We start from the raw sequence: 57,299 nt of genomic DNA on the forward strand, positions 1-57,299 counted from the left end.
TGGACGGTGCGAGCGGGTCGGCACGTCGGTCAGCCGAGAACGGCGTGGGCGCCGGGTACGTAGGGCGCCTGCTCGTAGGCGGCGGCCCCCTGGTCACCCTGGGCCTTCATCGCCGCGGCGGTGTCGCGGTAGACCCCTTCCCAGGCGTCGAGCGCCGGGAGGCTGTCGGCCAGTGGGCCGGTGGCCTCGGTCCCCCAGCCGTCGCCGGCCAGGCGGTCGGCGAGTGCGCTGACGTTGCCGTGGAACTCGTTGACCTGGTCGGCGGCGTGGATCAGCTTCTGGACTGCCTGCTCGTACACGGTGGTGCTCCCTTGGGTCGGCGGGGCGATGCTGCTGCGGTGAGTCGCGCCGTTGGTCGGCGCGGGCCGGGAATCCGGCAGTGGGTTCGCGACCGGTGAGACCGGCTCGGGAATCGCCGGACCCGTCTCGGCGTCGGGCTCAGGTGTCCGGGCTACGGGGCCGGACTCGGTCACCACCGGCCCCGACTCGGTCCGGGGCTCGCGGGCCACCTTGTCCGGTTCCTGCCCGGGCTGGGTGTCGTCGCCCTCGCCGGGCGGATCGGTCGGCGTATCCGGTGTGTGGTCCTCGGTCGGTGAAGCGTCGACGTTCTTGTCCGACGGCTCGGTGGTGTTCGGGTCGCGGTCGGGCTGGGCGGTGTTCGTGTGCCGGCCGCTCTCCCACGGGGCGGGGCCGGTACCGGTCGACGTACCGGTGAACAGACCTCGGGCCTGAGCCCATCGTTCACGCGCCCAGTCGCTGCGCTCGAGCTTGCGCTGCTGGCGGTCTCGCCACGCTGCGTCCTTGCGCGGGGCGGTCTCGTCGTACCAGGCCCGTCGTCGTGCGGCCCGGTGCTCGGCACGCTGCTGAGCAGCCTGGCAGGCGTTGGCCCAACGAGAGGCGAGCATCAGGCCCAGGGCCCCGCGGCCGGTGGGCCGGCCACTGGGGGTGCGTGCACCGCCCCCGCTCTCGTGCTTCATCCGGGCCCGGACGACGCCGGGTGGTTCCTTGCCGTTGCTGTAGGCAGCGGTGTCGACCTTGCCCTTGGTCAGGAAGAAGGCGACGACCATGCATGTCAGGAAGAACGGTTCCATCCGGGTGCTCCTGTCTGTCGCATACGAAGGTCAGGCCAGGGCGGCGGCGAACGTGGAGGCGAAGGCGCCTACGAGCTGGTCAGCCGTGGAGTAGAAGTTCGGGATCATGGCGACCAACGTGCCTACGAGCCCGAGCATGGCGACGACCCCGAGGGACTTGAACTTGGTGGGTGCGGAGATTCCGTTGCTCCGCGTCCGCGCGTAGGCCCAGAGCGCGAATGCCATGAACGCGGCGCCGACAACGCTGACGCCGAGCAGTTGCGCGGTGACGCTGGCGGCTCCGGAGACAGCACCAAGCGACAGGTAGCTGTACAGGTCTCCGACCATGCCGCCGCCCGCTCCCCCGACGCCGAACCCGCCGATGAGTGCTGCGACTGCCCCGACCTTGTCCCAGGGGACGCCCTTGCCGGGGACGTCGAGGTAGACCAGCACGACGGCCAGGACCAGCAGGACGGCTCCGAGAGAGAGCATCGAGCTGGGGATGAACAGGGACCACGACATGGTCGGACTCCTTGGTAGACAGTGCGCTTCACAGCGCGAGCAGGACGAGGGCGACGAGGACGGCGGCGACGACGAAGGCGATCGGCTTGTCCTCGACGACGTTGGTGGCCCACCGGACTGGGAAGGTCACGCCGAGCGTGATGAGGACCAACAGGCTGTGGCCGACGCGGCGGGCGCTGTTGTCGTCTGTGGTCCAGTCCCCGCTGGTGGAGTACTGCCAGATCTGGGCGAACGAGGGCGGGGGCTCGTTCCATCGGGGCCGTTGGGCGATGACCTCACTGATGGCTTCCAGCGCGCGTTGGTCCAGCGGGGCCTGCGGCGTGACCGCCCGCTCCCACAGCACGGTCTGCTCCGGCGCCGCAGCGGCACCCCCCGCATCATCTGGCTGTGAGTCATCAGTGAGGTCGGTAGCCGTCTCGTTGGCCTGTAGGTCGGGTTCCTCGGCCGCAGGCTCTGTCGGATTCAGCTCGACGTCGGCGTCTTCGACCAGGTAGAGGTCAGGCCGGGCCGCCCGCGGTTCGCTCTCGTCCGGTGTGGGGCCGGTCGGGTTCGGTTCCGGTGCCATTCCGCCTCCTCTGGTTGCGGGCGATCCGGCGTTCGTCATTGCGGATGGTCGAGGTGGCCGCGTGTTCTTGAGCGCTGTGGAGCTCGTCGAGCAGCGCGGCCAGGGCATCGGTGATGCGTTCCAGATGGGAGTCGATGGCATCACCGGGCTTTCGGCCGGTCTCTGCCCGCGGCAGTACAGCCCGTAGCGCGGTGACCACGGCGGTGAGGCGCTCCACCGGCGAGCTGGCCCGGCCGTAGTTGGTGGCGAAGCCCTCGCGTTGCCGAGCCACTCGGCGCAGCGTGGCCTGGGCCCGCCGGACGCGTTGGCGGACCGGTGCTGGGGTGGGCTGGTCGGTGTCGGTCGTGGGTTGGGGGTCGGCGAGTCTGGCTGGCAAGGGACGTCGGACCTTCCTCGTCGACATAGGGCATGGCCGCACTCCGAGCGGGGACGATCAGGGCGCGAGACCGTCCTCGCCGCGCGCACCGTCCGGCGGTGGCGTCGCTGGTTCGGAGCGGGTGTACTTCTTGATCTCGGTGCACCAGGTTTCGATCGTTGTCGCCGACTGCGGCAGCTTCAGCCCTGCTTCGAGGAGGGCCCGCTTCAGTGGCGCCGGGGTGTCGACTCCGGCCTGGCGGCCGATGCGCAGTGCGTCGGCCTTGGTTGCCTTCGGCGATTCTGCGGCTCGACGCGATCCCGGGGACCGATTGGGCGCGTTGGTCGAGGTAGCCCGGGTACGGTCGGCACTCTTCGTGACGTCGACCGAGGTCGTGCTGGTCGTTCCGGCAGCCGCTGGGGTTCGACGTCGTGGGTATTGCGATGTCGGCGACGTCGTCAGCTCGCTCTCCTGCTCACGTCGCTTCATGAGGGCCAGGCGCTCCTCGTACTCGCGATGTTCCCTTCGAGTGCGGCGCTCGATCTCCTGCTCGATCTTGGCCTTCTCGATCCGCCACGCGATGAGCAGGGCACGGTGCTCGAGTTCGTCGTAGAGGTGGGAGAACACGTGGGCCGCGTAGCCGAGACCGCTGACGGTTCCGGCTGCGATGCCGAGCCACAGTTCGAAGTGGGTCACGTTCATCAGGCAGGCAAGGGCTGCGGCGATCGTGCCGATGAGCAGGAACGGCACGACTTCGGTCCAAGCTCGGCCGAGTCCGATCGCTCGCAGGCCTCGTGACGAGCAGGCGACCATCATGAACTCGAACGTTCCGCCGAGGACAGCAGCGGCGATCCAGGCGCCTGGGGTGGAGCCGAACATCTCGGCGAACCCGTAGACCTGACCGGCCAGGCCGGACACGACCGACAGCCACACCACGTGTGGGAAGGCCTTGGCCCACCAGTTCACGACGCCGTTGTCCGGCCGGAATGGCGGGTCCGGGATGGTGAGTGCGGGTGGCGTGGGAACGGCCGACGACTCCTTGTTGTCGTCCGTTCCCGGCGTGGCTGCGGGTTCGGTCGGGGCCTGCTGTGTGGGTGCCGCGGCGCTGGTCGGCCCTGGGGCCGGCTGCGGCGGCGCGGGTGCTGGGGAGGCATCGGTGCTTGCCTCTGTATCGGGCGCGGGGGCCTCGGGCTGCCGGGCGAGGGCGAGGGGCGGTGTCGTGGTGCTGCCATCGTCGTGCGCCACGCCGCCCTGTTCGCTTTCGCTACGCGGGCCCGCTGCGAGCAGCGCGACCACTGCCCCGCTGCCGGATCGTGCTTCGTCGTGGGCTTCCACGGGTGTTCTCCTCACTGGGAGCGGTCGTCTGAGGGGCCGACGGGCGGGAGCGCTCGTGCGATGCCGGTGCCCTGGCCGCCTGGGGTGTCGGTCGCGTGTCTCTCACCCCTGTGCCGGCGCCGTGTGCATCGGCTGGGGTCAGGCCGCGTGCGCCGGAGCAGAAAGGTCGTCCTCGTCGTCGTCCTCGTCGAGGGTGAGTGCCAACGGGGACAGGGCCGCGCGCAGATCGAGTAGCTCACGGTGGCGCTGCTCGTAGGCGGCGAGCGTGGCCGCGGCGACGAGGCGATGCTCGATGGCGATGTCGTCCTGGCCTTCGATGGCTGCGAGATCCTGGGGGGTTGGCTCGTACTCGGGGTACTCGGCGGCGGGTCGATCGGAGGGTGGGATCGAGATGGCCGCGACGACCGGCGATTGCCTCTGCCGATGCGGCCACGGCTCGGGCAGGTTCTGGTACGTAGCGGTGTCGGGGTCGTAGTTCTTCATGCCGATGGTCCTTCCGAGGGCGCGGGGCAGGTGAGCGATCAGCGACGAAGTAGGCGTGATACCTCCCGGAAGCCCTCACCAGGTCGGTGAGGGCGACCGGCAACTGTCACGAGCGTTCTGCTGCTCGCGTGTTCGCAGAGTGTTGGGTGATGGGAAGGCACGTCGGAGCGACGCGCCCCCGTTGTTGCCTCGACTTTCGCGTGAGGCAGGCGGTCCGACCTTTTCGCGGAGCACGTCAGGGCCCCGATGAGGGGCGGTCGACGTCAGGTCGAACGGTTGCTCTTCCTCTGTGGAGTTCTCTGCGATTCGTCGAAACGCTCGACGTCGGGCACGTGCTCTCACCTGCCCTCGCCTCTCGGCGATGCCAGGCGCCGCACCGGCGCAGACCGGGAGCTTTGGCGCGACCCCTCCGTGGTTCGGAGGTTCCCCGCCGTGGCGCAGCACAGACGATAACGAGAGCAGTACAAAACAACAAGCCCGTATAGCCAACTGGACGGGAGTGGCATCCCGCTCGCGCTCGCACTCTCCGCTGTGACCTGCGGCAACAGGTTCGAAGGGGCTTCGCGGTCTTCGCTCGATCGGCGCAGCGCCCTGCCCGCTCGGGGGGCCGCCGTTCAGACCTGCGCTCTAGCAACCAAGCTCGTCGAGCCCGTGGGCTGCGACCGACTGGTGCGGCCCGACCTCACCCTCGCCGCGACTGCGCTGCCGGCTACAGGGGGTGCCGTTAAGGAGCATGTCGCCAGGGGCGAAGTAGCTCGGGGAGAGGCGTCGCATCTGCTTGTCGCGGGCGCGGAAGTGCAGCGGGCTGGCGCAGGCGGCTACAGCGACACGTACTCGCGGAGCTTGCCGCGCACGTGCGGGCGCTGGTCGCCGAGGCTGATGCCTAGGGTCGGGAGTTGGCGGGCGATCTGCAGGTCGGTCAGGGGCGGGCCGACGGGCACGTCGGCGTATCCGCGGTCGTCGTCGTCCCACGCTGAGAGGTCGCCGGTGACGGCGCGGACGCGGGCCACGACACCGTCGACGACGTAGACCATCGCCTTGAGCCGCGCCCGGCGGGCGGGCGCGATGGGAAACCACTTGCGGTCGGCCTCGAGCTGGGCTTTCTCGCCGGCGCCGGTTTCGCCGTAGCGCCGATTGGTGTGGTCGATCTTCGAGCGGCCGTTGCGGTAGATGATCAGCGCACAGTCGCCGCCGTCTCCGTAAGCGTGCAGGGCCCGGTAGAGGGTGCTGCGCCCGACCCGGAAGGTGTCGGCGATCTGGTCGACGGTGTGCCGGCCGGAGTCGTACATCTGCTGGGCGGTGTCGAGCTGGCGCTGCGACAGCGCCGCGGGCCGCCCGCCGACGCGGCCGCGGGCCCGGGCGGCGGCCAGCCCGTCCATCGTGCCTTCGACGATCATCTCCCGGTCGTACTCGGCCAGCGCGGCCAGGAAGTGGAACACCAGCCGCCCGCCCGGGGTGGCGGTGTCGATGCCCTGCTCGAGCACCACGAAGTCGACCTCCTTGTCTCCGAAACCGCGGACGAGGTCGAGCAGGTGCTGCTGGGAGCGCCCGATCCGCTTGAGCCGGGTGACCACCACCTGGTCGCCGGGTACCAGCCGGTCGAGCATTGTGTCGAGCTTGGGGCGGGAGGCGAGCTTGCCGGAGACCTTCTCGATGAACACGTTCTCCGGCGCGACCCCGGCCGCGGCGAGCGCGTCGATCTGATGGTCGGTGCTCTGCTCGCGGGTGGAGACCCGCGCGTACCCGTACCTCGTCACGGCGAGAGTCTCCTTAACCCCGTGCGGAGCGGTTCCGGGATGATGATTCCGGTACCGGGATCAGAGACTCATCGTAGCTGGGCCTTCAGCCGCGGCTACATGGGTGCCGGAAACGATCGTTTACTGGATCCATCGAACCGTCTTCGCTTGCCGCTCGAAGCGGTCCGCGAGTTGAGCTTTGGCCGGTCGGCCGCGTCCTACTGCCCGACGGTCTTCTCGACTCGCCGGAGTCGGAGCGCCACTGCGAGGGTCGCATGCAGCTGAGCTCGGGCAAGGTGCGCTGTGACGTCGCTCTGGTGGCTGGGACTGCCCGAGCCGAGCCGGACTGCCTGGGCTTCGTGCCAGGCTGGGTCGGACCAGTTGTCCGTCGGGTCGGTTCCGGTAAGGCGTCCCGCCGGCAGCTGTGCTGCCTGCTCTACGTCCTGTCGGGTGATCAGCCCGTCCGGGCCGGTACCAGGGACGGTGGTGAGGTCAAGTCCCGAGCTGTGGGCCAGGTTCCGCACGGCGGGAGACTGCACTGCCGGCCGGGCAGACGGAGGCGCAAGCTCGTCCTCCGGCGGCGATATCGCGGAGCCTGGCAGGCTTTCGGAACCGGCGGCCGGTCGACGGCGGCGTCGCGAGGGCGCCGTTCCCTGGACGCCATAGCCGATCAAAACGGGACCTGAGTGCCCGGATGCCTGAGAGCCTGGGGTGTCCGTCTCGGTTCCCGGCAGGTCGGCGTCGTCGGTGAAGGAGACCATCGGCGCGCCGACTGCGATCGTGTCGCCCTCGCGGCTGTGTAGCTCGCTGACGACGCCGCCGTATGGCGAGGGCACCTCGACGGTCGCCTTCGCTGTCTCGACCTCAGCCAGCGGCGTGTCGACGGCGACGTTGTCGCCTGCGCTGACCAGCCATCGGACCAGCTCCGCTTCGGTGAGCCCCTCACCCAGATCGGGCAGGGCGAAGACATTGGTGCTCATGCCGCGGTCGATCCCTCGGGGCGGTTCCACTGCAAGGAGTCCACGGCGTCCAGGATCCGGTCGGGATCGGGCTGGAAACGCTGCTCCAGCTTCGGCGGCGGGTAGGGGATGTCGAATCCGGTGACCCGTCGGATCGGAGCCTCGAGCTGGTGGAAGCAACGCTCGGTGACCCGGGCGACGATCTCCGAGGCGACTGAGGCGAATCCCGGTGCCTCGGCGACGACGACCGCGCGCCCAGTCTGACGCACCTCGGCGCAGACGGTCTGGTCGTCGAACGGCACGATCGATCGCAGGTCCACGACACCGACGTCACGGCCCTCGGTGGCAGCTATGTGATCGCCGAGCCCTGCATCGACGTCACCGACAAGTCCTGCATCGAGGAGTGCCCGGTCGACTGCATCTACGAAGGGGGCCGGATGCTCTACATCCATCCCGACGAGTGCGTGGACTGCGGCGCCTGCGAGCCCGTCTGTCCGGTCGAGGCGATCTACTACGAGGAGGACCTCCCGCACTCGTTCGCGGCCTACGGCACCGCGAACGCCGAGTTCTTCGCCGGGGTCGGCTCGCCCGGTGGCGCGGCGAAGACCGGCCCGATCGACCGAGACGCGCCGCTCGTCCGCGGGCTGCCCGGTCGCTCCACCGACTGACGCCTACCACACCGAGTACCCGCTGACGGCTCGGCGATTGCTCGACGTGATCGCGACCATTGGATCGGGAAAGTCCGCATGACATCGCGGTGTCGCCAGGGAGGATTCCACCCGTGAACGTGACTGTGCTCGGATGCCGGGCGGCCATGCCCGCCGACGGGCAGGCCAGCTCGGCCTACCTCGTCTCGACCGACTCGACCCAGATCCTGCTCGACTGCGGGCCGGGTGCGGTGACCGCGCTCACCGCGTCGACCACGCCCGCCGCGCTTGACGGGATCGTGATCAGCCATCTGCACACCGACCACTGCTACGACGTGCTCCCGCTCGGCAAGGCGGTGCTGATGACGCGGCACCTCGATGCCGAGTCGTTTCCGACCCTGCCCGTGACCAGCACGCCGCCCGACCGACCCATTCCGCTCTACGTGCCCGTCGGTGGTCGGGAGGCGCTCGGCAGGCTCGCCGGCGTCTTCCCGATCCCCACCCGGCCTGAGCTCGACCTGGCGTTCCACGGCGCGCTGGAGATCCGGGAGTACGAACCGGGCGACGACCTCGTGATCGGCGACTGCCGGGTGCAGCTGCGTCCCTTGCAGCACACCATGTCCAACTGCGGGATGCGCGTGACCGGCCCCGACGGCTCGAGCATGGTCTACAGCGGGGACACCTGCGACGTGGAGCGGCTCACCGAGCTCGCCCGCGGGACCGACCTGCTGCTCTGCGAGTCGACCCTGGAGCTGCCGGATGACGTCTCCGACGGTCACATGAGTGCCACCCGCGCGGGTCGGGTCGCTAGGGACGCAGGCGTGGGGGAGCTCGTCCTCACGCACTTCGTCACCGCGGACCCCGACTGGCTCAAGGCCCGCGGCGCCGAGGCGTCCGAGTCCTTCACCGGGCCGGTGCACCTGGCGGCTCCGGGGCGTGTGTTCCCGGTCTGACCGGCAGTACCGACCGAACGGGGGACGGTGGGGTCTCGGGCCACCACCGTCCCCCGTCCTCATGCGTCGAGGCGGACACCCGTGTCGGGGTCGAACCGGTGCAGGTCCCCGGCCTGCACGAGGACGTGCACGTGGTCGCCCACCGCGCGCGGCGTGGCGATGGGCTCGGTGAACGACCACCGGCCGTTGCGTGCTCCGCGGCAGTGGACGAGGCGCTCGTGCCCGGCGAACTCGACGATGTCGACGGTCCCGTCCAGGACTAGACCCCCGGTCGACGTCCCCGAGCCGCCGCTGTGGACCACGCCGTCCGCCGGACGCCATCCCCACCGCGTCCCCTCGTGCTCGAGCACGTTCATCGCCGGACTACCGACGAAGGTCGCGACGAACTCGTCGGCCGGGCGGCGGTAGACCTCGTCGGGGGCGGCGGCCTGCACGACCCTCCCGCCTCGCATGACGATCAGGTGCGTGGCGATCGAGAGCGCCTCGGACTGGTCGTGGGTGACCATCACGACGGTCGCGCCGAGCTCGCGGTGCAGTCGGGCGAGCTCCGCGCGCGCCTGGGCACGGAGCTGGGCGTCCAGGCTGGAGAGCGGTTCGTCGAGCAGCAGGACCCGGCGCCTGCGCACGATCGCCCTGGCCAGCGCGACCCGCTGGCGTTGCCCACCGGACAGCTGGGCGGGCTTGCGGCCGAGGAACTCCGACAGGCCGAGCTGCCCGGCGACGTCGCCGACCCGGCGGTCGATCTCGGCCCGGCCGGGTCCCGCGCCGCGCGAGTGCCGCGCCTCCAGCCGCATGCCGAACCCGATGTTCGCCGCGACCGTCAGGTGGGGGTAGAGCGCGTAGTCCTGAAAGACCATTGACAGCCCGCGGGCCCCCGGAGCGGCGTCGGTGACGTCGACGCCGCCGACGTGCACGCGCCCCTCGGTGGGGGCCAGCAGCCCGGCGACGATCGAGAGCATCGTCGACTTCCCACAGCCGGACGGTCCGACGATCACCGACAGCGAGCCGTCGGGGACGGCCAGGTGCTCGACGTCGAGGGCGAGCGCGCCGGTCGAGGGGATCGTCCCGTAGCGGTGCCGGATCCCCCGCAGCTCGATGCCCGCGGCCCCCGCCGTGGGCAGGTCCGTCAGCTCCTTCTCCAGGGTCACGTCAACGCCTTCCGGCTTGGAGGAACGCAGCGGTGATCCGCCGCGAGAAGATCGCGTACACCGCCAGCACGGGGGCACACGCCAGGACGGAGGCGGCCAGCAGCGGGCCGGGGTTGCCGCCTTCCTGGTTGTTGAACAGCGCGAGCCCCTGCTGGATCGTCGTGTTCGTGGGGCTGGGGGCGATCAGCGCGGGCCAGAGGTACTCGTTCCAGGTCGTGACGAACACGAGGATGCCGACGGCACCGAGGCCGGGGCGGAGCTGGGGGAGCACGAGGTGCCAGAGCGTCTCGGCGGGCCGCGCGCCGTCGATCGCCGCGGCTCCGAGCAGGTTCTTCGGGATCGACCGGGTGTGCTCCCACATGAGGAGCACCGCCAGCCCGCACGAGGCAAGCTGGGGCACGATCAGCCCGACGTAGGAATCGCGCCACCCCAGACCCGTCGCGATCAGGAACTGGGGGATGACCATGGCCTGCAGGGGCACCACCAGCGAGACGGTGACCGCGCCCAGCACCCAGCGCAGGCTGCGAGCGCCCAGGCTGAGCATGGCGTAGGCGGCGAGCACCGCGACCAGCAGCTGCAACGCGGTCACACCCAGGGCCGTCACGAACGAGTTGAGCAGCAGCCGCCCGATCGGGAAGAGGGTCACCGCGTCGACGTAGTTCGCCACCGACACCGGGGACGGCCCGATCTCGAAGATCGCGTTCTGCGGCCGGAACGAGGTCAGCAGGGCCCAGACCAGCGGGAAGGACACGGCCAGCCCGGTGACGAGCAATGTGGTGTGCCAACGCAGCTCACGCACGGGAGCGCCTCCGGTTCCACAGGGCCGCGGCGCCGAAGAGCAGGGCCAGGGCGAGCGTGATCGCGACCGCGAGGGCGGACGCGGACCCGGCGTCGAAGAAGTCGAAGCCCTCGGTGTAGAGCCGGTAGTAGATGTTGTCGGTGGCGCCGTCGGGGCCGCCGCGGGTGAGCGCCGCGACGTTGGTGAAGACCCACTGACCGGCCACGATCACACAGAGCGCGGACAGCAGCGCTATCGTGCGCAGCAGCTGGGGGAGCACGATGAACCGCGTGGTCTCCCACTCGGTGGCACCGTCGATGCGGGCGGCGTCGATGGCCCGGCGGTCGACCCCCGCGAGCGCGGCCGAGAACAGCAGCATGTTCAGCGCCACGATCTTGCCCGCCGTGACCAGCACGATCACCGGCAGTGCGGTGCGCGGGTCGCCGAGCCAGTTCGGCGCGGGCAGGCCGACACCGCTCAGCACCGTGTTGACCAGGCCCTGCTGGGGGCTGAGCAGGAACTGCCACGAGATCGCCGTGGCGACCGGGGCCAGCACCACCGGGGAGAACAGCAGCGCCCGGTAGCCGTCGGCGGCCCGGCCGGGCCTGCGCCACAGCAGGATCGCCAGCGTCATCGGGATCACCGTGGCGAACGGCAGCATCCCCAGCACGTAGTACCCGGTGCGGACCAGCGCGTTCGTCGTCTCCGGCCTGCCGAACACCGCGACGAAGTTGTCGACGCCGACGAACTCGGGGTTCGGCGAGATCAGGTTCCAGTCGAGGAGGGACAGCACGCCCGTCCAGAGCAGCGGGCCGTAGACCCACACCCCGAGCGCCAGGACGAGCGGGACCAGATAGAGCCACGGGCGGCCCCGCGGGCCGGGTTGCGCTGCCCGGGCCCGCGGGGCCGCCCTGTCGAGGGTGGACGTCACCGCGTCGACAGGGAGCGGATCTTGTCGGCCGCCGCCTTCAGCGTGGTGGTGGGGTCGGCGCCGCGGAGCACGATCGGCTCCACCGCCTCGTCCTGCAGGACGACGACGGCGCGGTTGGCCTGGCCACCGGGGAAGACCTGGTAGGGCGCGACGGTGTCGAGCTGGGACAGGGCGGGGAGCAGCCGCGGGTTCTGCGCGAAGTAGTCCTTCAGGTAGGCGGGGTCGTTCGCCAGCGCCGGACGCAGCGGCAGGTAGCCGATCTTCTTGGCGTAAGTGGTGTAGGCATGGGGGGTCGACATGAACTTCACGAACTTCCAGGCCGCCTGCTGCCGGGCCTTGTCGTCGCCCAGCACGGCGAGACCGGCGCCGGAGTACGTGGGCTTGGCGGTCTTGCCGTCGATCGTCGGGAACGCGGCGGTGCGCAGCTCGAACTTGCCGGTGGAGGCCTTCTCGAATGAGGCCAGCGCGCCGGTGCTGGCCAGCAGCATGCCGAGCCGTCCGGAGCCGAACAGCGTGATGGCGTCGGCGGTGGAGATGGCGGGCTGGGCCCCCGACGTCGTCAGTGCCTGGACCTGGGCCAGCGCGTTCACGGCCTCGGGCCCGTCGACGGTCACCTGGCCGTCCGGGCCCACCAAGGAGCCGCCGGCGGTGTTGATCAGCGACTGGGTCAGGTAGTCGGACTTGCCGACGTCCGCCGCCGCGATGTAGGTGCCCGCGGCACCGCTGCGCGCGATGGCCTGGGCCGCGGCGCCGATCTCAGCCATCGAGGTCGGCGGGGTGTCCGGGTTCAGGCCCGCGGCGCGGAACAGGTCCGCGTTGTAGTAGAGGGTGGGGACGGACATGGTGAACGGCATGGCCTTAACCACGCCCTCGTTCGCCACGGCCTCGAGAAGGTTCGGCGCGATCGGGGTGGGGCCGCCGACGTGGTCAGCCCACTCGTCACCCGCGAGCTCCTGCACCGGAGCGATCGGCAGGTCGGCGTAGGCCTCGGCCATCTTGCTCCAGCCGATCTGCGCAACGTCCGGCGGGCTGCCCGCCGCAGTGTCCGCCTTCAGCTTGGTGAGGACGTCCGCGACCGCCACCGGCTGCGTCTTCACGGTGATGCCGGGGTTCTGGGCCTGGAACTCGTCGATCAGCGCCTGCATGGCCTGCCCGCCGAGGTCGGGGGTGCCGACGCTGTAGCCCAGGAACGTCAGCTCCACCGGCGTGGTGGGCGAGGCCGTGCCTGCGTCGGTGGAACTGCCACCACAGGCGGCGACGGTCGCCAGCCCGAGTGCTGCGAGGAGCGCTCCGGCACTCCGTGCGATCCGGTTCATGGTCCATCCTCTGTTCGGGAGGCGGGGGTCCGCCCGGGCGTCATCCTTCGATCACCGGGCACCGGTGACCAGGGACGACGGGCCACTTCCGATCGGCCCATCGACATCGCCACTCATGCCGCCACCCATGCCGCCGCTCACGCGGCCACGAGCTCCGCGGCGACGGCGGCGCCGAGCGCGCCGACCTGCCCGGCGAGGTAGAAGTGCCCGCCCGGATAGGTCGTCAGGGTGAACCGGCCGTCCGTCTGCGCCCGCCAGGCCCGTGCCTCGTCGACCCGGACCTTGGGGTCACGGTCCCCGACGTGCACGTGCAGCGGGATGGTCAGCGGCGGCTCACCGCCCGACCAGCGGTAGGACTCCGCGGCGCGGTAGTCGGCGCGCAGGGCCGGCAGCACCATCCGGCGGATCTCGGCGGACTCGAGCAACGCCCGGTCGGTCCCGCCCAGCTCGGCGATCTCGGCGAGGAGGGCGTCGTCCCCACGCAGGTGCACGCGGTCGGTCCGCATGCACGACGGCGCGGTGCGACCGCTGACGAACAGCGCTGTCGGAGCCCGCCCCTCGCGGCGCAGCCGGTGGGTGACCTCGAAGGCCACCGAGGCGCCCATGCTGTGGCCGAACAGCGCGAAAGGCCGATCGGCGACCCCGAGCACGGCCTCGAGCGCGGCGTCGGCGAGCGCGTCTCCGGGGCGGAAGTGTGGTGCGATCGCCAGTGATCGTCACCCACCCCGTTCGGGCCGACGGCGCGCCAGAGCCATGGGCTCTCGGCCGATAGTTTCGACAGTGGAATCGGTGAGCTCAGGCTCCGACAGCGCGTACGGCGGCGGCGGGCCTGCGCCCCGGCTGGCCGAACGGAGCGCTCGCCTTCAGGCAGCGGACGAACTCCTCGACCAGCGGGTTGTCCACGTCGTACCGCCACACGGCGTACAGCTCAAGCGCCGGTACCGGATCGACGAGCGCCACGGTGACGGGCCGGATGCCGACGGCCGAGGCGCAGACGGCCGCCGCCCGGGACGCAGAGCAGAACCCGACCACGTTCCGCATCGACACCACGATCGACGTCGCGACCGGGTCCTCGACCTGGTCGACGACGTCGAGCGTGAAGCCCGCGGCGCCGGCGGTGTGGGTGATCAGGTCGTACATCGCGGGGCTGCGTTCGCGGCGGAAGAGCAGACACTGTTGGCCCTGCAGCTCGGCGAAGCTCACCTGGCCGAGCGACGCCCACGGGTGGCGGTCACCGACGAGGGCGACCAGCGGGGTGCGCAGCAGGCGCTGGTGTCCCCAGTCCCCGTCGGGCGGGGGTCCGTACACCATCGCGACGTCGATGTCCCCCGCCTGCAGGGCGCGCAGCTGAGGCCCGGTCCACATCTCCCGGGGGGCCACCACCACATCCGGCAGCTCGCTACGCAACCGGGCGAGCACGCGTGGCAGGACACCTTGCGCCGCAGGGAGATTGCATCCGACTCGCACCGTGCCCGCGCGGCCCTCCGCCGCATGGCGGGTGGTCTCCTTGGCCCGGTCCACTCGGCTGAGCACGGCCTGGGCCTCGACCACGAAGGCTTCGCCCGCGGGAGTCAGGTGCACCTCGTGCGACGATCGGGCGACGAGCTGGGTGCCGAGGCTCTGTTCGAGCCTCTGAATCTGCTGACTCAGTGACGGTTGGGCCATGTGCAGACGTTGGGCGGCACGGCCGAAATGAAGCTCCTCGGCCAATGTGAGGAAGGAGTGCAAATGTCGCAGTTCCATGGAAGGGGTCTCCTCGCCTAGAGGATCCGACCGTAAGCGAGGAGGTGCAACGGTGTGTGAACGTTGACGGAACTCGACCCGGGGTGGCGGCCGATCGACCCTGTGACCTCTCTCGCACCTCCCTCAGTGAACTCAACCCTGAGGCACCGGAAACACCAGGAACGAGGCTCCTCCGTGAGCCACCAGCCTGCCGTCCGCGGTCATGACCCGGGCGTCGGCGGTCGCCGTTCTGCTGCCGCAGTGCACCACGTGGGCCTCGCAGCACACCTCGGGATCGTCGACCCGGAGCTTGCCGACCAGGGCGATCGAGAGTCCGGCCGCCGTGTACGTCGTTCGGGGCGGGAGCGCCGCATGGACCGCGCTGGCCATCGCCGCCTCCATCAGGGTCGCCAGGACGCCGCCCGCGACGGAGTAGTGGGCATCGGCGGCGCGGGTCGACGGCTGCATCGTCCAGACCGCGCGGCCTGCCCCGATCGCCTCGAGGGTGATCCCGAGCGAATGGCCCACCCCGATTCCGGCCGTCAAGCCGTACTCGACGAGGGCGCGATACTGCTCGGCGCGTTCTGCCTCGTGGGCCCGTTCGTCGACATTGGTCATGGGCACTCCCCTTCCGAGTCCGGACGCTGCGAGACGGTACGCATCGCAGCAAAGCGACGACGGGCGCGAAAGGCAGGGCTGATCGCCCGATCGCGGACGAAGGTCGCGACCCAGGTGCCGGGCGTCGTGCGCGGCCAAGTTGCCGGCGAACGCCATGAGCGGCCCTCGACCGGGAGGCCGCCGAGTACGTGCCGTTGTGGGTGGACAAGGGATGATGGCGGACCTGAGTCCCCGATACCTCGACCGGCACCGGTCAGGGTGGCGGCACCGCGGCCCGGTAGAGCCAGGCGCCGTCGGGGTCCGGGTAGTCCTCGACCCGGTGGTAGACGGCCTGTCGGCTAGTTCGGCCGTCCGACCAGTACAGGCTCGGCAGGGGAATCGACATGTACCCGTAGTGAGCGGTCACACCCTCGGCGGGTCCGTCGAGGAGGCGGACGTCGACTGCCATGATCGTTAGCGTCCTCCGGGTATGCCGCGGCGGCAATGGGCCGTCCGGACCAGCGGGCCGCTCCGGGGTTGTCTCCAGCGTCAGGTGGCGGGTCGTCGCGTCGGTGACCGGCTGCCCCGATGCGATCGGGTCGTCGGGCTCAATGTGGCGGCAGACCCACGTGTCGAGCTCGAAGAGCCTCTCGGCGATGTTCTCAGAACGCACGCCGAAGATGGGGCCCGCCGCACTCATCAGATCGGCGGCGAGCCGAGGGCTGTCGGAGTCGACGAGACGGGCGATGGCTGCGTCGTCCATGCCTTGAGCCAGTTCGTGACGGCTCGCTGCTGCGAGTACCTGTCGCGCATGATCAATGAGTTGGAGCGCGTCGCGCACAAGCGTTCCAGGTTCGTGGCGGCTGGGGTGACCGTTGGGCACCATGGCTCGGGCGAAATCTGAGGTTCGCCTCGCTGCCTCCGCGAGTTCGAGCTCCGCCACCACGAGAGCTCGAGCTGCCGGGGCCGCTGCATGCAGATGGACGATCAGGTTCTCGGGCACTGTTCGACGCTAGGGCAGATTCGAGGCTCCGAACGGGGTCAATGACGTCCTGTGGACAACTGCGAGGCGGGCACTGGCGTGCCTCGGACCGGCCTTCGGCCGGGCTGTTCTTCCAGGTGGGCCGCTTACTCCGCCCGGTCTCACGGGAAAGGGTGCTGCGCATCGGCTGCGCCGACGGCCTGCGGCCGCTCTTGCCCGCGAGCCTCGCCGGGCGGAGTCGGGCGGAGTCGGGCGGAGTCGGGCGACAGGGGCGGGCGCTTCGCACCGCGCCCCGCTACCGGCCCACCGGCTACTGCCAGCTTCTCGGGCCGGTTCCTTCCGGAGCAGAGGAGCCGTCGCCATGCCGTCCCCGACCCGCAACCACGAGGAGAACCCCAACGCCACTGACAACGACCGGCCGCAGTTCGGACGCGTCGGCACCGAGCCGCCGGTCGTCCAGCCCTGCCCGACCTGCGGCCACATTGCCGAGCAGGACCCGGAGCCGACCGTTTCCGTCGGCCCGCTGGTTCGGGACCTGATCCCGAGCAGCGACGCCGTGCGGACGGCGTTTCGCACGCTGGCTCTGCTGATGGAGGTGCTCGACGGTCGTCGTCCGTGGCGGCAGGTCGCGCATCTCGCGGTGCCGGAGGTCGGCCGCTATCTGCGGGCTGCCCCGGTGGATCCGCGGCTGGCTGCGGGTGCGGCGAAGGTGGTCAGCTTCCACCCGTCGCAGCCGCACCGGTGCCGGATCGAGACCGCGAGCTCACTGCAGGTAGGACACCTTCGACCCGTCCCGGTTCCGCCGGGTCGACGTACGCACGAACACGCCACCAGATCTTACACGGTCCGTAGCAGCTCAACGGCCCTATCTCGGGTTAAGTCGTGTTACTAGGGCTTTCGAACGACCGGACCAGGTCTCACCCCGCTGACCTGCACCAACGCCCGTGATCATGCACCAGATCACACGTTAGCTGCGGAACCCCGGCCGGACGGGAACCGTCCCGCCCGGATGAAGTACTTCAACAGCAACGCGAATCCCAGCCGCGTCGCACCGAACTTGTTGCGTAGCAACGCCGACTCGTCGGGCAACAGCGTGAAGTGCTCCACCAGCTCGTGTCAACGGCGGGTTAGAAGTGACCCCCTGGCGACGGTTTGGGATTGACCCCTGTGTGCCCGGTTCGTGCTAGTTGTCGCGGTCTTTGGCGAGGAGTTCGCGGCGGGCGCGTGTGCGGTAGGAGTCGCCGGAGAGGGTGAGGACCTCGGCGTGGTGGACGAGGCGGTCGATCATCGCGGCGGCGACGATCTCGTCGCCGAAGACCTCGCCCCAGCGTCCGAAGGGCAGGTTGCTGGTGACCATGACCGAGCCCTGTTCGTAGCGAGAGGCGATGAGCTGGAAGAACAGGTTCGCCGCGTCGTGGTCGAAGGGGATGTAGCCGACCTCGTCGATGATGATCAGCTTGTAGCGGCGGATCTTGCGTAGCTCGGCCTCCAGCTGCCCGGCCTGGTGCGCGGCAGCGAGGCGGGTGATCCAGTTGCCGGCGGTGTTGAAGAGCACCGAGTGCCCGGACTGGGTGGCTTTGACCCCGATCCCGATCGCGAGGTGGGTCTTCCCGATCCCGGGCGGTCCGAGCAGGATCACGTTCTCGGCCTTGGCCACGAACGTGCCGGTCGCCAGATGGGCGAGCAGGTCTCGGCGCAGAGAGGGCAGATGGTCGAGGTTGAACTCCTCCAGCGTTTTCACGGCCGGGAAGTGGGCGGTGCGGATGCGCATGGTGGTGCCGGCGGACTCACGGTCGGCGACCTGGCGCTCCAGGACCGCGGTCAGGTACTCCTCGTGCGACCAGTTCAGGTCGCGGGCCTGGGCGGCGAGGTCGTCCCAGACGCGGGCGATCGTGGGCGTCTTCAACACGCGAGTCAGGTAGGCCAGCTTCGAGCCGAGCTCGGTGCTCACGCCACCGGTCTTCGTGGCTTCCGTGGCTGCTGTCGTGCTGGTCGTCGCGGTCGTCTTCGGGGTGGTCATCTACTGCCCTTCAGCGGTGGCGGTCGGGTCGGGTGCGGGGTCGAAGTTCACGCCGTAGAGCGCGTCGTAATCCGGCAGCGCGCGCAGGGCCACGACGTGCCCATCGGTGTGGGAGCGCGTGTCATGGCGGGCGCGGTCACGGGCGGCGGTGAACGCAGTGCGCAGGGCGCGGGCGGTGGCCCGGTGCTCGGGATCGGTCACCGTGGCACCGCTGGCCCAGACCCGCTCGTGGGTGGCCGCGATCTGCCCGGCGCAGGTGACCGCGACCAGGGCGGGAGTGGCGATCCAGTCGACGAACCGGCCGATCGCGGCCGGGTTGACCGAGTAGTCGTTGCCGTCGACGCGCACGTAGTAGTCACGCGCCAGCCGAACCCGCCCGGTCAGCCCGACCTGCGGCGCCACCGGCGGCAGGGCGACCATCGCGGCCCGGTCGATCGGCCACCGCGTGGCGGGGGTGGTCCCAATCGAGCGCAGGTGCCGGGCGCCCGCCACCTCGGTCAACCAAGTCTCGATCTGGGCGTTGAAGTCGAACGGCGAGACGAAGCTGCGTCCGGGCAGAAAGGAGGTCTCGAAGTAGCCGTTGCGCCGCTCCACCAGTCCCTTCGACTCCGGGTCCCGTGCCGGGGTGAGCTTGATCCGCACCCCGAGCGTCCCGGCGAACGCAGCTGCCTCGACGCCGGGTCGCCCGGTGCCGCCGATCGCGGCCTCGCGGTCCCAGACCAGCGTGCGGGGACAGCGGCCCCACCCTGCGATGATCTCCCACATCCCGGCCAGGATGTCGCCGGCCTTGCGGGACGGGATCATCACAGCGTCCGTCACCCGGGAGAAGCCGCAGGTCATCGCCAACACCGGCAGGACCCGCGCCCCGCTGGCACCGACCGGGATCGGGACCGGCGGGAACCACAGGTCGCACTGCGCGAGCTCACCGGGGGCGTACTCGATCCGGTCCGCCGGGTCGGGAGGGGCGAACAACGGCCGCAGTTCACGCACCCGGTCCTTGAGGATGGTCAACGAGTGTGTCCAGCCGATCCGCTCGGCGATCACCGTCGCCGGCATCCTCGGATACTCGGCCAGCAGGGCCCGGACCTGCGGCTCCACCTTGTCCACCAACGACCCGCGCGGTCCACGCTCCCGCGAGGGCGGCGCGTCGGCCCGCAACGCCGCCCGCACCGTATTTCGCGCCAGTCCCAGCCGGCGGACGATCTCCTTGATCGGCACGCCCTCGGCGCGGTGCAGACGACGGACCTCAGCCCACTCTTCCAACGTGATCACCCCTCCAGCCTCGATGGAGGGGTCAGTCCCAACCCGTCGCTAGAGGGTCAGTCTCAGCGCGTCGTCGACAGCTCGTCGAGCTCCAGCACTCGCGCCATCCCGCGCCTCCCGCCCAGCGGCCTGAACAGCCGGAACGCAAGCTAGCGCTTGATCCACACCCGGCTACTTTGCCCCTGGTGACATGCTCCTTAACGGCACCCCTACAGGCGACCGCCGGAGATGCTCCGGCAGCAGCCCTTGGTCTGCGTGAGTCCAAACCGTGAGCGCTCGATCGCTGCCGCGATCAGCCGCGCAAAGCCGCGACTAGTTCGTCGAGTCGAGTTTCCGCCAGGGCCGCGGGATTAACCGAAACGACGGATAAAGATTCACCACGGGCATCATCGCTCAGCGCGTGGGCTGTCCACCCATCACGATCTTCGGATGATTCTCGAACATCCACGAACCGGGCATTCCCGCCTGCCTCGGCAATGCTATCCGCCACTTTCTTGCACCACCCCGAGGGTGTGTCCCCCTCGGCTGCGGGGAGTGCAATAATGCTGGACGTCTCGCATTCAACATTCTCGACAGCAGCCTGAATCAGGGCATCGGCCGCAACCGCGCTCAAGGAGGCAGCAGCGCCACGATTCTTCGATTCCCTGCCTCTTCCCAGGTTACCGGGCTGTTCATGAGCAGCTTCGATAATTGGGGCGCTGAGCGTTTCAAAGTTCAACAGGGCCCAATGAGTACGGCGAGCGAGTGCCGTAGCGACTGTTGCTACTTGTGAGCTGGAGACTCCGGCTACCAGCACGGTCACGGCCCTCGCCGGACCGTGGCTCCCCGGACTGGCCGGGGGGTTGTTGACCGCTCGTGCCGAACGATGAGCGGTGACGATGAGCCCCTCAGCCTTCAGCTGGTTGACCGCCTTCGAGACGGTGCTCGCCGAGACGTTGAACTCGCGGGCGAGAGCTTGGGTCGCAGGCAGCAGCGCTCCGTGGACCAGCTCGCCCGACTGGATCTGCCCGCGGATCTCGTGCGCGAGGCGCTCGCCGGCAGTGATCGGCGGCAGTTCCGTCACCCTCCCCTCCTTGACACCACAGCGTCCCGCCGTCCCTCTCGTGCGATCCGCGCACCGTACTTCAGACCGGTAGCAAACCAGGACCGACGCGCGAAGCGCCCACCGGAGCTCGCTTCTTCCAGCCACGCAGCGTAATTGTCCAGCACCGGACTTGTCTCGGACTGTCCGGCGAGTCGCGCTTGACCAGCGGAGTCTCTACGCGCACGCGCGTGCCCGCGCTACGCGTTGGGCCCGCATCGGAGCCGCGGCACCTGATGACCGGGCCGGACAATCCGACAGTCACTGACGGTAGCCCGTGTCGCGACGCAGCACACCGAGCCGCCTGACTCGGTCACGGCAGGAGCGCCGTTCCCGCCTGCACAACCCCGCCGGCCGGGTGGCCCGGGGATGCGCTCGACGAGGTCCGACTACGGGCGGGTCGCGCGGAGGGCGGCTCGTCACCAGCACTGGGACAGCCACACGACCCCGCTCCGTGGTCGAGCGGGACGCCACCAGGTGCTCGGCCGGTGCCTTCCAGCGACACGATCTCGATTCGTCCTCCCCCGCCCACGCCGCTTCGCCCGTGCCGGCGCAAGGTCAGCTCGGCGCGGCTGCGCTCGGCAACCCACACACCCCTCGTATCCGTCGCTGTCCATCCGACGGGCGCCCCGACGCTTGCGTGCCCCACCGACGCGCTGGGGAGCCGGCCCTAGGCGCGTTCACTCCTACTGCCCGCAGCCTCGGACTGGGGTAGCCGACGCCTGTTCGGATCGCCCCGCCTCAACCCCCGGCGTCGAGGCCTGGACCCACTGGTCATCCGTCGTTCTGGGGGCCCAGATGTCCACCCCTGGCAGCCCCCCGGATCCTGGTCTCGCGCGGGGCCCCAGGGGTGCGCCTCCCCTGCCCAGATCCCACGTCGACGAGTGGGGCAGGAGCGGCACCCCAGCAGGCACGCCCGTCGACAGCCGTGCACCTTGTCGAGCACCTTCACGGCTACCTCTTCGTGATACCCCGGCTCTAAATCGCGCCTATTACCGGGTATTACCCCGCCCCGGACCTGCCCGAGTGTCGGTCGGCTCGCCGATACAGGGGCCCTGGGGGACCGTCGCGCCGCGCCGGGTATTACCCGGTAATGGGGTGCGCCGGCAGGGCTCGCCGCACAGAGCCTCCTCGGACTCCCCCGCCACATCGCCGACTGAGTGGGCGCCACGCCGAGGCGGCGACTCCTGGTCCCGCTGCCTCGGATGGCAAGATGCGGAGCGACTTGTCCGAAGTAGCGTCCTGAGTTGAAGCTGCTGGTCGCGCGCCTTCTGAACACGACACCTGGCGCCTCAGCGCGCCATCGAACCGAGGGGCAACAGTGTCCGGGTGTATACCCGGTATACGTCCAGTCAGGCCGGGCTTCGCAGGTCGTCACCCGCTGGCCTGGGTTGCAGAGGCGGCCGCAGAAGGGCCACGCGGCCGCGTGCCCTGCACAGTCATTGACCTCGTTCCCGGTACAGTTCTGGGATCTGACCCGACTATCAGGACGCGGGGTTGTATGCGCGAGAGTTCGCTGGTCGCGCGGTCCAACGAGCATGGCCAGCAAGTGCTGGTCGCTTACCGGCCCGTGCAGTTCACGCTTGACCAGACAGCACGGGCGATGCACGCGGTCATCGACCCACATATGCGGAAGATCAACTCCCGATCCAGGGTCGGGCGCAGCCGGGTCCGGGAAGTGCTTCGCCAGATCGTCACCGACGGCTGGCCACCTGACTTCGAGCCCGATCCGGAGCGAGTCGCCCACTGGCGGGCCTGGCTCATCACCAACGGCATCTTTACCGACGACACGCAGTGAGGTCGATTCTGTCGTGACACCCAAGACAGCTCCCGCACACGCGGCCGTCACGCTGCCGCGCATCACAGCGATCCTGAATCAGAAGGGCGGCGTCGGGAAGACCGGCCTGACTGCTGGCACCGGTGGGGCGCTCTCGGAACGGGGCCGCCGAACGCTGCTGGTGGACCTCGATCCGCAGGGGCATCTGACTACTGAGGCGCTGGGGCTGGAGGAGGCGGACTCCACGCAGCCGAACCTGGCCGCAGCTTTGACCGGAGAGTTCGCGGGCCCGACCAGCGATCTCGTGGTTCAGCACTCGCAGTCCGCAGCCGGTGGATGCCTAGACGTGCTGCCGCACTGCGTCTCGATGTTCCTGGTCGTTCGCAAGCTGCATGCCGCCCGCTCCCCCGAACACCGCCTAACTCGTGTCCTGCGCCAGCTCGAGGGCTCTTACGATCACGTGCTGATCGACTGCCCGCCTTCCCTCGATGTGCTCACCGACACCGCGCTTGTTGCAGCGGACGGCCTGCTTGTTCCGGTCCAGCCCAGCAACACCTCCTTGCGGGCTCTCCGCCTCCTCATCGAGCAGGTCGCAGTCATCGAGGAGGAGCTGCAGATCCCCCGGCGTGACCTGCATGGGCTGGTTCCTGGGGTGTATCGCCGCCCCTTGTCAGGGATCGCGCGCTACAAGATGCAGGAGCTGGAGGAGTACGGCGTCAGCGACGGTGAGGTTCCTGCACTGCCCATCCTGGCGCACTTGCCGCTCGCCGCGGCGGTTGAGGAGGCCTGGCTCAGTGGCCAGACCTTGACCGACTACCAGCCGGCCGCGCCGATCGCCGATGCCTACCGTCGGATCGCGCTGCACCTCGACGTTGCGGCAGGCCTGGCCTCTGCAGCCGAGCTGGAAGGGCTGCCAGCTCTGGAAACCGTCACACCCAGCGCGGTAACGAGCTCGACAGCGGAGGGGAAGTAGACGTGGCCAAGAAGAAGGACTTCGGCGCCATGGAACGGGGGCGTCCCGCCGGCACAGGCGCCGAACGGGCCCGCGACGCGCTTCGGACCCGGCTCGCAACCCCGCCGAGCAAGCTGCCACTCGACCAGCTGCAACCCAACCCGCTGAACCCTCGCGGCCCCGAACACGACACGGGTCTCGAGGATCTGGCGGCGACCATGCGTCAGCACGGTCAGCTGCAGCAAGCCCAGGTCATCGCACGCGATGACTTCCTGGAGGCGTTCCCCGACACGGCTGACCGGCTCTCCGAGGCACCGTGGGTGGTCTACATCGGGAATCGCCGTCTGGCCGCTGCCCGACTGGCCGGCCTCGAGATGCTCGATGTCCGGGCTCCTGAGGGAGTGGCTACGCCCGAGGAGATCGAGAGCCGTGTTCTGATCGAGAACCTGCAGCGTAGCGACCTGCCCCTGCTCAAGGAGGCCGAGTTCTTGCAGCGGCAGCTCGATCGGGACGGCCAGACGTTGCGATCCGTGGGTGCCGCGATCGGGAAGTCGTTCACGTACGTGCAGCAGCGTGTCGGCCTGCTCAAGCTCATTCCCGAGCTGCAGGAGCAGTTGCGTCAGGGGAACGTGAACTTCAAGACCGCTCGGGCTCTCTACGCGCTCAGTCCCGAGGAGCAGGCGACGGTGTACCGCAGTGGCCCGCCGTGGTCAGCGACGGTGCTCGAGGCCCAAGCAGAGCCACTGCCCACCGAAACGTCGTCGGACGACGATCCCTCCGGACCAGCCGATCAGGCGGTAGCAGACACCGACCAGGATCATGACGTTTCGCACTCAGATCCCGAAGCGACGGCGCCCACGGGGGCAGCAAGCAACTCGTCGAAGCCCAAGCAAGAGTCCCAGGAACAATCAGGTTCGGGCATCTCGACCGCGACGCAGCCGATGGCAGACCGGGAGCTGGTGGCGCCCCTTGTTGGCAGCGTCAGCACGGTGCTCGAAGAGATCCGTCGCTCGGAGGCCGCGGCAGGCGTGGATACGCAGGCGGCGACGGTGCTCCAGGAGGTGGCACGACAGGTTGAGTCAGCACTGATGACTCTGCGGAGGATGTAAACCGGGTATACAGCGCCGCGCCGGAGCTTGTACCCGCCCGCGTATGGGAACGCTGGCCCGGGGTTCGTATACCCGGTTTACATCCAGGTCGCCGCGGGCTGCGCCCAGCAGCGGCGACGGCGATGTCTAGCGCGCGCGAGGTCGGAGAAGCGGCTGTAGTACAGCTGGAGCGCGACGGTGATCGTCGTGCTTGGGCCATTCCGGTGCTTGGCAAGGAGCAGGTTCGCATCCGCCTCGCCGGGCGGCCTACGCCTCAACAAATGGTCACCGTCGCTGCGCACCCGGATGCGGAGGATGTAAACCGGGTATACAGCCCGGCACCGGAGCTTGTGCCTGCCCGAGTGCGGGGTGCTGACCGGGCGCTTGTATACCCGGTTTACACCCAGCGGGCCGATGGCCGAGCTAGCTGTACTGCCCGGACAGGTTGGTCAACCTGCTGATCGGTGGGAGACCACCGATGGCGGTGTGGGGCCTGTGGTGGTTGTACTCGTGCAGCCACCCGGGTAGCGCCTTTCGGCGTTGCGACTCGCCGGTGTAGAGCCGGGCGAAGGCCCAGCCGTCGGCGGGAGTGCGGTGGAACCGTTCGATCTTTCCGTTGGTCTGTGGGCGGTAGGGACGGGTGCGTTTCGGGGTGATCCGCAGCGCGTGGCAGGTGTCGCGCCAGGCGTGGGAGCGGTAGGCCGAGCCGTTGTCGGACAGGACTCGGCGGGTGGTGACCCCGCGGGCGGAGAACCAGGCCACCGCGCGGCGCAGCACAGCGATCGCGGTGGCGGCGGTCTCGTCGTCGTGGATCTCGGCGTAGGCCAGGCGGGAGTGGTCGTCGAGCACGGTGTGGACGAACGCGGTGCCCATCTTCGCCTGGTGGTGGGCGTTGCGAAGTTTCCCAGGGGTCGCGGCCCGGTTGCGGTCTCCCTGGGCGCGCCCGACATAGCGCCAGCCGCCGCCGTCGGGGATGTTGCCCAGCTTCTTCACATCCACGTGCAGCAGATCCCGGGGGGCGGGGTGTTCGTAGCGACGCACCGGTTCTCCGGTGGCGCGGTCGACATGGGCGAGGCGGTTGATCCGACACCGCACCAGCACCCGGTGCACGGTCGAGGCAGCGACACCGACCCGGTCGGCGATCTGGACCGGGCCCAGGCGCTTCTTCCAGCGCAGGTGCACGATCCGGCGCACCACCGGTGCCGGCGTCGCCCGCGGCGAGTGGTGCGGCCGGCTGGAGCGATCGGCCATGCCGGCCGGGCCGTCGAGGCGGTAGCGGTCGGCCCAGCGTTTCGCGGTCGGCCAGGCCACCTGGAACCGGGCAGCGGCCGCAGCGATCGGCACGTCGCCCTCGACGATCAGACGCGCCAGGCGCAGTCGGCCGCGTTCGGACAGTGGAGCGTTAGCGTGGACCACGAGGACCTCCTGTGGTTGTGGGTGCGGGTGCCTTCGACAGCTCCACACCCTCCGCAGGAGGTCCTCACCCTTCAAGATCAGCTAGATCGTGTCGTCACACGAGTTCGACCAACGTCTCCGGTCAGTACAGCTAGCGATGGCGGCAATAGTCAGGCGTGGGCGAGGTCGGAGAAGCGGCTGTAGTGCAGCTGGTGCGCGACGGTGATCGTCGTGGTGGGTCCGTTCCGGTGCTTGGCCAGGATCAGGTCCGCCTCGCCGGCGCGGGGGTCGTCGTTCTCGAACGCGTCCGGGCGGTGCAGCAGGACCACCATGTCCGCGTCCTGCTCGATCGAGCCGGACTCACGCAGGTCGGACAGCATCGGGCGCTTGTCCGTGCGCTGCTCGGGACCACGGTTCAGCTGGCTCATCGCGACCACCGGCACCTCGAGCTCCTTGGCCAGCAGCTTGATCTGCCGGGAGAACTCCGAGACCTCCTGCTGGCGGGACTCGACCTTGCGGCCCGAGGTCATCAGCTGCAGGTAGTCCAGGATGATCAGCTTGAGGTCGTTGCGCTGCTTGAGCCGGCGCGCCTTGGCCCGGATCTCCATCAGCGTCAGGTTCGGCGAGTCGTCGATGTAGAGCGGTGCCTCGGAGATCTCCGACATCCGCCGCGCCATCCGGGTCCAGTCCTCGTCGGACATCCGGCCCGCCCGCATGTCGGCCAGCCGGATCCGCGCCTCCGCCGACAGCAGGCGCATCACGATCTCGGACTTGCTCATCTCCAGGGAGAAGAATGCGCTGGTCATGCGGTGTTTGATGGAGCAGGAGCGGGCGATGTCGAGGCCGATCGTGGATTTCCCGTAGCCGGGGCGTGCGGCGACGATGATCATTTGGCCGGGGTGTAGGCCGTTGGTGATGGTGTCGAAGTCGGTGTAGCCGGTGGGGACGCCGGCGGCGAGGCCGCCGCGTGCGGCGATGGCGTCGATTTCGTCCATGGTGGGCTGGAGGAGTTCCTCGAGGACCGTGTAGTCCTCGGTGGTGGTGCGTTCGGTGACCTCGTAGACCGCGGCCTGGGCGCGGTCCACGACCTCGTCGACCTCGCCGCCCTCGTTGCCGTGGTAGCCGAGCTGCACGATCCGGGTGCCGGCCTCGACCAGCCGCCGCAGGATCGCCTTCTCCCCGACGATCTCGGCGTAGTACGCGGCGTTGGCCGCCGTCGGCACGGTCGCGATCAGGGTGTGCAGGTACGGCGCACCACCGAGGCGCACCAGCTCGCCGCGCCGCTGCAGCTCCGCCGACACCGTCACCGCGTCGGCCGGCTCGCCCCGGCCGTAGAGGTCCAGGATCGTCTCGTAGACCGTCTGGTGCGCGGGCCGGTAGAAGTCCTCCGGCCGCAGCACCTCGACGACGTCGGCGATCGCGTCCTTGCTCAGCAGCATGCCGCCCAGCACCGACTGCTCGGCCGTGAGGTCCTGCGGTGGCTGGCGGCGGTCGTGGGTGTGGGTGGCCGGGGGGGTGGTGTCGATGGGCTGGGCGGTCATCGGAACCTCCGGGCGCGGAAGGGGCGGGGGGTGCGGCGTGGTCCGTGGGCGCGGTCGGCGCGGGCGCGGGCGAGGGCCCGCTCGTGCGCGCTGCCGGTGGTCGGTTCGTGCGGTTGGGCCGGGGCGGGCGTGGTGGGCGCGGGCTGCTCGGCCGCTGACGTGCTCTGGGCGGTGGGGCGGGTCCGCCGCCCCTCATCGAGCGTCTTGTTGATCTGGTGCAGGTGGCTGGTGCGGCTCTGCGGGGTGGCGACCTCGGCGTCGGGGCGGGCCGCGTTGCGGCGGGCTTGGAACTCGCGGGCCCAGCGGCGCACGAGCTGGGATTCGGCGGTGGTGCGCTCGGTGGTGGTGGCGGGCAGGTCGGTGGGGGACAGCTCGGTGGCGCCGTAGGGGAGCCGCTGGGCGGCGGCGTGGCCGCGGGCTAGGGCGGCGGAGCGGCGCTGGCGGGCGTCGACGGTGGGCGAGACGAGCGGGCCGTTAGTGTCGCGCCACCAGCTCAGGCGGTGGCGCAGCCAGCCGTCGGGGCGGCGCAGCTGGTGGGCGGGGCAGCGGTAGGCGGGTTCGGCGGGGCCGTCGTGGCGGGGCCGGTGTGCGAGGGCGTAGCGCAGGTCGTTGTTGGTCCAGCCGGCCTGCCACCAGGTGCGGGTGATGGAGCGGATCCAGCGCGGGGTCAGGCGGCGCAGTGCGGGGTCGGTGCGCAGCTCGGCGGCCGCGGCGAGCATCTCGGCGCCGGTGACCGGGACCCGACGATCGAAGTGGCCGCCCTGCTTCTCCTCCTGGCCCGGCCCGTCAGGGCCGTATTCGCCTCGGAAAGGTGGGCTGACCTGCGAACTGTGGACGCACGCCCTCGCGCGTGTAGGAACCCCTGTAGAAGTCTTAGAAAGATCTTTAGGTGTGTGGGTTGGGGTCCAAGTTGTGTCTGTAGTGGTCTGTGCGGCGGCGTGTTCGGTGCTCTGCTCGCGCGGGTCCGGCTTGGTCGGGACGTCCTGCTCGGCGGCCTCTGAGGCGGGCACGCGGAGCTGGTAGACCGCGGCCCGGTTGCCGGAGAGGTGCTGCAGGGCCAGCGGGCGGAACTGTGGGGTGGTGCCGCCCTCGATGCGCAGCAGCCAGCCGTGGTGCTGGAGTTCGGCCAGCCAGCGGGCGGTGCTGCTGCGCCGCCATCCGCTGGCGTGCTGCAGGCGCTCCCAGGTGGGCCAGCTGGTGTGGTCGTCCCAGTCGGCGCGGCGGGCGAGTTCGGTGAGCAGGCCGCGCAGCCGCTCGGCGGCGTCGCGGCGGACCTGCTGGTACCAGGACGAGCCCAGCAGGGCGCGGAACCACTCCAACGCGGTGCGGGGGAGCAGGGTCGCGACACCGGCGAGCAGCTCGTCGGCGGCCGCGGCGTCGGCCTCGGGAGAGTCGGTGAGCTCGGAGGGGGAGATGTCGCCGCCGCCGGCGAACCAGCACGGCGCGCAGACGATCGACCGGAGCGGGGTGTTACGCGCGATTCCCGACCGACGCAGGCAGCTGACGCACATCTGGGGGAGCTCGATCGCCCCCGGGTGGGTCGGCCAGGACGCCGGCAGCCCTGCCGGTAGCGGCAGAACGGGCTGCACGAGGAGCCGAGATCCCGCGTTGGGGTTCGACTCACGTGACGCACAGCGCGATGGTGCTGTGCGAACTTCGGGACGCGCGCTACTATGAGAGCGCGCAGGCAAGCGTTGCGCCTCCCTTCTGGGAGGGGCTGGGTGTAGGAGTTGGCGCTCCGAACCCCGTTACGTTGGGCCCGTTCCTCTTGGCCGGAGGGACGGGCCCTAGCGCATTTCAGGGGTATGCACTCAGCCCGGATGTTCGATTGTCGTGACGCCGCTGCGGGCGGCGACCGAGGTCAAGCAGACCGTCTGAGCGCCTCCTCGTGAGGTGGCCCCTCGGCGAGATGCAGCTGGTCGTTCTCAGGGCTCGTACGCCGGTTGGGGAGCATGTCTGCGAGCGTGGCGGCTGCGGCCTGGATCTCATCGGGCCGCTCGAACGCCACGAGCAACGCCGCGAACAAGTAGTCGTTGCGCGTCAGCCCGAGGTCGCTGCGCTTGGCGTCGACCCGGTCGGTGATCTCCGGCGGCACACGCGTGCCGACCAGCTCCCTCGGCCCCTTGTAGCGCTTCGCGGCCCCGTTGGGCCGCCGCCTCCGCTCGCTCATGGGGTGCATCCTGTCAGCAGTACTTGTTACAGGCTGATGCGACGCGCCGAAGGTCTCGGAACGCATTCTCGACCACTCTCCGTATCCGGTACGGTCGCTGTCCGTCACGGGAGTTGTTCGCTGAGCGCCTGCAGAGCTGCCCGGACGCGCCTCACTCGGGCGGCGGGCTCGAGAAGTGCCTCGACAGGTGCCAGGCACGAGACCGAGCGCGCTGCTAGCAACAGGTCGAGCGCAGCAGTGAATAGGTCGTCGCGGAGGAAGTCCGACCCCTCTGCCGCGAACGACGTCTCAAGGGTCGGTGCGATATCGCGATCGGGCGAGTAGCCCAACGCCTTGTTGGCGGACACGAGATCCTCCCCAGTGGCGGCCAGCTGATCTCCCCGCTGGCGGCCACGAAACTTCCCCACTGATGGCCGTGGTTTCTCCCCACTGAGCCGTGTCGCCGCCGGTTGGCGGCGGCGTCGTCCGGCTTGCTGTGCCTCGACAGTGATCGTCGGGAGCTGCAGGGAGCCGGGTTTGAAGACCAGCGAGGAGATCATGGAGATCCTGGAGGCATACGACCTCACCGGCGGGTTGCGGGCGGCCGCAGCCCTGGCCGGGTGTGATCACAAGACCGTGGCCCACTACGTCGCGCTGCGCGAGGCCGGTCACGCCCCGGGCCGGCGCCCGCGGCGGGCGATGAGCCTGGACGAGTTCTTGCCGAAGATTGAGGAGTGGGTGGACCGGTCGAAGGGTCGGATCCGCGCGGATCGGGTGCACGACAAGTTGACCGCGATGGGTTTCGCCGGTTCCGAGCGCACCACGCGGCGCGCGGTCGCCGAGGCGAAGGCCAGCTGGCGGGCCGGGCACCGGCGGGTGTTCCGGCCCTGGTTGCCCGAGCCGGGGCTGTGGCTGCAGTTCGACTGGGGCACCGGCCCACGGGTCGAGGGACGCGACACGCTGCTGTTCTGCGCGTGGTTGGCTTGGTCGCGGTTCCGGGTCGTGCTCCCGGTCCGCGACCGCACCCTGCCGTCGCTGCTGGGGTGTCTGGACGCCACGCTGCGCCGGATCGGTGGGGCCCCGACCTACGCGCTGACCGACAACGAGAAGACGGTGACCGTCGAACACATCGCCCGGGTCCCGGTCCGCCATCCCGACGTGGTCACCGCCGGGCGGCACTACGGGATGACCATCCGCACCTGCATGCCCGCAGACCCGCAGACCAAGGGCGGCTCGGAGGCCACCGTCCGGATCGCGAAGGCCGACCTGGTCCCCACCGACACCAACCTCGGTGAAGGTTATGGCGACTTCGCCGAGCTCGAGGCGGCGTGTCGAGCGTTCTGCGAGCGGGTCAACACGCGCCCGCACCGGGCGACCGGGCGGGCCCCGGCCGAGATGCTGGCCGAAGAGACCACTCGGCTGCACACGTTGCCGGTCGCGGCGGTGACCACCGCGTTCGGCGAGACCCGACGGGTCGGCTGGGACGCCACGATCTCGGTCGGCGGGGTCCGTTACTCGGTGCCCTGCGAGTTGGTTGATCAGCGGGTCTGGGCCCGGCTGGCCGGCGACGAGCTGGTGGTCACCGTCGTCGACACCGACGGGCCCCGCGAGGTCGCCCGGCACCGGCGTGGGCGGCGAGGGACACCGCAGATCCGCGACGAGCACTACCCCGACACCCATCCGTCGCGGCGCACCGTCCCCGGTGACCGCACCCCGCGGGCGGGCAGCGCCTCGGAGGAGGCGTTCCTGGCGATCGGGCCCGGGGCCGGTGACTGGTTGACCGAGGCCGCCGCGGCCGGGACGTCGCGGATGCGGTCGAAGATGGCCGAGGCGGTGTCGTTGGCCAAGCTGCACAGCATGGCCGCGGTCGATCAGGCCCTCGGCGCGGCGGCGCTGGCCGGCCGGTTCGCCGACGACGACCTGCCCGCGATCCTGGCTCATCAACGCAGCGGCCCACCTGCCGCGCCACCGGCGCGGGCCACGGAAGCACACAGCCTGCAGACCGGCACGAGCGCCTGGGCCCTGTTCGGCACGTCAGCCACGGTCTCGGCAACCGGTCAGGAGACCGCGTCATGATCGCCACCAGCACCAAGCAGGCCACCAGCCCGGACACCGCCACCTCCCCGGGCCCAGGCCCGGCACCGGCGTCCGGGCAGACCATGGACGAGATGCTGCGCCTGGCCCGCCGGCTGCGGATGCCCTACCTGCGCCAACACGCCCCCGACGTCCTCGCGACCGCGCGGGCGCAACGCTGGGACCCCGCCGAAGTGCTGCGCGTGTTGCTGGCCGAGGAGATCACCGGCCGCGACGAGGCCACCATCCGGCTGCGCCGCAAGAAGGCAGGCTTCCCCGCCGGGAAGACGTTCGAGGCCTGGGACGCCCACGCCTCCTCGATCCCGGCGGCCTCGCAGCAGGCGCTGCGCACTCTGGAATGGGTCGACCGGCACGAGAACCTATGTGTCTGCGGCCCGTCGGGCACCGGCAAGAGCCACTTCTGCGAGGCACTCGGGCAGGCCGCGATCGACAGCGGCCGCACCGTGGCCTGGTTCGCCATCGACGAGCTCGGCGCCCTGGTCCGGCGCCACCGCGCCGACGACTCGATCACCAAAGCCATCGCCCGGCTGACCCGGGTCGATCTGGTCGTCGTCGACGACATCGGCATGCTCCCGATCGGCCAGGACGCCGCCGAAGGGTTCTATCGGCTGGTCGATGCCGCCTACGAGCACCGCTCGCTGGCGGTCAGCTCGAACCTGCACCCCTCCGGGTTCGACGAGCTGATGCCCAAGACGCTGGCCACCGCCACGGTCGACCGGCTGCTGCACCACTCCCACATCTGCCTCACCGAAGGCGAGTCGTTCCGACTCGCCCAGGCCACCACTGGGAAAGGGGTGAAGCCGCTACCCACCTGAACAACCGGGGAGAACCCCTGGCCACCAGTGGGGACAAACCGTGTCCGCCAGCGGGGAGCAACCCTGGCCGCCGTTGGGGAGATCTTCATGGCCGTTGACACGCCTCGAGGGTCTTGTACACCTGCATGTCCTCTCTGTCCTGTCACGGGCGGAGGAGCCGCCCTCGGCGTTCGTGACGCCCGGAGGGCGACGTTGCCGAAGCGGTGCCTGCACAGTGTCTATCACGGAACACCGCTTCAGCGAAGTTGTACCATCCCAGTGGATTGGCGAACTTCGCTGTGGCACAGTAGGCGCTGCACATGCAGATGCAAGCCGAAGGGGGAAGCGGGATGACTGAAGACGACGGAGGCAGCGTGGCTTCGCCGTCAACAACGATCGCGCTCCGCCTTGAGCGGCTCTTCGATGCCAGCTGGCCGCCGGACGCACCGCAGCGTCAGTGGCGGAACCGAGAGGTCGTCGCAGCGTGCCGGGCAAGCGGCAGGGACCTCTCCGAGTCCCACCTGAGCGAGCTTCGGCGCGGGATCAAAAGCAACCCGACCTCGAAGACCCTCGAAAGCATCGGCTGGTTCTTCGGCGTCCGACCAGGCTATCTCGTCGATGACGAGGTCGACCCGGCCATCGAACGCGAGCTTGCGGAACGAGCTCGTCAGCGCGATGCCGCCCTAGCCGAGGCGGCTGAAGCCGCGAGGCTCGAGCGCGACGCCGCCCTGGACTTGCAACGTGCCATGCGGGAGTCGGGGGTTACCCGCGCGGCACATCGTGGTGCGCATGGGGACCGTCGCAAGCGGGCGAAGATGATGCAGGCGCTCGCGAAGGCGCTCCGCGACGACGATGACGAGCAGGGCTTCGCGTAGGCAATGGGCGACACGTCACCCGACCCCTCCGCCAGGCGGTCGCACGGCGTTGCGCTGATCGGCTGCCGCTCGCTGGTCGATACGCTCTATACGGTCACAGCTACTGCCCGTGAGGAGCGAGCGATTCTGCATACGGAGGACGAACTTCGGGTCCGCTGCGCGGATCTGCTGGATGAGCTCGGTTTGGCGCCTCCCATCGACGCCTGGCAGCTATGCGAGGCGCTGGCGGAGCGTCGCCAGCGACGTATCAAGGTCCAAGGCGCTGACCTCGGTGGTGTGACCGTTGTTGGTCATCTGTTGGCCGCACCTGGGTATGACCGGATCCTTTACGACTCCCGCGCACCGCTAGCCCAACAGGAGCTAGTGATCTACCACGAGGTCACCCACCTGCTACTTGGTCACCTCGATACGGAGGACTCTGCCGCCCTCACCTGCGGGGCACTGCTGGACGAGGACGGTGACGCCGCCGAGACAGGCCTTCAGTACTCGCTCGATCACGAGTGGGAAGCCGAGACGGGGGCCACAGAGTTCGCACGCCTAGCAGCGCTGCGTCCACGCCCCCACGAATACATTCGCCAGTCAACATGGCACGCCGAACGCGGCGTCGCCGCCACTCTCGGGATGGTTGCCTCACGTTGGAGGTCTCGATGATCTTCTGGTTCGAGGCTATCGCCTCTGTCGTACTCATCGCACTCACCATGTGGCAATGGCACCAAGTCCGCCACAACAGTGGCGATGCAGCTTTGAAAATCTTGGCCGTCGGCGTCACCACCCTTGCGTTCATCATGACGATGTCGGTCGCCGATTTCCCGCTCACGGCGCCAATCCACGACGTACTTCGCGCGGTATCGTTCACCAATATCGCATGGACCCTGCTTTTCTACTGCTTTTCGGTCTTCTTCCTCCTCGCTCAGGTCGGGAACGAGCGTCGCAACCCCAAGCGCATCCGCAGGCAGGCCGTTGCCGAATTCGCCCTGTATATGGCATTTCTCGTGCCGGGACTTCTCGCCCTATACACGGCCGCCCCAGACTTCTTCGGGCGCGACAGAGACCCGGACAGCTACCTCACCGCTCGCAACATCATCTACTATATCGGTACGGCGTTCTATCCGATCTTGGCATGGTCCATCGGCGCCGCCAGGGCAGTCAGCTACCTCCGGCTGCTAGCTCACAAATGGGCGTGGACAGCAGTAATTGGAATCATTGTCGCGATGGGCGTCATGGCCATCGGCGTGAATGGCGTCTCGTTGGCCCGGCAGGGCCTCTACATCGCCTATCCCGGTTCCAAATGGCCCGTCATGAGCGACCTCTACAATACCGGCCGCATCGGAGGACAGATCCTTCTGGTTCTGGCGCTCGTCTCGATCCCACTGGCTTCACTCACGGCTCGTGTCCGCGAACGTCGAGAGCTTGACCGCAAGAACTGGTATGCCGACGCACTTCAGCCCCTGCGGAGAACGCTGATCGGCGAGTTCCCAGACGTAGAACTACCGAGCAGGCGCTCTACCGAGGCCCCGAATCCCGAAATCGGTCGCACGATGATCGAGGTGTCGGACGGGCTCGCCTATCTCGCCGAGTGGGACCTCCCCGCTGAGGACGGCTCGGTGGCGGACCACGTCGCCTCCGCGCTGCGGGCGAAGCGGGCAGCTGCGGATTCGCCATGGGCGACGTCCGCCGCTCCCACCACGTTCGACGAGCACGAGCTCCCCCAGTGGGAGCCTGACTTCCCTGCCTCGGAGTGGGAGGCAAGGGCGCAGTGGATGCTCGCGCTACAGAACGACCTCCTTCACAGAGGTGTGCTGACGGAACAGCCGGTCCCCGGACTGACGTAAATGACCGAGCCGATCAGCCCATCACGCCTCGCGGTCCATGACACCTCGCCCATCGTCGATGGCTCGACAGCACGGCAGAGCCTGCAGAACTCTCTAGAGCTCGCTCAGCTCGCCGACGAGCTCGGCTTCGCCCGCTACTGGGCGGCTGAGCTGCATGGCATGAGAGGGGTCGCTAGCTGCGCTCCAGCGGTCTTGGCCGCTCTGGTCGCCAGCACGACTCAACGAATCCGGGTTGGCGCCGGCGGCGTGCTGCTTCCCTATCACTCTCCGCTCGTCATCTCCGAGCAGTTTGGCACTCTAGAGGCAGTCCATCCCGGTCGCATCGACCTAGCAGTGGGTCGCGGCGCCGGCGGGCCCCGCGCGGCGCAACTTGCTGTGCGCGCCGATACGGATGCCACTACAGCAGGGTTCGCCGAGCAGGTCAGGCTTCTGCGTTCGTACTTCGCGCAAGAGCTTACCGACAAGGTGCGGTCTGTCCCCGGCTTCGGCAATGAGCCGCAGCTATGGATGCTCGGTGGCAGCGAGGACAGCGCGCAGCTCGCTGCAGCTCTCGGCCTTCCGTACGCCTTCGGCGGATTCTACAATCAGGATGACACCGCAGGAGCGGCTGAGACATATCGGATGGCGTTCTCAAGCGCCGATGGCAAAGCCCCCTACCTTGCGGCTTGGGTCGGCGTGATCGCCGCCGATACCGACGAAGAAGCAGAATTCCTCGCGAGTTCGTACCGCCTGAAATCAGTCGCAAGCAGATTATGGGGCAGGAAGATGAAGCTGCCTGATCCTCACGTCGCGCAGGAACACAAACTAACGGATAAGAACGAGCTCCGACACTTCCATCGGGCTACCGATGGATTCATCATCGGCAGCAAAGAACGAGTGCGCTTCGAGTTGGCAGAGTTCCTGTCGAGAACCGGGGCGGATGAACTAATCCTGAGAATGCCTATCTACGACCACGAGAGCAAGCTCAGGTCGATGAAGCTATTGACTTCCGAGGCACGCTAACGGGGGGTATCGCCAATGGATTGGACTCATTCTTGGGCTACGAGCGATGTCGAGGCGCCTGACACGATCCACCTAGCCCCGGACAGCGGCACTAGAGAATTGGCATGGTCCGTTGCCGGGCCATTCACTCCTGCCCATGTTCTGGAAGCGGCAGAAGAAATCGATCGAGTCACCCGTTTCCTCGCCCACGCGACACAGCAGCCCCAGGCTCATACGGCCGTGCCTTGCGGTAAGGACCTGCACCGTCTTATCTCCGCGCTCTGCGCTGGCTTAGGACGCCTGGACCAGGTCCTCCTCCAAGTTCGCCACCGCGCACGAGACTGCGTTATCGCATCCGAGGGGAGTGCATGTGCTTCCGACATAGATAGCGAGGCGGCGGACCTCCTGCAAGCCCTGGGTTCCGCGGCTGAGCAGGTTCGCGACGCTGTAGCCACGATGGCTAGTGCACGTCATTCGGCGGAACGCTTCTCATAAGAGGTCATTGCAGAAGTCCGGGAGCGGGTACCGGGCGCTCCCAGGGGCGGTGGGAGCATCGCGGGCATGGCGAGGCCTCGGGTGACGACGAAGACGAAGATCTTCCGGATCGAGATCGTGCTGGTCGATGTCGAACCGACCGTGCGGCGGGTGGTCGAGGTCCCGGGTGAGGCCAGTCTCGCGGTCCTGCACGAGGTCGTGCAGGACGCGATGGGCTGGACCAACTCCCACCTGCACGAGTTCGAGATCGACGCTGTGCGCTATGGGATGCCTGATCCGGACTGGGACTCCGGCACGCTCGACGAGGCCAAGACGAAGCTGTTCCGGGTGCTGGCCGCCGGGCAGGACGCGGGCTATGTCTACGACTTCGGCGACAACTGGCACCACGTCCTGACCGTCGACGCAGTCACCACTCCAGAGCCTGGGGTGCGCTACCCGCGCTGTGTCGAGGGGCAGGGTGCATGTCCACCCGAGGACGTGGGCGGGGTGTTCGGCTACCCGGAGTTCGTCGACGCGCTCGCCGATCCCGATCATGCTGAGCACGCCGAGCGGGTCGAGTGGTGGGGCTCGGACCAGTTCGATCCGCACCATTTCGACCTCGCCGGCACCGACCGAGCGCTGGAGCGGTTGGCCTGGTCGCCGCTGGCCGGGTCGAGCGCGACGGCGCGGTCCTGATCCACGAGGTCTGTCCTAGAGGTCGGGGGCGTGCGGGCGTGGCCGGGGCCCGGGCGGACGGGAGGGCGTGCGCGCCCCGCCTGCCCGGGGGTGCTCGGCAGCGCCGGCGCCGGCGCCGGTGCCAGCGCCGGTGCCAGCGCTGGTGCCGAGGCCGGAGAAGGCGGCACGCAGCTCGTCGGCGCGCTGCAGCCAGCCGTGCAGCTGATACGGCCTGCTCCCGTCGAGGGACACGATGGCGGGGGCGGTGCGCAGCTCCTCGGCCGCCAGCGACAGCACCGTCATCGAGGCGGGGGTGAAGGCCCCATCCCGGGCGTCGCTGCCGAGTTCGTCGATCCACTCGCGGTCGTCGTCGGCCAGGGCGAACCGATCGGCGGCGGTCGTGAATCCGGCCGCGATGGCGGCGAGCTCGCCCGCGCGGTCCTCTACCCAGGCGGTCTCGGTGTCGCGGCGGGCCTCGGCGGCCCGGGCGGCGCGGCGCGCCTCGCGGGTGATCTGCTCGTCGGGCCGGTCGAACTGGAGTAGGGCGTCGAGGCGGTCGATGCGGTCCTTCACGCCCTGCTTGCCGATGCCGACCTGGGCCCCGAGCTGGGACAGGAACAGGTTGCGGGCCACCCCGGCCTTGAGCCAGGCCAACTCGCGGCGGCGGTCGGCCCACCACAGGTAGTTGTTCAACGTCAGCGCGTCGGCCACGTCGGCCTGCAGCACCCAGCGCGGCACCCGGGTGTGGCGCTGCAGATAGTCGAGCACCTCTCTGACCTGCGGGTTGTCCGGATCATCCGGGAGTTTCCACCGGTCGGGATCGTCGACCTTGACCCGCCGCGCCACGATCCGCGCCATAGTCCGTGAAAGTTCAACATCCGAGGGTCGCGGGCGGGGCGCCATCTCGTCAGCAAAACACAGACACATAATCGGCACCAGTCTGGCTCGTGATAATCTGACTTATCGTGAGCCAGTCGCCACGGCCGACCGCCCGATTTGTCCGACTCGAGCCAACGCCCACCCAGTCCGAAACATCCGAAGCGTCCGTTTCGGCCGAGCTGGAAGCCGAGCCGACAGGCGAGTCGGGCGCCGGGCTGGCCGACGTCCGGGCGCGCATCGCCGCCGTCGACCGGGCCGCCGCCGACTACCTGCACACCCACCGCCCCGCCCACACCACCCGCGCCTACGCCGGCGACGCAGCGCTGTGGCGCCACTACACCGCCGCGGTCGGGGTCCCGCCCACCGCGTTCTCGCCCGGGCTACTCACCGGCTTCGCCGTCTGGCTCGAGACCGGGGCCCACCGCGCCGACGCCGCGCCGGCCGCCCCGGCCACCATCCGCCGGCGGGTCTACGGCGCCGTGGCCGCGCTGCGCGAGGCCGGGGTCACCGTGCCCGCCGGCGCGGCCACCCCGGCCAACGAGGCGATCAAAGCCTACGAACGCCGCCTGGCCCACACCGGAGCCCGTCGCGGCCGCGGCCCGGCACCCGCGCTCACCGTCCAACACCTGCGGGCGATCTGCGCCGAACTCCCCACCACCCTGGCCGGGACCCGGGACCGGGCGGTGCTGCTGCTCGGCTTCGCCACCGCCGCCCGCCGCGACGAACTCGCCCACCTCCACGTCACCGACATCGCCGACGACCCGCACGGGCTCGTGATCACCATCCGGCACAGCAAGACCGGCACCCGCACCGTCGCCGTGCCCCACGGCCGCCGCGCGGCCACCTGCCCCGTGCGCGCCTGGCACACCTGGCGCGACGCGGCCGGATTGTCAGAGGGGCGGGCGCTGCGTGGCATCGACCGCCACGGCCGGATCGCGGCCTCGATCACCGCCGGCGCCATCGGCACCCTGGTCAGCACGGCCGCCGACCGCGCCGGCCTGCTCGTGCATGTCACCGCACACTCGCTGCGGGCCGGCCTGGCCACCGAAGCCCGCCGCGCCGGCCACGACCCCCTGACCATCGCCCGCCAAGGCGGCTGGGCCGACGGCTCGACCGTGCTGTTCGGCTACATGCGCATCATCGACCAATGGGACGACAACGCCCTCGACAACATCGGACTGTGACAAGTCCGTTCCGGCGCGACCAGCGCACCAAGCCCGCACACCCCATCTCGCCCGCCGGCGGTCTACGGCTCGGGGCCCGCGACCATGACGTTGCTACCAGCATCTCAGAAGCATGTGCACAGGACTCCGAACAACCGTGCACACGACTTCGGACATTGACACTCGGCATCGGTGATCCGGGGCGGGGTCGCCATAGCGTCAGCATTTCACTGACGCTTATTCGGACACTCCTGGGACGGGGATTCGGTCAGCGCTCCAGCTCGAACAACGCTGCCTGCGCGACCGGTTCCGCGAGCGGGAGCTGTGCGGCTCGGCGGGCGCACTTGCGGCAGGTGGCCGGGTCGTCGGTGGCGATGAGGTCCCCGGAGGCGGCGAATCCCGACCAGCCCTGGTGGCAGGCGGGCACGGGTAGGATCAGCTCGCCGAGCCACGGCCGCCAGGTCACCTCGTGCACGATGCCGGACCGGCCGATACGCAGGCGGCGGCCGGTGAAGTGATCGGCCTGCTCCTGGGCGAACCCTTCGGGGCTGACCCTGGCACGGGGGAACAGCTCCAACGGTGCCGCCATCCCGAACCTCCTTGTGTGCCCCTTCACCTGCGGGCCACCACCTTGGCACGGGACTCCGACAGTCCACGTGCGATGGCCTGGGCGGTGGTGCCCTCAGGGGGTCGGCAAAGTCAGATGATCTTGATTAGCTGAAGTGGACGAAGGGCGTCGCGGCTGTGATGTCGTAGCGCTGCGGCGATGTTGGTGGCTCCGGCCAGGCGGTGCAGGCTGATCACCAGGTTCCGCAGTGAGGCCATGACCTGCGGTCCGGCACCGGTGCGGACCGTGGAGAGGTCTTCGGCGAAGGTGACGTCGCGGACCCAGTGCAGTCCGTTCTCGATCTGCCAGTGGCCGCGGATCCAGGCGGCGAGTTCGTCGGGGCGGGCCTGGTGCGGGCCCAGGTCGGTGATCGCGTAGACGGTCTCGGTGCGCCACCGGGGGCGCCGGCCCGACCGGGTGTTCGCGGGGCGGGTCTTGCGGGTGATCTGCAGCGCCTGGGCGGCGTGCGGGAACTCGATCCCGGCCGCGATGGTCACGACCTTGATCGTGCGGATCTCCCGGCGCCCGTGCGCAGTCTGCACGCTGCGATGGTCGGGCTCGCTCCCGCGCCAGGGCAGCCCGGCGAGCTGGCGGCGCAGCCGGGGCTGGTTGCCCTTCACCGTCAGTACCCAGTGCGCGCCCCGGGCGCGCAGGTCGGCGACGTGCTCGCGCTGGGTGTGTAGTGCATCGGCGGTGATGACCACCCCGGTCAGGTCCAGGCCGGTCAGAGTGTCGAGCAGCGGCGCGAACGCGGTGATCGCGTTGGTCTTGTCCCTGACCTCGACCTGGCCGAGCACGGCCCGGGTCTGCTGGTCGATCACCGCCAACAGATGCCGGGCAGTGCCATGGTCACCACGCGAACCGCGCACGGTCTTGCCGTCCAGGGCCAGCACGCGGCGCCGGCCGACGGATGCACTCGACGCGCACAGGCGCTGCACGAACCCGCCGATCACCGCGTCGAACCGGTCGGCGTCGATCTGACCGAGGATCCGGCGGATCGTCGACTCCGACGGACACCGATGCTCCACGCTCAGCGCGGCGGCGACATCGGCCGGCAGGTCGGTGACCCACTCGGCGACCGCAACGAACGAGCGAGCCCCAGCCGCGACCGCGCACACCGCGGCGGTCAGCACCACGACCAGCCCGTGGCGGACCCCGCGACGGTGGCGCGGGTCGATCACCTCGCCCAGGGCGTCGGCCAGGTTCGGGGCCAGCACGCCCGGATCGGGTAACTCCACCCCGTCCACCTGGTCGGCGACGGCAGCGATCGACAATGATGCAGGCGCGGGCACGGCTCTCTTCCGATGATCAAGGCTGGCGTCAGAACCGCCATGATCACCGTCAGGGCCGTGCCCGCACCCGTACCTACGGCCGCGTGTCGTCGCAGCTCAGCGCCCAGTCACCGCGACTTTGCCGACCCCCTGGTGGTGCCCTCCCCACGGTGACCACGGGAGTCGAGGGCAAGGTGGTCGACAGACCACCGCGGCAGCACCTGCCGTTCAGCCCACCCGAGCACCGCGGCGACGGGATCATCAAGCGCCGGGCCGGTGGGATGGGGCCCAGACCTCGATGTGCGTCGTCCCGTGCCCGTACCAACCCGGCTGCTCGTAGTCGACGCGGCAGCCCCAGTCCCTCTGCGTGGGCGCCGATCCTGTCGTGCAGCTCGACGACGGAGGAGTAGTTCGCCGCGGTGATCACCAGGGGTCTGCCATTGCGAATCCAGGCAAGCTGATGGTCGAACATGTCCAGCGTAGGGCATGGAACGCTAATGCCCCGGAGGTGGTGATTTCGAACTAGCTCGAGGCATCGGCCCCCTGCAAGCCAGTGAGCCTTTGCCAACCTGATCACGCGCTGGCGATCATGAGGGTCTGAACTGCGGCGATGAGCCTGTCGGCGGTGTTCGGGCTGGACCGGATCTTGCGCAGGACTCGCCAGTTCTTCAGCTCGGCGTTGACCCGCTCGCCCGGTCCGCGACGGTGGGCGTGGGCGGTGTTCACGTCCTTCTGGTGTCGCGACAGCTTCCGGAATCGGCCGGTGTCGGGGTCCTTACGTCGACGCCGCTGCGGCACGGCGACCGTAGGACCGGCGCCTTGGTAGGCGGTGTCGGCCGCGGCGGGGATCTCATGCTCGGCCAGGGCGTCGATGATCCCGTGCTCGCGGGCTGCGCCCATGTCGTGCCGCGCGCCCGGCATCGGCGGGGAGATCCACACCAGGCGGCCGACCGGGTCCGCGATGACCTGCACGTTCAGTCCGTGGGCTTTGTGCTTTCCAGAGTAGAACGCCCGGTCGTAGCCCGATGCCATCCCGACCCGGTCGATGCGCAACAGGGTGCCGTCGAGGATCACGAACGCCTTCCGTTTCGCGACCTCGATGGCTTGTTCCAGGGTGGGGGCCTTCGCGGCGAGCAGCTCGATCCCCTCCTGGATGTAGCGGTAGACCGTGGAGGTGCCGACCCCGAACCCGCAGGCCAACTCGGCGTAGGTGTCGTTCTTGCGCAGGTGCGCGACCACCAGCAGCGCCTGGCGGCCGGCGGCGAGCTTGCGCCACCGGGTTCCACGGGCGGCGCGGTGTCCGCGCAGGAGATCGGCGAGCAGGTTGAGCGCGCGGCTGGACACGGTCATCCCAGACGGGTAGGACAACACCTTGAAGCTCCTGGTGGGACGTGTTGATCTAGTCAATCGCCCGTCTACCAGGAGCTTCACCCATTCGAGGCCACGACACGCCGCAGCCCGCTGACCTGCTCATCCAGCAGGTTGGCAAAGGCTCAGTGCCTCCGGACACGTTGCCGGTGGTGTCCATGATGTCTGCCGACGGCGGCTGTTCATTTCCATCGTTCGTGCCATGTCGTCCATCGTGGACGAACAACCTGATAGCCGCCGGAGCTAACGTAGAGCCGCTGTCGCGGCGTCGGGTCATCAGGAGTCCGTCACGTCGACCGTTCGGAGCCGACGCGACTGGTACAGGTACGAGCCGATGAGCCTGATGAATTCGTCGGCGCGCTCGTTCTCGCCGGCCAGCGCGCCGGTGAGCTTGCCGAACGCGCCCTCGTTCAGCACCGCGGCGTCGGTCAGAGTCTCGCGCAGCTCCGGCGAGGCTAGGAACTGGTCGACGGCGTTGTGGTCGATCTGATCAGCGATGCGCTGGTCCTCCTCGGCCATGCCGGCCGCCGCGATCACGAACCCCTCGATCTGGGGGTCGGCGAACTCCGCGCCGAACAGCGAGTTGATCCGGGCGACCACCTCCGACAGCAGCGCCTGCTGCGGCTCCGTGCGCGAGACACCCGACCCGACGCCGGTGATCCCCTTCAGGTCCGGCGTGTCCTGGTCGCCGGACAGGCCAATGTCTGCCCGGCCCTGGTCAATCTGGCGGACCCGGCGCAGCTCGAGCCCGGAGACGTCGGTGTCCGCGCCCAGCTCGTCCGACGGGAGCAGCCGCGACAGCTGCCTCAGGAACTCGGCGAGCTTCTCCAGGTCGCTGGTGCCGTAGTCGACCACCTGCGACATGAAGTCGTAGAGGCGCACGTAGGAGCCGCAGTCCTTGCGGAACGTGCGCAGCTGGTCGAGAGCCGGACCGTCCTGCTGATCCGTCGCCTCGGCCCAGCGGCGCGTGAACTCGTCGCGAGCCGGGGTCACCGCGGCGGCCAGCGCGGCGTGCGACTGCGTGGGCGCCCACCACGACTGCGCATAGCGCTCTACGTCCTCCAGCGCGTAGATCCTCGCCTCGGCCAGCTTGGTGGCGAGCCGGTGCACAAGGTTCGGATCCGTGGCAGTCTCGACATGGGCCTCGAGGTAGTAGGCAAGGAACGCCTCGCGGATCTCCTCAGGATCGTTCACGAAGTCGAGCACGAAGGTGCGCTCCTTCACTTCCCCCGAGGGTGCGCGGTAGGTGCGGTTGAGCCGGGACAATGTCTGAACCGCATGCACGTCCGGGAGCCGCTTGTCAACGTACATCGCGCACAGTAGCGGCTGGTCGAAGCCGGTCTGGAACTTGTCGGCCACGAGCATCAGCCGGTACTCAGGCCGACGGAACTCGCGGGCCAGGTCCGAGCTGAGGCCCGGGTTCATCGACGCCTCGGTGGCGTCGGTCAGGCCGTACTCGTCGTCGCTGATCTTGTCGGAGAACGCGACGATAGACTGGTAGCCGTAGCCCTTTTGCGCGAGATACTTGTCGACCTCGACCTTGTACCGGACCACGGCCTGCCGGGAGTCCGTGACGATCATCGCCTTGGCGTGGCCGTCGAGGAGCTGGGCGACGTTGGCGCGGAAGTGCTCGATGATGATCTCGACCTTCTGGCCGATGTTGGCGGGGTGCAGGTTCGCGAACCGCATGATCTTGCGGGCGGCGACCTTGGGGTCCACCAGGCGGTCATCGCCGCTCTCCACGATGCCCGTGACGACGCCGTCCTCGCCGCGCTGCTCGATCTCGAACGCGGTCTTGTAGGTCTGGTAGCCACGCAGCACGTCGAGGATGAAGCCCTCCTCGATCGCCTGACGCATGGGGTAGACGTCGAACGAGACCGGTAGCCCCGCGTCGTTCTCGCGCCCGAAGAGCGTCTTGGTCTTGGTCTTCGGCGTCGCCGTGAAGGCCAGCAGCGACACGTTCCGAGCTCCGGCCCGGGCCGCGGTCTCCGCAGCAATCTGCTGCTCGCGCGCGTCGTCGGCCTCGACCAGCTCGTTGACGACGTCTTGGGCGTCGAGCTCTTCCTCGGTGGCGATCTGGCCGCCCTCGGTGAGGACCTTCTTCAGGTCGGCGGCGGTCTTGCCCGACTGGGAGGTGTGCGCCTCGTCCACGATCACGGCGAAGTTTTTGTCGCCCAGCGTGGTCTCGAGCAGACCCTTGACGTAGGGAAACGTCTGGATCGTGACGACGATGATCAGCGCCGAGCCGGTCAGGGCGTCCAGCAGCGCGCGGGACTTCGAGCCGCCCGAGCGCCGGACGGCGGCCGAGCCGATGACGGCGACCGTGCCGACGGTGTCGTCGACCTGCTCGACCGCCTGCTGCAGCTGCGCGTCCAGGACACGACGGTCGGAGACGATCAGCACCTTGTCGAAGGTCTTCTCGTTCGCCTGGTCATGGAGACGGGCGAGCCGGTGCGCCGTCCAGGCAATGGTGTTGGTCTTGCCCGATCCGGCGGAGTGCTCGATCAGGTAGCGGCGGCCGGGCCCCTCGTCCGCAATCGACTCGACGAGCTTCTGGACCGCGCGCCACTGGTGGTAGCGCGGGAACATCAGCGTCGTGGACCGCGTGATCTTGCCCGTGGCGGGGTCCTCGTCGGCCTCGGTCTTGAGGAACATCTGCGAGCCGAGGATTGCCAGCCAGTTGTCGCGCTGCAGCACCTGCTCCCACAGGTACGAGCTGGCCGAGCCGTCCGGATTCTGCGGGTTGCCGGCAGCGCCGGTGTCCTCGTGGCCGCGGTTGAACGGTAGGAAGTAGGTCTTCTCCCCCGCCAGCTTCGTGGCCATGTGGACCTGGTCGTCGTCGACGGCGAAGTGCACCAGGGCGCGGGTCCCGAAGCCTAGCAGCGGCTGCCCTGCAGGGTTCCGGTCGTTGCGGTACTGGCTGACGGCGCTGCGCCACTCCTGCTTGAAGAACGACTTCAGCTCGATGGTCGCCAACGGGAGGCCGTTGGCGAACAGCACGAGGTCGATCGAGCGGGAGTCCCCGCGCTTCGGCGAGAAGTGCACCTGGCGGACGACGCGCAGTCGCACCTTCTGGTAGTTCTCGGTGACTTCCCTGTTGAGCGTAGTGGCCGGCTTGAACTGGCACATCCGCAAGTGCGCGGTAGCGCCTCGGGTGTGGGCGAACTTCCGGCGGAGCACGTTAAGCGTGCCGCCGCCCGAGCTCATCGGCGTGTCCAGCCGGGCCACGAGCGAGGCCAGCAGCGCCTCTCGGTCCGCCGCCTCGGCGGCGGTGCCGACGCGGACGACCTTCGCGTACTCGTCGGGCTGCGTCTCGCTCAGCCACCGGTGCACGTCCTCCGGCCAGATCGCCCGCTCGGCGTCGTAGCCGTCGTCGGTCTCGCTGTACTCCCAGCCGTTCGCGGCGAGGTGCTCGGCAATCTCGGCTTCGAACGCCTTCTCGCGGGTACCGTCGGGTGCCGCCATGGTTCAGCTCGCTTTCCGTGCCGTGCGTACGTCGATCTGCCCGGTCACCGCCGCCGTGATCAACGCCGAGCGCCGCTCCTTGGCGAGGGCGATATGCTCCTCGGCTTTGGCGATCAGGGCGTCGATCCGGGAGGTCTCCGACTTGATCCGCGCGGCGGCGGTTTGCTGCACAGAGAGGGGCGGGACGATCACCTCGATGTCGGCTAGATCCTGCCAGTAGAGACGCCACTGGGAGGGCCGGATGCCCCGGGAACGGAGCCGGTACTCAAGAACCATCTCTGGCGATCGCAGGCGGAAGTGGGAATATTCGGGATCGAGGCCTGCCGTGGTTGGACGCAATACCTCGTAGTCCCCGCTGACGATTCCACGGTGAGCGGAGACTCCCAGCGATCCCTGCCACGCCTTCATCTTGTTGACGACCAAGTCGTTGGATCGAACCAGCAGGTAGCGATCGACGTTCTCCGGTGTCTTGTTGAAGTTGTCGGACCGGGACGCCTTCGGAACGACGCCGTATTCTCGATATACCGATAACACTTCCTCGTCAGGCCTGTTCGACTCACTCGACGGGCGATAGAGCCACCGCAGCCGTAAAGATTCTCCACCCACTCCGGCTAACACGTGATCGAGCACCGATCGCTTGCGCTCGGCGAGGAAGCCCAGCAGCTCCTGCTGTTTGGCCACGAGCGTGTCGATCTGGGCCGTCTCGTGATCCAGGTAGTTGGCGATGGCGCGCTGCTCGTCGAGCGGTGGCAGCGGAATCGTGACCTTGTTCAGGTCAGTGCTGCGAATCCCGACACGGGTCACACCGGCCGCGGCAACGCCCCACTGACGCGCGATGGGCTCTGAGTCGAGTGCCCAGTACAGGAACTTCGGAGTGACCTTTCGCGCGTCGGGCCGTACGATTGCGAGGTGGTATCCGCAGATGAGGTCGTCGGCTTCGTACTCGACGAAAGCCGGGACGCCGATGTCGTCTGCAGTCTCCGAGTCTTTGGTAATGAGGGTGTCGCCGCGGCGAATTCGGAATTTCGTGATCTGGTCACGCGTCGCAGAGGCGACCATGAAGTCGAGCGAGTCGGTGATAGAGTCGTTCTTGTAGACGTCCACGTAGTTGCAGAGGCGAACCGCAGGCTGGCCGTCGACTGTGTGCTTGTCGACGTTGCTCGTCCTTGCGTCTGCGACCTCGAAAAGTCGAGCACCCGTCCACCCGGACGGGATGTCGCCCAGCCACTTCTGCACCCGCTCGGCGACCGGATCCTCGATTACGACGCTCACGACTCCACCTCACGCAGCAGCGTCATGATCTCGCCGACGACCCTCTCGAGGTCGGCGTCGATCTCCGCGAGCGGCCGGGGCGGCTCGTAGGTGTAGAAGTGCCTCGTGAACGGGATCTCGTAGCCGGTCTTCGTCTTCGACCAGTCGATCCAGGCGTTCTCGACGTGCGGCTTCACCTCGGCGTCGAAGTACGCCTGCACGGTCTCCTCGAGGGCCTTGTGGGTCTTCGGATGATCGCCCCAACCGAACGGCACGTTCTCTGTGTCGCGCAGGGCGATATCCGGCTCCGGCTCGCCCTTCTGAGCACCCGAGGTGTACACGCAGATGTCTGCGCCCTCGTCGTGGACGCCGATCGTCTGCCACAGCGTCTTGCGCTGCGCGGCGGTCAGACGGAGGACCTGGTCGCCGAGATGTTTGCCGAGCTCGCGGTTGAACTTCTCCCGGTTCAGGTACGGCTCGTCGCCGAACGACTTGAGGGCGTCGGTCAGGCCTGAGATCTTCCCGAGCGTCCTGTGCTCGGCTACGGCGCTGATCGCCTCCGGCGTGCACGCGAAGCGGAGCTGGAGCGGGCGCTCGACAGTGACGGTCCAGTAGGCGAAGTCGAGGTTGTCGAACACCTTCACCGGCACCTTGGCCGCGTCGTCCTCGCTCTCGATCCCGGCGAAGGCGCGCACGATCGCCCCGCGATCCTTCTCGGCGATCTCGACGCGCTTGGAACCGATCGACTTGCGCAGCTTCGACCCTAGCCCGGTGGCGTCGATCAGCTGCACCCTGCGGGCGCGATCCCCGGGCTTCGCGTTCGACAGGATCCATAGGTACGTCGCGATGCCGGTGTTGTAGAACATGTCGTTCGGCAGCGCGACGATCGCCTCGACCAGGTCGTTCTCCAGCATGTGGCCGCGGATATCCGACGGCCCGGAGCCCGCGCCGCCGTTGAAGAGCGGGGAGCCGTTCAGGACAATGCCGGCCTTGCCGCCGCGGCCGTTGTCGTCGACATCGCGCATCTTCGAGGCGACGTGAAGCAGGAACAGCATTGCCGCGTCACCGACGGCCGGGAGCCCGGGTGCGAACCGGCCCTGTCCCCCGCGGGCATGCTCGTTCTTCACCTCGGACTCGACGGCCTTCCAGTCGGTCCCGAACGGCGGATTGGAGAGCACATAGTCGAAGCGACGGCCCTCGAAGCGGTCGACCACGAGGGTGTCGCCCTGCCGGACGTTCGACGGGTCCTGGCCCTTGATGAGGAGGTCTGCCTTGCAGATCGCGTAGGTGCGGGGGTTGATCTCCTGCCCGAACAGCGCCGTGGACGCGTCGGGGTTGAGCCCGTGCAGGTGCTCGTCGGCGACAGTGAGCATGCCGCCGGTGCCAACCGTCGGGTCGTAGACCGACCGCACGGTGCCGCGGTCGCGGAGGGCCTCGGTGTCCTCGGCGTAGACGAGGTCGACCAGGAGCCTGACGACGTCGCGGGGCGTGTAGAACTGACCGGCACCGTCGTTGGCGGATTCGGCGAACCGGTAGATGAGGTTCTCGAACAGATCGCCCATGTCGGCGTTGGAGACGGCGTCAGGCGACAGGTCGATCCTGTCGAAGTGGCGGGTCACCTGCGCCAGGCGGTCCCGCTCGTCGAGGGTGCGGATGACGTTCTCGAAGCCGAAGGACTTGAACACGTCCAGGTTCGCGGAGAAGCCGCCGACGTAGTCGATGAGGTTCTCGGCCAGGTTGTCCGGGTCCTGCAGCGCCTTCTTGAGCGTGTAGGCACTGGTCGTCCAGAACGACAGCCCGGCGCTGTCCTCGGTGCGGGTGGTGATCTTCAGGTGCGTGCGCCGCTGCTGCTCACCGGGGTACTTCGCGACGATCTCGGCCATCGCCTCGCGGTGCGGGTCCATTACGCACTCCAGGCGGCGCAGCACGGTGAACGGCAGGATCACCGAGCCGTACTCGGCCTCAGCGTAGGGACCGCGTAGCGTGTCGGCAACACTCCACACGAAGCTCGAAAGGACTGACACGACGGGTGCTTCTCCGCATCTGATCGGCGCTGAGCATGCCGGTGGGACCGGCGATCAAGGTAGTGCGCCTCGCACCTTAGTGGCGAGCGCAGACACTGAGCCTTTGCCAACCTGATCAAGCGTTGGCGATCACGAGGGTCTGAACTGCGGCGATGAGTTCGTCGGCCCGGTTCGGGCTGGAGCGGATCTTGCGGAGGACTTTCCAGTTCTTCAGTTCGGCGTTGGCCCGCTCGCCCGGTCCGCGGCGGCGGGCGTGCGCGGCGTTGACCTCCTTCTGCGCCCGCGACAGCCGCCGGTAGCGGCCGGTGTCGGGGTCCTTGCGTCGCCGGCGCTGGGGAACCGCGACGGTCGGGCCGGCGCCCTGGTAGGCGGTGTCGGCTGCCGCCCGGATCTGGTGCTGGTCCAGAGCATCGATGATCCCGTGCTCGCGGGCGGCTCCCAAGTCGTGTCGTGCACCGGGCAGCGGCGGGGAGATCCACACCAACCTGCCGATCGGATCGGCGATGACCTGCACATTCAACCCGTGGGCCTTGTGTTTCCCCGAGTAGAACGCGCGGTCGTAGCCGCCGGCCATGCCGACCCGATCGATCCGCAGCAGGGTCCCGTCGAGGATCACGAACGCCTTCCCGATCGCGACCTCGATCGCCTGCTCCAGGGTCGGGGCCATCGCGGCGAGCAGCCTGATCGCCTCGCGCAGGTAGCGGTACACCGTCGAGGTCCCGACGCCGAATCCACAGGCCAGATCCGCGTAGGTCTCGCCCTTGCGCAGGTGCGCGATCACCAGCAGGGCCTGGCGGCCCGGGGTGAGCTTGCGCCACCGGGTGCGGCGCTGGTTGCGGTGTGCGCGCAGCGCGTCGGACAACACGTGCAGGGCGCGGCTGGACACGGTCATCCCGGACGGGTAGGACAGCACCTTGAAGCTCCTGGTCAGGCGGTCAGATCTAGTCAATCGCCCGTCTACCAGGAGCTTCACCCATCTCAGGTCACGCCACGCCGGACACTCGCTGACCAGTACGAACACGAGGTTGGCAAAGGCTCAGTGCAGGCACGGATGCTTCGACCCACTGGCCTGGACGTCGTGATGCTCCGCCCAGGTCACGAGCGCTTCGCGCGCGCTCTCTGCGATCACACCACCGGGCCCGGGGGGTCGGCAAAGTCAGATGATCTTGATTAGCTGAAGTGGACGAAGGGCGTCGCGGCTGTGATGTCGTAGCGCTGCGGCGATGTTGGTGGCTCCGGCCAGGCGGTGCAGGCTGATCACCAGGTTCCGCAGTGAGGCCATGACCTGCGGTCCGGCACCGGTGCGGACCGTGGAGAGGTCTTCGGCGAAGGTGACGTCGCGGACCCAGTGCAGTCCGTTCTCGATCTGCCAGTGGCCGCGGATCCAGGCGGCGAGTTCGTCGGGGCGGGCCTGGTGCGGGCCCAGGTCGGTGATCGCGTAGACGGTCTCGGTGCGCCACCGGGGGCGCCGGCCCGACCGGGTGTTCGCGGGGCGGGTCTTGCGGGTGATCTGCAGCGCCTGGGCGGCGTGCGGGAACTCGATCCCGGCCGCGATGGTCACGACCTTGATCGTGCGGATCTCCCGGCGCCCGTGCGCAGTCTGCACGCTGCGATGGTCGGGCTCGCTCCCGCGCCAGGGCAGCCCGGCGAGCTGGCGGCGCAGCCGGGGCTGGTTGCCCTTCACCGTCAGTACCCAGTGCGCGCCCCGGGCGCGCAGGTCGGCGACGTGCTCGCGCTGGGTGTGTAGTGCATCGGCGGTGATGACCACCCCGGTCAGGTCCAGGCCGGTCAGAGTGTCGAGCAGCGGCGCGAACGCGGTGATCGCGTTGGTCTTGTCCCTGACCTCGACCTGGCCGAGCACGGCCCGGGTCTGCTGGTCGATCACCGCCAACAGATGCCGGGCAGTGCCATGGTCACCACGCGAACCGCGCACGGTCTTGCCGTCCAGGGCCAGCACGCGGCGCCGGCCGACGGATGCACTCGACGCGCACAGGCGCTGCACGAACCCGCCGATCACCGCGTCGAACCGGTCGGCGTCGATCTGACCGAGGATCCGGCGGATCGTCGACTCCGACGGACACCGATGCTCCACGCTCAGCGCGGCGGCGACATCGGCCGGCAGGTCGGTGACCCACTCGGCGACCGCAACGAACGAGCGAGCCCCAGCCGCGACCGCGCACACCGCGGCGGTCAGCACCACGACCAGCCCGTGGCGGACCCCGCGACGGTGGCGCGGGTCGATCACCTCGCCCAGGGCGTCGGCCAGGTTCGGGGCCAGCACGCCCGGATCGGGTAACTCCACCCCGTCCACCTGGTCGGCGACGGCAGCGATCGACAATGATGCAGGCGCGGGCACGGCTCTCTTCCGATGATCAAGGCTGGCGTCAGAACCGCCATGATCACCGTCAGGGCCGTGCCCGCACCCGTACCTACGGCCGCGTGTCGTCGCAGCTCAGCGCCCAGTCACCGCGACTTTGCCGACCCCCTGCCACCGGGCCACTGGCGAATCCCCCGTCGATTTGCTCGACGCTTTAACGTGTTCACGTTAAACCTCCACGACATCCACGACGCATCGTTCTTGCTAATTGTGTCGTGGCTCGTTTCGAATTGAGCGGCAGGGGCACGAACGGAGACAGCGCCGTGGCGTTGACCGCCAGCGAGGCGCCGGCCAGTGCCTGCGGTCTGAGCCCGCTCGCAGGGCATGATCGTATCTTCTTGGTGACTAAAGTTGATACTCACGGGGTACAGTCCCGCCCTATGAGGAAGTGCGGCAGCGCGTCTCGCGTGCTGGACCCGGCCTGCGCGGGGAACCCGGCCGGGTCCGGCGCGTGCTCGCCTCGGCAGAGCTGACCCAGGAGATCGAGGTGTGGGCTCGACGACTCGGCCTGGCCAGGCCGACAGTCTCGGTCTGTGCGGCAGTTGCGCTGACCGTGAGCGCTGGCCTGCTCTCAGCTCCCGGAAGCGACCGTGCGGTGCATCGTGCAGCCGACGCCCAGTCGTCCGCCAGCGATCCGCCGTATCTGCAGGTCGACGGCCGGTTCCTGGCCGCGGACGGGGAGCCGTTCTTCTGGCTGGCCGACACCGCATGGGCGATGCTGGGCAAGCTCAGCACCGACGAGATCACCGACTATCTCGACACCCGGGCTCAGCAGGGGTTCAACGTCGTCCAGACGGTGGCGATGTTCCCCCAGGCCGGGGCCGAGTCCCCGGGCGACACGGTGGACGCCGCGGCTGAGAACGACGAGTTCTGGGATCGGGTGGAGTTCGCGATCGACGCGGCCGCCGAGCGCGAGATGTATCTGGCGATCCACCCGGTGTGGGGCGACCAGCAGACCGGGTCGGCGGTCACGGAGTCGTCTGCGCGTGGCTATGGGGAGTTCCTCGGTGAGCGGTTCGGGGACCGCGACAACGTCACCTGGACCCTGGGCGGGGACCACCCCGCCGACGGGGAAGAGCAGCTGTGGGCTGAGCTGGCCGACGGCCTCGACGCCACCGGCGGAACGCAGATCAAGACCTACCACCCGCGCGGGGATCAGTCGTCCGCCGAGTGGTTTGCCGACGCCGACTGGCTGGACTTCCACATGATCCAGGGCGGGCACTGTCTGCGCTACGACGTGCGCGCTGACCTGGTCGCCTCGACCTACGGCGCGGACCCGGCCAAGCCATTCCTCGACGGTGAGCCGATCTATGAGGAACACCCCTACTGCTGGGAGCCCGAGCAGGGCTTCTCCACCGCACTCGACGTACGCCGCGATGCCTACTGGTCGGTGCTGGGCGGGGCGGCCGGGCACACCTACGGCCACCACGCGGTGTGGCAGTTCAACGACGGCGGCGACGGGGAGCTCGGCGCGCGCGGGAGCTGGACCGAGGCGCTGGAGTTCCCCGCGGGCGAGCAGATGCGCCACTTGCGCGAGCTGATGGAGTCGCTGCCGTTCACCCGCGGCGAACCCGACCAGTCGGTCCTGGGCTCGGGGCCGGGTTCGGGTGCGGAGCGGGTCGTGGCCAATGTCGCCTCCGACGGCTCCTACCTGCTGGTCTACACCCCCGCCGGTGAGGAGTTCTCGGCCGACGCCAGTGTCGTGACCGGCACGCCGAAGGCGTACTGGTTCAACCCCCGCACCGGCGAGTTCGACACCACCAAGGTCACGAAGAAGTACAGCCCGCCCACGAGTGATGAGGACTGGTTGCTGCTGGTGGAGGACACGGCATGACCAGCCACCATCGTGACCTCGACGACGACGGCGGTGGAGCCGACGACGGCGAGTTCGATGCCGATGACCCCGACGACTACGGGCACGTGCCGTTCCCGGCCCGGCGGCACCGCCGCGGGGTCGACGGGCCGGGTGGGCAGGTGACTGCGCGGTTCGCCGATCGGTCGCTGTGGTTGGCCTACACCGGCGCGGGCGAGGCCCCCTCGGACCGCGCGGGTGTGTTCGACCCGCTGGCCACCGAGGACTACCGGCCGCCGACCGAGCACGACTGATCCTGTGACCGACGAGTGGAGGACGCGATGACCAGCCGAGACGACCACGACGGGCAGGCCCCGGCCTACGGCCACGGCTTCGACGCCCGGCCGTTGTGGTCGGTGCGTGACCGCGACGCGGAGCAGCTGCGCGAGCTGCTGCGCCGGCGCGGTTTCGCCGAGTTCACCGAGGGCAGCGACGGGTTCGTCGTCGAGCACCCCGACGACGAGGGGCCGATGCTGCTGGTCCACACCGGGCAGCGGCGCGCCGAGCGGATCGCCGCCGAGCAGGACTACGGGCGTCTGCTCGAGCAGGCCGGGTACCGGTTCGCGCCGAACGCGATCGGCGACGGTGAGGGCTGGCGGGTCCGGCCGCAGCCCGCCGCAGCAGGGGACACGAGCGCCGATGGTGCTTGATCGGCGCAGGTTCCTGGCCCGCTCCGGGCAGGTGGGGATGGCGGTGAGCCTGCTCGGCGCGGTCGATGCGCTGCTCACCGCACCGGGGGCCCGCGCCCAACCCGCCGGGTTCGCCGGCTACGGGCCGCTGGTCGAGGACCCCGACGGGCGGCTCGCGCTGCCCGAGGGCTTCTCCTATCGGGTGGTGACCGAGGCCGGCACGACCCGGATGAAGGGCGGGGAGCCGAGCCCGGGGATTCATGACGGGGCCGCGGCGTTCGACGCCGACGACGGCGACGGGAACGTGCTGGTGGTGCTCAACCACGAGGTGCGCGGCGGCCCGGACGATGACGGCGCCGTCCCTCACGAGGCGGGTCTGGTGTATCGCGACGATGCCGGGGGTGGCTGCACGATCATCAAGACCACCGGCGAGGGTGAGTTGATCTGGGAGCGGGTCGGGCTGGCCGGTACCTCCACCAACTGCGCGGGCGGGGTCACCCCGTGGGGCACGTGGCTGACGTGCGAGGAAACCGAGGACGACCGGCACGGCTACGTCTTCGAGGTCAACCCGCACGACCTCGAAGACAACCAGGACCCCACCCCGATCACCGCGCTGGGCCGGTTCGTCCACGAAGCCCTCTGCATCGACCCCGACACCCTGACCATCTACCTGACCGAGGACACCACCGACCCACTCGGCACCGTCTACCGGTGGACACCACCCTCGGACTTCCGCGGCCGCCCCGGCGAGCTCGCCACCCTCGACACCGATGCCGGCGAGCTGGCCGCGCTGGTGTGCACCGATGACAGCGGCGCCCAGGTCGACGACCTCGCCCAGGCCACCGAGGTCAACACGACCTACGAGGTGGAATGGGCCCCGGTCACCGATCGCGGCGCCGAGAACGGGCCGCTGCGGGCGGCAGAGGGCATCACCCGCGCCCACAAGCTCGAAGGCGCCTGGTGGGCCGACGGGGGCGCCTACCTGGTCTCCAGCTACGCCGACTCCCACCGCGGCCAGATCTGGCACCACGACCCCGCCAAGGCCACGTTGCGGTTGACCACGGTCTTTGGCACCGACGCCGACGGCGAGACCGTCGAAGCCCCCGACAACATCGTCGCCGCACCCTATGGCGGGCTGATCCTGGCCACCGATGGCGAGAGCGACAACCACCTCGCCGGGGTCACCCGCGACGGGACCGTCTACCCGCTCGCGCGCAGCCAGATCGGCTCGGAGTTCACCGGGCCCGCCTTCTCCCCGGACGGTCGGGTGCTCTTCGCCGGCATCCAGAAACCCGGGATCCTGTTCGCCATCACCGGCCCCTGGCAGGAGTCCGCCCCCGCCCCTTCCTCATCGGGCGGTGGTCCCCGTCCCTCCACCGAGGGCGACAACGCCACGGGCGAGAAGCGGAAGCGGGGGTCGTCCAGCCGCTCCGAGACGTCCTCGTCGCGCAGCTCCGAGTCGCGTCGGCGCAGCTCGACCCCACGCTCGGGGGCAGGTCGGTCGTCGGGGGCATCGGCCGACGGTGGGTAGCGACGTGCACCGACGGATTCGGGTCGCCGTGAGCGGGCTGGCGGCCGCGGGTGCGGCGCTCGCCCTCGCCGCAGCTGCCGGGGTGCCGGTTGCCGCGGAGCATCCCGCGCCGGCGCGGATGGCGGTCGCGCTGCGCGCCGACGACAAGCCGCTCGATGAGGAGAGCGGCGCCGGGGGCGCGGGTGCCACGATGAGCCTCGGCGGCACCCGGGTTCCGGACCCGCTGGTGCTCGACAACGGCGACACCGTCGACAGCATCGACGACTGGGAGAGCCAGCGGCGCCCCGAACTGCTGGAGGCCTTCGCCGACCACGTCTACGGCCACACCCTGCCCACGCCCGAGCCCGACGAGGTCGCCTTCGACGACCAGCCCCTGTCCGAGGGTGGGAAGAAGGTGCGCATCGAGGTCACCGGGCCGGAGGGCTCGGCGAGTTTCACCCTGCGGGTGTTCGTCCCCGAGGGCGGGACGCCGAAGGGCACGTTCCTGCTGATCGACCACCGCGGCTCGGTCGGTGACGAGCCCGGATCGTCGGGCTACGCCCCGATCCCCACGATCCTCGACGCCGGCTACGCCTTCGCCGCGCTCGACGCCGGTGAGGTCGCCCCCGATGACCCCGGCAGCTACCGCTCCGGGGTCATCGACGCCTTCTACCCCTCCGGCACTGAGCTGCCCGACGATGCCGGGCGTGCCATCAGCGCGTGGGCTTGGGGTGCCAGCCGCGCCATGGACTACCTCCAGGACGATCCCGACATCGACCCGGACAAGGTCGCGGTCATCGGCCACTCCCGCGGTGGGAAGGCCGCGCTGTGGGCCGGAGCCCAGGACACCCGCTTCCCCGTGATCGTGTCGAACAACTCCGGCTCCACGGGCGCCAAGCTGGCCCGCCGCGACGACGCGGGCGAATCCATCGCAGCCATCACCGACGCCTTCCCGCACTGGTTCCCACCCACCTACAGCGACTACGCGGGCAACGCGGACTCGCTACCGGTCGATCAGCACGAACTCCTGGCCTTGATCGCGCCGGGGCGGGTCGTCGTCGGCAGCGCCACCGAGGACGGCAACGCCGACCCCCAGGGCGAGTTCCTGTCCTACCTCGGCGCCGCCCCGGTCTACGACCTCTACGGCCTCGGCGACACCGGAATCTCCTCATCCAGCTGGCCGCCCACCACCGACGAGGGCTTCCGCGGCCCGGCCATGAGCTACCACCTACGCTCCGGCGGCCACGGCCTCGACGAGGCCGCCTGGGACATCTACCTGACCGGCAAGCTGTTCAAGCGGTAAGGGTGGGGCAACATCAGAGCTACGGACAATCTGTTCGCGCGGTAGATCTGTACAGGAGCGGCTCCTCACATGCGTGGCCTACTACGCCGTTTCTCATGGCGCGCCATCAGCGCGGCGATCTCGGCAACCGCCGCGTCCGGCTCCTTGGTCATAACCAGCTCCTCGAGGTAGGCCTCCAGAACATCCTGGATCCCGATCCGCTTAGCGCGCTCGCCACGCTGCGCACGGGCAAGCGCCCTAAAGACCTCGAACCGAGCAGCCAACTTTCTTGATACGCGCACAGTCATGATCTGGGTATCTCCGGACGACCTCCGCCCCGCTGACCTGCTGTCCGACACGATGAGATACCTCTCCGTTGATCATGCTGAACTGCAGCAAACGTTCCTGCTCAGTGTGCATCACGCTTCAGGAGACCACTACGGATGAGCTGAAGGAGAGCGTTCATGATCAACCTGCCGCAGCCGGCCGATGCGGCGCCGCCGTTCTGCCACGCTGTCGTGGAGCTGGTGC

The 57,299-nt window shown here is 69.2% G+C and carries 55 protein-coding genes and 1 pseudogene (1 of these 56 running past the window's edge); 21 read left to right on the forward strand and 35 right to left on the reverse strand.

The window, feature by feature from the left end; genetic code table 11:
• Positions 1–29 precede the first annotated feature (29 nt).
• The 9 genes and pseudogenes from AC0GKK_RS28230 to AC0GKK_RS28270 form a co-directional block, all read right to left on the reverse strand.
• Positions 30–1,091 carry a hypothetical protein gene (locus AC0GKK_RS28230; protein WP_489884198.1) on the reverse strand — a complete coding sequence of 354 codons (1,062 nt, stop codon included), beginning with the start codon at positions 1,089–1,091 and terminating at the stop codon, positions 30–32.
• Between the two features lie 30 nt (positions 1,092–1,121).
• A complete protein-coding gene (locus tag AC0GKK_RS28235; protein WP_489884199.1) occupies positions 1,122–1,562 on the reverse strand; it encodes a hypothetical protein in 441 nt (146 codons plus the stop codon).
• A gap of 58 nt (positions 1,563–1,620) precedes the next feature.
• Complete coding sequence (locus AC0GKK_RS28240; RefSeq protein ID WP_489884200.1) at positions 1,621–2,157, reverse strand: hypothetical protein; 537 nt, start codon at positions 2,155–2,157, stop codon at positions 1,621–1,623.
• The gene (locus tag AC0GKK_RS28245) at positions 2,090–2,428 is read right to left on the reverse strand and encodes a hypothetical protein (protein ID WP_489884201.1); all 339 of its coding nucleotides are present in this window, start codon (positions 2,426–2,428) and stop codon (positions 2,090–2,092) included. Before AC0GKK_RS28245 ends, AC0GKK_RS28240 begins: the two co-directional genes overlap by 68 nt.
• Positions 2,429–2,590: 162 nt before the next feature.
• Positions 2,591–3,847 carry a hypothetical protein gene (locus AC0GKK_RS28250; protein WP_489884202.1) on the reverse strand — a complete coding sequence of 419 codons (1,257 nt, stop codon included), beginning with the start codon at positions 3,845–3,847 and terminating at the stop codon, positions 2,591–2,593.
• A gap of 138 nt (positions 3,848–3,985) precedes the next feature.
• Positions 3,986–4,330 carry a hypothetical protein gene (locus AC0GKK_RS28255; protein WP_489884203.1) on the reverse strand — a complete coding sequence of 115 codons (345 nt, stop codon included), beginning with the start codon at positions 4,328–4,330 and terminating at the stop codon, positions 3,986–3,988.
• A gap of 818 nt (positions 4,331–5,148) precedes the next feature.
• Positions 5,149–6,087 carry a recombinase family protein gene (locus tag AC0GKK_RS28260; RefSeq protein WP_337826902.1) on the reverse strand — a complete coding sequence of 313 codons (939 nt, stop codon included), beginning with the start codon at positions 6,085–6,087 and terminating at the stop codon, positions 5,149–5,151.
• 197 nt (positions 6,088–6,284) lie between these two features.
• Entirely contained in the window at positions 6,285–7,046 is a 762-nt protein-coding gene (locus AC0GKK_RS28265; RefSeq protein ID WP_337826901.1) for a biotin/lipoyl-containing protein, read from the reverse strand.
• Positions 7,043–7,375 (reverse strand): annotated as a pseudogene (locus AC0GKK_RS28270) (transketolase C-terminal domain-containing protein); the annotation flags it as partial. The pseudogene AC0GKK_RS28270 and the gene AC0GKK_RS28265, both read right to left, overlap by 4 nt.
• Before the next feature lie 3 nt (positions 7,376–7,378).
• Here AC0GKK_RS28270 and fdxA point away from each other — a divergent pair.
• Together fdxA and AC0GKK_RS28280 are read left to right on the forward strand one after the other, a co-directional pair.
• On the forward strand, positions 7,379–7,693 hold the full coding sequence (gene fdxA, locus AC0GKK_RS28275; RefSeq protein ID WP_489884204.1) for a ferredoxin: 315 nt from the start codon (positions 7,379–7,381) through the stop codon (positions 7,691–7,693).
• A gap of 113 nt (positions 7,694–7,806) precedes the next feature.
• Entirely contained in the window at positions 7,807–8,625 is an 819-nt protein-coding gene (locus AC0GKK_RS28280; RefSeq protein WP_253066997.1) for an MBL fold metallo-hydrolase, read from the forward strand.
• Between the two features lie 59 nt (positions 8,626–8,684).
• Here the strand turns inward: AC0GKK_RS28280 and AC0GKK_RS28285 are convergent, their stop codons facing one another.
• The 8 genes from AC0GKK_RS28285 to AC0GKK_RS28320 all read right to left on the reverse strand — a co-directional run bounded on the left by AC0GKK_RS28285 (position 8,685) and on the right by AC0GKK_RS28320 (position 16,120).
• Complete coding sequence (locus AC0GKK_RS28285; protein ID WP_253066996.1) at positions 8,685–9,773, reverse strand: ABC transporter ATP-binding protein; 1,089 nt, start codon at positions 9,771–9,773, stop codon at positions 8,685–8,687.
• 1 nt (position 9,774) lies between these two features.
• Positions 9,775–10,572 carry a carbohydrate ABC transporter permease gene (locus AC0GKK_RS28290; RefSeq protein ID WP_253066995.1) on the reverse strand — a complete coding sequence of 266 codons (798 nt, stop codon included), beginning with the start codon at positions 10,570–10,572 and terminating at the stop codon, positions 9,775–9,777.
• A complete protein-coding gene (locus AC0GKK_RS28295; protein ID WP_337826899.1) occupies positions 10,565–11,482 on the reverse strand; it encodes a carbohydrate ABC transporter permease in 918 nt (305 codons plus the stop codon). The genes AC0GKK_RS28290 and AC0GKK_RS28295 overlap by 8 nt, the downstream gene beginning before the upstream one ends.
• A complete protein-coding gene (locus AC0GKK_RS28300; protein WP_489884205.1) occupies positions 11,479–12,798 on the reverse strand; it encodes an ABC transporter substrate-binding protein in 1,320 nt (439 codons plus the stop codon). Before AC0GKK_RS28300 ends, AC0GKK_RS28295 begins: the two co-directional genes overlap by 4 nt.
• A 137-nt stretch (positions 12,799–12,935) precedes the next feature.
• Positions 12,936–13,508, reverse strand: coding sequence for a thioesterase II family protein (locus tag AC0GKK_RS28305; RefSeq protein WP_489884245.1), 573 nt, complete (start codon positions 13,506–13,508; stop codon positions 12,936–12,938).
• A gap of 85 nt (positions 13,509–13,593) precedes the next feature.
• Positions 13,594–14,541, reverse strand: coding sequence for a LysR family transcriptional regulator (locus AC0GKK_RS28310; protein ID WP_253066974.1), 948 nt, complete (start codon positions 14,539–14,541; stop codon positions 13,594–13,596).
• A 132-nt stretch (positions 14,542–14,673) separates the two neighbouring features.
• On the reverse strand, positions 14,674–15,138 hold the full coding sequence (locus tag AC0GKK_RS28315) for a PaaI family thioesterase (RefSeq protein ID WP_253066973.1): 465 nt from the start codon (positions 15,136–15,138) through the stop codon (positions 14,674–14,676).
• Positions 15,139–15,391: 253 nt separating this feature from the next.
• Entirely contained in the window at positions 15,392–16,120 is a 729-nt protein-coding gene (locus tag AC0GKK_RS28320) for a hypothetical protein (RefSeq protein ID WP_489884206.1), read from the reverse strand.
• A 340-nt stretch (positions 16,121–16,460) separates the two neighbouring features.
• Between AC0GKK_RS28320 and AC0GKK_RS28325 the strand changes: the two genes are divergently transcribed.
• Positions 16,461–16,991, forward strand: coding sequence for a hypothetical protein (locus AC0GKK_RS28325; RefSeq protein ID WP_337826897.1), 531 nt, complete (start codon positions 16,461–16,463; stop codon positions 16,989–16,991).
• A gap of 68 nt (positions 16,992–17,059) precedes the next feature.
• On the opposite strand, the gene AC0GKK_RS28330 is transcribed toward AC0GKK_RS28325, so the two are convergent.
• From AC0GKK_RS28330 to AC0GKK_RS28345, 4 genes are all read right to left on the reverse strand, one after another.
• The gene (locus AC0GKK_RS28330; protein ID WP_489884207.1) at positions 17,060–17,206 is read right to left on the reverse strand and encodes a hypothetical protein; all 147 of its coding nucleotides are present in this window, start codon (positions 17,204–17,206) and stop codon (positions 17,060–17,062) included.
• A 76-nt stretch (positions 17,207–17,282) separates the two neighbouring features.
• Positions 17,283–18,119 carry an IS21-like element helper ATPase IstB gene (gene istB, locus AC0GKK_RS28335; RefSeq protein WP_245350810.1) on the reverse strand — a complete coding sequence of 279 codons (837 nt, stop codon included), beginning with the start codon at positions 18,117–18,119 and terminating at the stop codon, positions 17,283–17,285.
• Positions 18,120–19,391 (reverse strand): IS21 family transposase, encoded by a 1,272-nt coding sequence (istA, locus tag AC0GKK_RS28340; RefSeq protein ID WP_210026967.1) that lies wholly within the window; start codon positions 19,389–19,391, stop codon positions 18,120–18,122.
• 283 nt (positions 19,392–19,674) lie between these two features.
• On the reverse strand, positions 19,675–20,445 hold the full coding sequence (locus AC0GKK_RS28345) for a winged helix-turn-helix domain-containing protein (RefSeq protein WP_489884208.1): 771 nt from the start codon (positions 20,443–20,445) through the stop codon (positions 19,675–19,677).
• A gap of 1,519 nt (positions 20,446–21,964) precedes the next feature.
• Between AC0GKK_RS28345 and AC0GKK_RS28350 the strand changes: the two genes are divergently transcribed.
• From AC0GKK_RS28350 to AC0GKK_RS28360, 3 genes are read left to right on the forward strand one after another with little or no spacing between them, the layout of a single operon-like run.
• A complete protein-coding gene (locus AC0GKK_RS28350; protein WP_489884209.1) occupies positions 21,965–22,261 on the forward strand; it encodes a hypothetical protein in 297 nt (98 codons plus the stop codon).
• Positions 22,262–22,274: 13 nt separating this feature from the next.
• Positions 22,275–23,213 carry a ParA family protein gene (locus AC0GKK_RS28355; RefSeq protein ID WP_489884210.1) on the forward strand — a complete coding sequence of 313 codons (939 nt, stop codon included), beginning with the start codon at positions 22,275–22,277 and terminating at the stop codon, positions 23,211–23,213.
• Positions 23,214–23,215: 2 nt separating this feature from the next.
• A complete protein-coding gene (locus AC0GKK_RS28360) occupies positions 23,216–24,301 on the forward strand; it encodes a ParB/RepB/Spo0J family partition protein (protein ID WP_489884211.1) in 1,086 nt (361 codons plus the stop codon).
• A 402-nt stretch (positions 24,302–24,703) separates the two neighbouring features.
• On the opposite strand, the gene AC0GKK_RS28365 is transcribed toward AC0GKK_RS28360, so the two are convergent.
• The 5 genes from AC0GKK_RS28365 to AC0GKK_RS28385 form a co-directional block, all read right to left on the reverse strand.
• Positions 24,704–25,696: an IS481 family transposase gene (locus AC0GKK_RS28365; RefSeq protein WP_489884212.1), complete on the reverse strand. Its 993-nt coding sequence runs from the start codon at positions 25,694–25,696 to the stop codon at positions 24,704–24,706.
• A 149-nt stretch (positions 25,697–25,845) separates the two neighbouring features.
• A complete protein-coding gene (gene dnaB, locus AC0GKK_RS28370) occupies positions 25,846–27,216 on the reverse strand; it encodes a replicative DNA helicase (RefSeq protein ID WP_357441013.1) in 1,371 nt (456 codons plus the stop codon).
• A complete protein-coding gene (locus AC0GKK_RS28375) occupies positions 27,213–28,805 on the reverse strand; it encodes a hypothetical protein (RefSeq protein ID WP_489884213.1) in 1,593 nt (530 codons plus the stop codon). Before AC0GKK_RS28375 ends, dnaB begins: the two co-directional genes overlap by 4 nt.
• Before the next feature lie 272 nt (positions 28,806–29,077).
• A complete protein-coding gene (locus tag AC0GKK_RS28380; RefSeq protein WP_489884214.1) occupies positions 29,078–29,386 on the reverse strand; it encodes a hypothetical protein in 309 nt (102 codons plus the stop codon).
• A 104-nt stretch (positions 29,387–29,490) separates the two neighbouring features.
• A complete protein-coding gene (locus tag AC0GKK_RS28385) occupies positions 29,491–29,925 on the reverse strand; it encodes a hypothetical protein (RefSeq protein ID WP_489884215.1) in 435 nt (144 codons plus the stop codon).
• Here AC0GKK_RS28385 and istA (AC0GKK_RS28390) point away from each other — a divergent pair.
• The 7 genes from istA (AC0GKK_RS28390) to AC0GKK_RS28420 all read left to right on the forward strand — a co-directional run bounded on the left by istA (AC0GKK_RS28390) (position 29,903) and on the right by AC0GKK_RS28420 (position 37,111).
• The gene (gene istA, locus AC0GKK_RS28390; RefSeq protein ID WP_489884134.1) at positions 29,903–31,441 is read left to right on the forward strand and encodes an IS21 family transposase; all 1,539 of its coding nucleotides are present in this window, start codon (positions 29,903–29,905) and stop codon (positions 31,439–31,441) included. The genes AC0GKK_RS28385 and istA (AC0GKK_RS28390) overlap by 23 nt on opposite strands.
• A gap of 83 nt (positions 31,442–31,524) precedes the next feature.
• The gene (gene istB / locus AC0GKK_RS28395; RefSeq protein ID WP_489884171.1) at positions 31,525–32,274 is read left to right on the forward strand and encodes an IS21-like element helper ATPase IstB; all 750 of its coding nucleotides are present in this window, start codon (positions 31,525–31,527) and stop codon (positions 32,272–32,274) included.
• Positions 32,275–32,603: 329 nt separating this feature from the next.
• Entirely contained in the window at positions 32,604–33,128 is a 525-nt protein-coding gene (locus tag AC0GKK_RS28400) for a hypothetical protein (RefSeq protein ID WP_489884216.1), read from the forward strand.
• Positions 33,129–33,131: 3 nt separating this feature from the next.
• A complete protein-coding gene (locus tag AC0GKK_RS28405) occupies positions 33,132–33,779 on the forward strand; it encodes a hypothetical protein (protein WP_489884217.1) in 648 nt (215 codons plus the stop codon).
• The gene (locus AC0GKK_RS28410) at positions 33,776–34,960 is read left to right on the forward strand and encodes a DUF6545 domain-containing protein (RefSeq protein WP_489884218.1); all 1,185 of its coding nucleotides are present in this window, start codon (positions 33,776–33,778) and stop codon (positions 34,958–34,960) included. The genes AC0GKK_RS28405 and AC0GKK_RS28410 overlap by 4 nt, the downstream gene beginning before the upstream one ends.
• The gene (locus tag AC0GKK_RS28415; RefSeq protein ID WP_489884219.1) at positions 34,961–35,962 is read left to right on the forward strand and encodes an MsnO8 family LLM class oxidoreductase; all 1,002 of its coding nucleotides are present in this window, start codon (positions 34,961–34,963) and stop codon (positions 35,960–35,962) included. It abuts the gene before it with no gap.
• Positions 35,963–36,517: 555 nt separating this feature from the next.
• Positions 36,518–37,111 carry a plasmid pRiA4b ORF-3 family protein gene (locus AC0GKK_RS28420; RefSeq protein ID WP_337826784.1) on the forward strand — a complete coding sequence of 198 codons (594 nt, stop codon included), beginning with the start codon at positions 36,518–36,520 and terminating at the stop codon, positions 37,109–37,111.
• A gap of 15 nt (positions 37,112–37,126) precedes the next feature.
• Here AC0GKK_RS28420 and AC0GKK_RS28425 read toward each other — a convergent pair whose 3' ends face one another.
• Complete coding sequence (locus AC0GKK_RS28425; protein ID WP_489884220.1) at positions 37,127–37,948, reverse strand: hypothetical protein; 822 nt, start codon at positions 37,946–37,948, stop codon at positions 37,127–37,129.
• A gap of 107 nt (positions 37,949–38,055) precedes the next feature.
• On the opposite strand from AC0GKK_RS28425, the gene AC0GKK_RS28430 reads away from it, so the two are divergent.
• Entirely contained in the window at positions 38,056–39,153 is a 1,098-nt protein-coding gene (locus AC0GKK_RS28430; RefSeq protein WP_489884221.1) for a tyrosine-type recombinase/integrase, read from the forward strand.
• Positions 39,154–39,400: 247 nt separating this feature from the next.
• On the opposite strand, the gene AC0GKK_RS28435 is transcribed toward AC0GKK_RS28430, so the two are convergent.
• The 8 genes from AC0GKK_RS28435 to AC0GKK_RS28470 form a co-directional block, all read right to left on the reverse strand.
• Positions 39,401–39,721, reverse strand: a complete 321-nt coding sequence (locus AC0GKK_RS28435; RefSeq protein ID WP_489884222.1) for a hypothetical protein — start codon at positions 39,719–39,721, stop codon at positions 39,401–39,403.
• Positions 39,722–39,831: 110 nt separating this feature from the next.
• Positions 39,832–40,977 carry an ISAs1 family transposase gene (locus AC0GKK_RS28440; protein ID WP_489884223.1) on the reverse strand — a complete coding sequence of 382 codons (1,146 nt, stop codon included), beginning with the start codon at positions 40,975–40,977 and terminating at the stop codon, positions 39,832–39,834.
• A gap of 606 nt (positions 40,978–41,583) precedes the next feature.
• Positions 41,584–42,381 (reverse strand): transposase family protein, encoded by a 798-nt coding sequence (locus tag AC0GKK_RS28445; protein WP_379674574.1) that lies wholly within the window; start codon positions 42,379–42,381, stop codon positions 41,584–41,586.
• A gap of 273 nt (positions 42,382–42,654) precedes the next feature.
• On the reverse strand, positions 42,655–45,843 hold the full coding sequence (locus AC0GKK_RS28450) for a type I restriction endonuclease subunit R (protein WP_489884224.1): 3,189 nt from the start codon (positions 45,841–45,843) through the stop codon (positions 42,655–42,657).
• Between the two features lie 3 nt (positions 45,844–45,846).
• A complete protein-coding gene (locus AC0GKK_RS28455; RefSeq protein ID WP_489884225.1) occupies positions 45,847–47,115 on the reverse strand; it encodes a restriction endonuclease subunit S in 1,269 nt (422 codons plus the stop codon).
• Positions 47,112–49,118, reverse strand: a complete 2,007-nt coding sequence (locus AC0GKK_RS28460) for a type I restriction-modification system subunit M (RefSeq protein WP_489884226.1) — start codon at positions 49,116–49,118, stop codon at positions 47,112–47,114. Before AC0GKK_RS28460 ends, AC0GKK_RS28455 begins: the two co-directional genes overlap by 4 nt.
• A 115-nt stretch (positions 49,119–49,233) precedes the next feature.
• Positions 49,234–50,031 carry a transposase family protein gene (locus tag AC0GKK_RS28465; protein WP_489884227.1) on the reverse strand — a complete coding sequence of 266 codons (798 nt, stop codon included), beginning with the start codon at positions 50,029–50,031 and terminating at the stop codon, positions 49,234–49,236.
• 243 nt (positions 50,032–50,274) lie between these two features.
• On the reverse strand, positions 50,275–51,420 hold the full coding sequence (locus AC0GKK_RS28470) for an ISAs1 family transposase (RefSeq protein WP_489884223.1): 1,146 nt from the start codon (positions 51,418–51,420) through the stop codon (positions 50,275–50,277).
• 670 nt (positions 51,421–52,090) lie between these two features.
• Here AC0GKK_RS28470 and AC0GKK_RS28475 point away from each other — a divergent pair.
• The 7 genes from AC0GKK_RS28475 to AC0GKK_RS28505 all read left to right on the forward strand — a co-directional run.
• The gene (locus tag AC0GKK_RS28475; protein WP_489884228.1) at positions 52,091–53,329 is read left to right on the forward strand and encodes a glycoside hydrolase family 140 protein; all 1,239 of its coding nucleotides are present in this window, start codon (positions 52,091–52,093) and stop codon (positions 53,327–53,329) included.
• Positions 53,326–53,601, forward strand: coding sequence for a hypothetical protein (locus AC0GKK_RS28480; RefSeq protein WP_489884229.1), 276 nt, complete (start codon positions 53,326–53,328; stop codon positions 53,599–53,601). Before AC0GKK_RS28475 ends, AC0GKK_RS28480 begins: the two co-directional genes overlap by 4 nt.
• Positions 53,602–53,628: 27 nt before the next feature.
• On the forward strand, positions 53,629–53,997 hold the full coding sequence (locus tag AC0GKK_RS28485; RefSeq protein ID WP_489884230.1) for a hypothetical protein: 369 nt from the start codon (positions 53,629–53,631) through the stop codon (positions 53,995–53,997).
• Positions 53,987–55,507 carry an alkaline phosphatase PhoX gene (locus AC0GKK_RS28490; protein ID WP_489884231.1) on the forward strand — a complete coding sequence of 507 codons (1,521 nt, stop codon included), beginning with the start codon at positions 53,987–53,989 and terminating at the stop codon, positions 55,505–55,507. The genes AC0GKK_RS28485 and AC0GKK_RS28490 overlap by 11 nt, the downstream gene beginning before the upstream one ends.
• 28 nt (positions 55,508–55,535) lie before the next feature.
• Positions 55,536–56,789 carry a glucuronyl esterase domain-containing protein gene (locus AC0GKK_RS28495; protein WP_489884232.1) on the forward strand — a complete coding sequence of 418 codons (1,254 nt, stop codon included), beginning with the start codon at positions 55,536–55,538 and terminating at the stop codon, positions 56,787–56,789.
• A gap of 95 nt (positions 56,790–56,884) precedes the next feature.
• Positions 56,885–57,061, forward strand: coding sequence for a hypothetical protein (locus tag AC0GKK_RS28500; protein WP_345651113.1), 177 nt, complete (start codon positions 56,885–56,887; stop codon positions 57,059–57,061).
• 171 nt (positions 57,062–57,232) lie between these two features.
• Positions 57,233–57,299, forward strand: partial view of a hypothetical protein gene (locus AC0GKK_RS28505; RefSeq protein ID WP_345651116.1) — the 5' portion only. The gene runs 86 nt beyond the window's last position; only the first 67 of its 153 coding nucleotides appear in the window; its start codon is at positions 57,233–57,235; its stop codon lies off the right edge, out of view.

Source organism: Pseudonocardia sp. P-1 (assembly GCF_058111925.1).

What these genes read in the sequence shown, in the direction of transcription:
- AC0GKK_RS28490 (WP_489884231.1), top strand. Translation starts at nt 53,987, where the DNA reads ATGGTGCTTGATCGGCGCAGGTTCCTGGCCCGCTCCGGGCAGGTGGGG.
- AC0GKK_RS28380 (WP_489884214.1), bottom strand. Translation starts at nt 29,386, where the DNA reads ATGAGCGAGCGGAGGCGGCGGCCCAACGGGGCCGCGAAGCGCTACAAG.
- AC0GKK_RS28400 (WP_489884216.1), top strand. Translation starts at nt 32,604, where the DNA reads ATGACTGAAGACGACGGAGGCAGCGTGGCTTCGCCGTCAACAACGATC.
- AC0GKK_RS28300 (WP_489884205.1), bottom strand. Translation starts at nt 12,798, where the DNA reads ATGAACCGGATCGCACGGAGTGCCGGAGCGCTCCTCGCAGCACTCGGG.
- AC0GKK_RS28230 (WP_489884198.1), bottom strand. Translation starts at nt 1,091, where the DNA reads ATGGAACCGTTCTTCCTGACATGCATGGTCGTCGCCTTCTTCCTGACC.
- istB (WP_489884171.1), top strand. Translation starts at nt 31,525, where the DNA reads ATGGACGAGATGCTGCGCCTGGCCCGCCGGCTGCGGATGCCCTACCTG.
- AC0GKK_RS28405 (WP_489884217.1), top strand. Translation starts at nt 33,132, where the DNA reads ATGGGCGACACGTCACCCGACCCCTCCGCCAGGCGGTCGCACGGCGTT.
- AC0GKK_RS28350 (WP_489884209.1), top strand. Translation starts at nt 21,965, where the DNA reads ATGCGCGAGAGTTCGCTGGTCGCGCGGTCCAACGAGCATGGCCAGCAA.
- AC0GKK_RS28265 (WP_337826901.1), bottom strand. Translation starts at nt 7,046, where the DNA reads ATGAGCACCAATGTCTTCGCCCTGCCCGATCTGGGTGAGGGGCTCACC.
- AC0GKK_RS28315 (WP_253066973.1), bottom strand. Translation starts at nt 15,138, where the DNA reads ATGACCAATGTCGACGAACGGGCCCACGAGGCAGAACGCGCCGAGCAG.
- AC0GKK_RS28255 (WP_489884203.1), bottom strand. Translation starts at nt 4,330, where the DNA reads ATGAAGAACTACGACCCCGACACCGCTACGTACCAGAACCTGCCCGAG.
- AC0GKK_RS28415 (WP_489884219.1), top strand. Translation starts at nt 34,961, where the DNA reads ATGACCGAGCCGATCAGCCCATCACGCCTCGCGGTCCATGACACCTCG.
- AC0GKK_RS28425 (WP_489884220.1), bottom strand. Translation starts at nt 37,948, where the DNA reads ATGGCGCGGATCGTGGCGCGGCGGGTCAAGGTCGACGATCCCGACCGG.
- AC0GKK_RS28310 (WP_253066974.1), bottom strand. Translation starts at nt 14,541, where the DNA reads ATGGAACTGCGACATTTGCACTCCTTCCTCACATTGGCCGAGGAGCTT.
- AC0GKK_RS28410 (WP_489884218.1), top strand. Translation starts at nt 33,776, where the DNA reads ATGATCTTCTGGTTCGAGGCTATCGCCTCTGTCGTACTCATCGCACTC.
- AC0GKK_RS28235 (WP_489884199.1), bottom strand. Translation starts at nt 1,562, where the DNA reads ATGCTCTCTCTCGGAGCCGTCCTGCTGGTCCTGGCCGTCGTGCTGGTC.
- AC0GKK_RS28450 (WP_489884224.1), bottom strand. Translation starts at nt 45,843, where the DNA reads ATGGCGGCACCCGACGGTACCCGCGAGAAGGCGTTCGAAGCCGAGATT.
- AC0GKK_RS28385 (WP_489884215.1), bottom strand. Translation starts at nt 29,925, where the DNA reads ATGATCTCCTCGCTGGTCTTCAAACCCGGCTCCCTGCAGCTCCCGACG.
- AC0GKK_RS28240 (WP_489884200.1), bottom strand. Translation starts at nt 2,157, where the DNA reads ATGGCACCGGAACCGAACCCGACCGGCCCCACACCGGACGAGAGCGAA.
- istB (WP_245350810.1), bottom strand. Translation starts at nt 18,119, where the DNA reads ATGACCACCCCGAAGACGACCGCGACGACCAGCACGACAGCAGCCACG.
- AC0GKK_RS28485 (WP_489884230.1), top strand. Translation starts at nt 53,629, where the DNA reads ATGACCAGCCGAGACGACCACGACGGGCAGGCCCCGGCCTACGGCCAC.
- dnaB (WP_357441013.1), bottom strand. Translation starts at nt 27,216, where the DNA reads ATGACCGCCCAGCCCATCGACACCACCCCCCCGGCCACCCACACCCAC.
- AC0GKK_RS28435 (WP_489884222.1), bottom strand. Translation starts at nt 39,721, where the DNA reads ATGGCGGCACCGTTGGAGCTGTTCCCCCGTGCCAGGGTCAGCCCCGAA.
- AC0GKK_RS28325 (WP_337826897.1), top strand. Translation starts at nt 16,461, where the DNA reads ATGCCGTCCCCGACCCGCAACCACGAGGAGAACCCCAACGCCACTGAC.
- AC0GKK_RS28480 (WP_489884229.1), top strand. Translation starts at nt 53,326, where the DNA reads ATGACCAGCCACCATCGTGACCTCGACGACGACGGCGGTGGAGCCGAC.
- AC0GKK_RS28500 (WP_345651113.1), top strand. Translation starts at nt 56,885, where the DNA reads ATGGCGCGCCATCAGCGCGGCGATCTCGGCAACCGCCGCGTCCGGCTC.